This is a genomic window from Bacillus timonensis, from assembly GCF_004799755.1.
Classification (GTDB): Bacteria; Bacillota; Bacilli; order Bacillales; family Bacillaceae_L; genus Ferdinandcohnia; species Ferdinandcohnia timonensis_A.
The window spans coordinates 1-57,671 of sequence record NZ_SLUB01000025.1; the positions used below are offsets into that span (position 1 = coordinate 1).

The following is a 57,671-nucleotide window of genomic DNA, read 5'->3' on the forward strand; positions in this document are numbered from 1 at the left end:
AGATGTGTATAATAGACAGAGATAATTATACTGCGTAATAAAACTTCTGTCAATAAAGGATTTTTAAAAAAGAAAAGTCCCCACTCCTTAGTGAGGACAAAAAAACATTTATTCTCCAATAATGACTCGAAGAACATTTGGTTGATCTTTAAACGTTTTTGTGCCAGCCCCGTAGCCTATTGCTTCTACCTTCATGGAAGGAAAACTGCAAAATTCATCTGTAAGTACGGAAATAATTCCAGCTCCGGTTGGTGTCGTGAGTTCAAAACGGATATCGCTTTGCTCAATAGGCACCCCTTTTAAAATTTCAAGGGTAGCAGGGGCTGGAACAGGGTAAATTCCATGGTCAATATGGATTTTTCCAGTTCCAACAGGTACAGATGACGATTTAATCGTGGAGATTTCTAATTGTTGTAGTAAAATAGCTGTTCCTACAATATCAATTATTGAATCAACCGCACCAACTTCATGAAAATGCACTTTTTCTAACGGAAGCCCATGGATTAGGCCTTCTGCTTCCCCGATTTTCTTGAAAATCTTTAGTGCGATTTCTTTTACTTCAGGAGCCAATTCAGATTCCTCAATCATCTTCACAATATCTTTATACGCACGATGTGAATGATGGTGATGATAGTCATGCTTATGGCTGTGATGATCGTGTCCATGACCGTGGTGATGATCATGGCTATGTTCATGCGTATGTATATGTTCGTGTTCATGGTCGTGGTCCTGAGTATGTTCATGATGGTGATCATGATCGTGATGATGTTCGTTAACATGGTCGTCGTGGTCGTGAACATGATGATGCGTGTGCAAATTGCTTTCATTTTTTAAAATGACATCAAATTTCGTAGATGTGATTCCGTTTTTCACGATCTTTTTCCATGTTAATTCGTATTCATCCTCAAAATGGAGTTTCTTTAATTCCTCAACAAGTTTTTGTGGATCTCCACCTGCGTCAAGTAATGCGCCAATCACCATATCCCCACTAATCCCTGAAAAACAATCAAAATATAGTGTTCTCATTTAATCTAGTTCTCCTTTTTGTGCAAGTTGATCAATTAAGACCGCGTTATAAGCACCGCCGAAACCGTTGTCGATGTTCACTACACTGATTCCAGACGCACAGGAATTAAGCATCGTTAATAAAGCTGATAAACCTTGAAAATTGGCCCCATATCCAATACTTGTAGGGACTGCAATAATTGGGTGGGAAACAAGACCGCCAACCACACTTGGCAAAGCACCCTCCATACCTGCGACAACTACAGAAACATTCGCATTTCGGATTTCTTCAATATTATCAAATAAACGATGAATGCCTGCCACCCCTACGTCGTAGAAGCGACGAATGTTACTGCCTAACACTTCCGCTGTAATCGCTGCTTCTTCAGCGACACGTAAATCCGAGGTACCCGCACACACTATCGCTACATAGCCGTTCCTTTGTTTGTTATCTCGTGTAGCATCTTTCCAATACAGAACTTGAGCTGTTTCATTGTACACAAATTCAGAATTTGATTGTAAAATAAAGTCAGCTTTTTCCTTTGAAATTCGTGTAACAAGAACATTGTCTCCTCGTTCTTTTATGACATTTATGATTGATAGAATTTGCTCCTTTGTCTTCCCCTCGCCAAAAACAATTTCCGGGAATCCTTGTCTATTTTTTCGATGATGATCGATTTTGGCAAATCCTAAATTCTCGTAGGTTGCTATTTGTTTTTTTGCATCCTCAATACTTAATGATCCTTGTTTTACTTGCTTTAAAATTTCTTCTACCATGTTTCACACACCTTAATCGACTTTAGAATCGATGGATAGCCACAGCGTCAGCAACAAACTGACGCTGATTTTCTTAAAAATGTTTGATAATATCTTTTCCAATTTCTTCGTATTTTGCATATATTGCTTTGTATTTCTCATGGTTTTCTTTATTTGGTACAACTGGCTCTCCCATTGGGATATTGTTCTTGATCTCTTCAAAGGAATTCACTTTACCGATGCCTACTAATGCAGTCCAAGCTGCCCCCCATGCTGCACTATGATGGGTCTCTGGGACATAAACTTCTTTACCAAACACGTCAGCAAGCATTTGCAGCCACAATGGTGAACGTGCCAATCCGCCGTTAACATAAAGTTTCTCAGTTTCTCCGGCTTGTTTTTCTAATGCTTGTCCGATTTGGTATAGATTAAATGTAATTCCCTCTAATACAGCACGAACGAAGTGTTCCGTTTTATGGGTAACAGACATTCCAAAGAAGTTACCACGTGCTTGTTGCTTCCATAATGGAGCGCGTTCCCCATTTATATATGGATGGAAAAATAAGCCTTCAGCTCCAGGTCCAACTTTTTTAGCTTCAGCAGTAAAATGATCAAAGCTTTCCTGGTAGTTAAGTAGTTCTTTTAACCATTGAAGGGCTATTCCACCGTTATTAGTTGGCCCACCTACAATAAAATGTTCGTCAGTAAAAGCATAACAAAAAGTTTCATGCTTTGTATTTGATTGGAATCCTTTTGTAAATTGGCGGATGGCTCCACTTGTGCCAGCTGTTACAGCTACTTCGCCTGGAGAAATCGCTCCAATTCCTAAATTTGCAAACTGACCATCGGCTGCTCCGATAATGAATGGCATTTCACTTGAGATGCCCATTTCATCTGCAATTTTAGGGTTAATGTCGGTTAATCGATAAGTTGGTGGGACAATTTTTGAAAGCATGTCCTCTGTGATTCCTGCTTTATTAAGCACTTCATGGTCCCATTGAAATGTTTTTCCGTTAAACATTCCTGTAGCAGATGCCATTGAATAATCAATTACCCGTTGATTAAACCATTTTAAAAGTAAATATTCTTTAATTGATAAGAAATAGCTTGATTGGGTATATGGGATATAATCAATTTCCTTCATCCAAATGAGCTTTGCTAATGGTGACATTGGATGAATTGGCATACCGGTTCTCGAAAAAATTTCAAGACCATCTGATTCCATAAGTTCATTTGCTTGTTTTGTGCTTCTACCATCAGCCCAAATTAATGCTTGAGAAAGAGCTTCACCATTATCCGCCATACATATGATGGAATGCATAGCAGCTGAAATCCCTAAGCTAATGATGTCTTCTTTATTTACTTTCGCTTGCTGAATGGCCATATTAATTGCTTTTACAGCGGATCGCTCAATTTCATCAGGGTCTTGCTCAACCCATCCTTGCTTAGGGTAGTAAGAGGTAACAAGATCCTCAGCTTCTGCAACTACCTTTCCATTTAAGGTAAAGATTACTGCTTTTGCACTAGTTGTCCCTAAATCGAGACCAATGACATATTCGTGTGACATACCTACATCTTCCTTTACACGTTCTATCGTTAATACTTAGTAGTTTGTGACTTCATGTTATCATATTATTCTTGACAAAGAAAAAGCTTTGGAAAGATTCCAAAGCATTCTCTACTTAAGAAAGTACTTTATTCATACTTCCACTCTTGTAACCTACTAAATCAAGTGTTATATATTTATAGCCGATTGAATTTAGTTCTTTTGTTATGGCTTCATGATGTTCTAAGACGATTTTCATATCGTTAGGTTCAACTTCAATCCTTGCGATGTCTTGATGGGTACGAACACGGACCTGACGAATTTGTAGAGATTTAAGAAATTCCTCTGCTCGTTCAACCTTTGTTAATTTTTCAATCGTGATTTTTTCTCCATAAGCAATCCGTGAGGACAGGCATGCAAATGATGGTTTGTTCCAAGTTGGCAAATCGAATTCACGGGATAATTCCCTAATTTCATCTTTAAACAGATTTGCCTCTTGCAATGGTCCACGAATTCCTTTTTCCTTTGCAGCCTTCATGCCTGGACGGAATTCATTCATATCATCAGCGATGACTCCATACACAACATTGTGATAACCTTCACGTTCCATAACTGGAATGAGATGATCAAATAGACTGCTCTTACAGAAATAACAACGATTTCGATCATTTTCTGTGTAGCCAGGAATAGCTAGCTCCGACGTTTCAATCACACGATGGTTTGCCCCAATTTTTTTGGCAAGGACTTGAGCTTCCTTTAGCTCAGTTGAAGGATAAGTTTCTGAATCAGCCGTTACCGCTAATACATTGTCCTTTCCAAGTGTGTCAACAGCAACTTTGAGTAAAAAGGTACTGTCAACACCACCGGAAAAAGCTACGACAACGGATTCCATCTCGCGGAGAATCGACACAAGCTTTTGATACTTTTCCTCAATCATTGTCTTCTCCCCTTCTCTCCGGGTAGTAATTGTTCTCTTTCTATTTATATCACGTAAATTACGTAACAGAAGTATTTTATTAGATAGTCATGCTTCCAAATCCGCCATCAACGCGAATGAATGTACCAGTTACGAAGCTAGAAGCATTTTCTGAAGCTAAGAATACAGCTGCTCCTTTTAATTCATCAGGGTTACCGAAACGATTCATTGGAGTGTGTCCCATGATAGATGCTACACGCTCTTCACTTAAGATTTTACGGTTTTGTTCAGCTGGGAAGAATCCTGGAATAATTGCATTTACACGAATTCCGTTTGGTGCGAATTCCCTTGCCAAGAACTGAGTCATGCTATTTACACCAGCTTTTGATACTGAGTATGTAAATACTTTAGATAGTGGTGTAGTTGACGACACGGAAGAAATATTGATAATGCTTCCTTTGCGTCCTTTGTCAATCATTTTCTTCGCGAAAATTTGAGTTGCTACAACATAACCTTTAAGGTTTACATCCATGATTTTGTCATACTCATCCATATCAAGCTCGAAGAAAGGAGTTGGGCTATTCATACCTGGTGCATTAAGAAGGATGTCTATTCCGCCAGACCATGCTTCGATTTCTTTTGCCGCATTTTCAAGGGATTCACGAGAAAGAACGTCCGCTGTAAAAGCTTTCGCTACTCCACCTTCTGCTTCGATTTCTTTTACAACCGCTTCTGTTTTTTCAAGGTTTCGTCCAACAATCGCAACTTTTGCGCCATGTTCAGCGAATCCTTTACAGATAGAAGATCCTAAAACACTATTTCCGCCAATAGCAACAGCTGTTTTTCCAGTTAAGTCAAATAATTTTGTCATGTCTATTCCCCACTTTTTAATGAAATTAAGTCGAATTTATTCAAAATAATGTTCCAGTTGGGGGTTGCCCCCCTAACTGAAAGAATTAAAATAGATTTCCGTTTGCATCGAAGTTGAATTCGTAAGGGTCTGATGCCTGTTCAATATTTGGATGTTGCTTAATGTAATCCAATAAGGCTTCCGAAACTTCGATTTCACTCACATGCAATGTATCTTTGATACGTACCATTTTTACCTTTGTGAAATCTAAGATATTACAAGTTTTAATGGCTGCTTGGATGGCTTCTTTATCATTTGGAAGTGTTGTTGCAATTTTCGTTGGAGCAACCACTGTTGACGTCAATCCATTTGCATATGTGAATTCAAGGTCCATTTTGTCAACTAAACGTTGTGTTGTAAAATCTGCAGTACCAACACCATTAGCGTTACCTTCTGTTTCTGAAGTTAGATTTAACACAACCATTTTGTTCACATCCGGACCACCATGTGCATATGGAGTTGGATAACGACCCGTAATATTCGGATCCATACCGTCTCCACTTATATTTTTACCAATTTGATCAATGACAAGAACGTCGATTTGGTCAAAGAATAGCTTCGGAAGTAATTGCTTTGCTTGTGCTTGAAGTTCAGGCTCTTTCTCAATAATTTCATTTGTGAGCATAACTTCAATTCTTGCCACTCTGTCAAACGCGTTTTCGACTGTTGCAACACCAAAAAGAAATGGTGTTTTTTCCATAATCATTTGTGCCATTGCAGGAACATTTTCTGCCATGTATTTAAATCCTAATTGATGACAAGCTTCCGCACCTTTTTGCTTTCCAAGTCCAATACTGATCATTTTTTGCATTCCGCTTTCAACAGAGCCCCGGAAAGCAGTGTGTGGTTTCACACGATTAATTACAACAATTCCGTCAGCTTGAGAAGCATATTTATCAATATACACTGGTAAGCCATTTGGTAATTCACCAAGCTTAACAACTTCCATAGAAGAGCGTATTTCACAGCCTACACTTTCTTCTGTTACTCCAAGATGTTTTAAAACATCTCGTTGTCCTTCACCAGTTGCACCACCATGGCTACCCATGCTAGGTACGATAAAAGGTTTGCCGCCCATGTCTTTAATAAATTGAACAGTTGTTTTTGTAATGTCAACTAAAGCGTCAATTCCACGACTTCCTACAGCAATTGCAATTTCCATACCTGGTTTAATAGTTTGTTTCACATCTTCTCGATGTAATTTGTTTGTTAGTTCTTCTACAACATTTTCAATTTTTGAATCATCAAAATGCTGTTTGACTTTAAGCATTTTTGGAACTGGAATATCCTTTAATAATTCTTGGAGTATACCCATGATTAGACTCCTTCCTATTGAAACTGACAGCTAAAAATAGTTTACACATTTATTAAAACGTAGTCTCTTTTTTGCACTAAAAAATAAAGTTCTAACGGTGAAGTTGAAATCCCTTACATCTGAATTTGAAGCTTATTACAAACAAAAGCCGGGGTTTCAATGTTGAAACCCCAACAATGGTATTATTCCATCCAGTTTGTATGGAAGATTCCTTCTTTGTCCACACGTTGGTATGTGTGAGCACCAAAGTAATCGCGTTGTGCTTGAAGAAGGTTCGCAGGCAATGTTTCAGTACGATAGCTATCATAGTATGCAATCGCACTAGAGAAACATGGAACAGGAATTCCTTTTTCAACAGCTACTGAAATTACCTTACGTAATGATGTTTGGTAACCTTCTGCAATTTCTTTAAAGTAAGGATCTAATAATAGATTTGCTAATTGACCGTCACGATCATATGCATCTTTGATTTTTTGTAGGAATTGAGCACGAATAATACATCCGCCACGGAAAATCATTGCAATCTCGCCATAATTTAAATTCCAATCATATTCTTCCGATGCTACACGCATTTGTGCGAAACCTTGAGCATAAGAAATGATTTTGCTTAAGTATAAAGCTTTACGTACTGATTCAATAAGTTCTTGCTTGTCTCCATCAAATCCGGTTGCTGATGGACCAGAAAGAACTTGACTTGCTTTCACACGCTCATCCTTCATTGCTGAAATGAAACGAGCAAATACAGATTCAGTAATGATTGGTAGTGGAACGCCTAGATCAAGAGCGTTTTGGCTAGTCCATTTACCAGTTCCTTTTTGACCAGCAGTATCAAGAATTACGTCAACAAGTGGTTTACCTGTCTCTTCGTCTTTTTTCTTGAAAATATCTGCAGTGATTTCAATTAAGTAACTATCTAGTTCGCCTTTGTTCCATTCAGCAAAAACTTCATGAAGTTCATCTGTGCTTAAACCTAGAACATTTTTAAGGATGAAATATGCTTCACAGATTAATTGCATATCACCATATTCGATACCATTGTGAACCATTTTTACGTAATGACCAGCACCATTTGGTCCAATATATGTACAGCAAGGATCACCTGAAACTTTTGCAGAGATTGCTGTTAAGATTGGTTCAACAAGCTCGTAAGCTTCTTTTTGTCCACCAGGCATGATTGAAGGTCCCTTTAAAGCTCCCTCTTCACCACCAGAAACGCCTGTTCCGATGAAGTGGATACCAGTTGATTCTAGTTCTTTATTACGGCGAATTGTATCATGGAAGAATGTATTACCGCCATCAATTAGAATATCATTTTCTTCAAGGTATGGCTTTAAAGATTCAATTGTTGCATCAGTAGCCGGACCAGCTTTAACCATTAATAAGATTTTGCGCGGCTTTTCTAGGGAATTCACAAATTCCTCAATTGTTTTTGCGCCAACAAAATTCTTGCCTACTGCTTCATTTTGAAGAAACTCTTCTGTTTTTTCGTATGAACGGTTAAAAACAGCAACAGAGTATCCTCTGCTCTCTATATTTAACGCTAAGTTTTTACCCATTACTGCTAAACCAACTACACCAATTTGTTGCTTAGACATTTACAATCAAACCTTTCTACTTATGTAATAAAGATAGAAAACAAATCATAATGTTATTTTGTGTATCTTTTAAAGCGATTATAACATTTTATTTTAAAAGATGAAGCCTTCATCAAATAATTAATTTGTTTCCTAAACTAACTATTTATATTATAGAAGAATATCCTGTTTTAATCAATGCGTCAACTGTTGAAATTTGTAGAATCTATGAAGATTTTAAACTATATTTATTGAAATTCTCATAAAAACTATAAAATTTATTAATTGATTATCTTAAAAATAGTGTTACAATGAGTAATAATTTAAATTTTTAGATTTTGCTGACTTGAAAATTTGGAGGTAGTAATTATGTCAGATTTACGTAGTAATATGATTAAATCCGGAATCGATCGAGCTCCACATAGAAGTTTGCTTCGTGCAGCTGGGGTTAAGGATGAAGATTTTAACAAACCTTTTATAGCAGTTGTCAATTCGTATATTGATATTGTTCCTGGGCATGTTCACTTACAAGAGTTTGGAAAAATTGTAAAGGAAGCGATTCGTGAGGCCGGTGGTGTTCCGTTTGAAATGAACACAATTGGTGTTGATGATGGAATTGCAATGGGTCATATCGGAATGAGATATTCCCTACCAAGCCGTGAAATCATTGCTGACTCAGTTGAAACAGTTGTTTCTGCACACTGGTTTGATGGAATGGTATGTATTCCGAACTGTGACAAAATTACTCCAGGAATGATGATGGCTGCCATGCGTCTAAACATCCCTACTATCTTTGTTAGTGGTGGACCGATGAAAGCTGGTCGTGATGCAGCTGGAAACCCACTTAACCTGAATTCAGTATTTGAAGGTGTGGGTGCTTATCAATCTGGTAAAATTGATGAAGCTAGATTAACAGAAATCGAACAATTTGCTTGTCCTACATGTGGTTCTTGTTCGGGTATGTTTACAGCAAACTCAATGAACTGTTTAGCAGAAGGTCTTGGTCTGGCTCTGCCAGGCAACGGTACAATCCTTGCTGTATCCGAAGAAAGAAAAGACTTTGTTAAAAAATCTGCCAAACAATTAATGTATTTAATAGAAAAAGATATTAAACCACGTGATATCGTAACTGTTGATACAATTGATAATGCATTTGCCTTAGACATGGCCATGGGAGGATCTACGAATACCGTGCTTCACACTCTTGCGTTAGCAAATGAAGCGGAAATTGACTATTCATTAGAACGAATTAATGATATCGCAGCTCGTGTTCCACACTTAGCGAAAATCGCCCCTGCCTCCGATCATCATATTGAAGATGTTCATAATGCGGGTGGTGTTAGTGCAATTATTAATGAATTACTTAAAAAGCCAGGTGCAATCAATGGAGATTGTTTGACCGTTACAGGTAAAACATTACGAGAAAATGTAGAGGGCTGTGAAATTACCGATCACAATGTCATTCGTCCACTTGAAAATCCTCATTCTGAAACAGGAGGATTGGCTATCCTATTTGGTAACCTTGCTCCTGAGGGTGCTGTCGTTAAGGTTGGTGCGGTTGATCCAGAGGTTGGTGGATACCATAGAGGTCCTGCCGTTTGCTATGATTCTCAAGAGGATGCACTATCGGCTATTATCGTTGGTAAAGTAAAAGAAGGCGACGTTGTTGTCATTCGCTATGAAGGTCCTAAAGGTGGTCCTGGAATGCCAGAAATGCTTGCACCAACATCTCAAATCGTTGGTAGAGGCCTTGGCGCAAAAGTTGGTTTAATTACAGATGGAAGATTCTCAGGTGCCTCAAGAGGTATTTCAATCGGGCACATCTCTCCAGAAGCTGCTGAAGGCGGACCAATTGCGTTCGTTCAAGATGGTGATATAATCGAGCTTGATTTAAATAATCGTTCAATCACTTTAGAAATTTCAGATGAAGAATTTGAAAGACGTAAAGCTGAATGGAAAGGCTTTGAACCTAAAGTGAAAAAAGGATACCTAGCTCGCTATTCCAAACTTGTAACAAATGCAAGTACGGGTGGAGTTATGAAAATCTAATTCTATTACCTATTAAACAGCCCTATTCTATTGAATGAGGCTGTTTTTTTATGGCTCTAAAAATTGTATCTGAATGTACTTGCTGATAAAATAAATGGTAAGCGCAAGCTCTTACAGTTTTAATTGGAGTGAAAAAAATGAGTACAGATAAAAAATTACTAGGTGAAAAACGGAGAGAATCGATTATCCAATGGTTAAAGGAAAGCCCTACTCCCATCATTGGTGAGGAACTTTCAAAACGAGCAAATGTGAGCCGCCAGGTAATCGTTCAGGATATCTCGTTATTGAAGGCGAAAAATGAACCTATTGTTGCGACTAGTCAGGGTTATATATATTTACAGGAACATCCAAAACAAGATACTATTTCAAGAATTATTGCAGTGAAACATACATCTGAGCAAACTGCGGATGAGCTTAACATATTGGTTGATTATGGCGTAACTGTTAAGGATGTGATTGTCGAGCATCCTGTATATGGAGAAATCGTGGGTTCATTAATGATTAAGAATCGGTTCGAAGTTAAACGGTTTATTGAAAAATTATCTGAAACGAATGCCTCCCTCCTCTCCTTGTTGACGAATGGGGTACACTTACATACGATCGAAGCGGATTCCGTTGAAAAACTTGATTCAGCCTGTGAAGCATTACGTGAAGCGAATATTCTATTTAGTGATCAGTAAAAATAGAAAAAGCAACAGCCTCGTGAATACTGTTGCTTTTTATAATGTGCAGGTTGAAAATGAATCGTTTAACACTAATCATACCCTCACATGTTGAACGAAGCAAAAGCGATGGTATGAAAACATCGTAATCGTACCCTCACATGATGAATGAAGCCAAGGTCATGGTATGAAAACAGCGTAATCATACCCTCACATGTTGAAAACAGCCCAAGTGATGGTACGAAAACAGCGTAATCGTACCATCATCCATTCAAAACAGCCCAAGCGATGGTACGAAAACAGCGTATTCGTCCCCTCACCTATTAAAAAAACCCAAGTCATGGTACGAAACCACTCTACCCAACTTCACTCAAAAATCAAACCATTATCTTACAAATGTCATTTGTAAATTCAACTGGATCTTGAATTGGTAAACCTTCAATAAGAAGTGCTTGGTTGTATAATAAGTGAGTGTACAAATCAAGCTTTGTTTTATCCTGTTCAAACGCGGCTTTTAATGACTGGAACACCTCATGATGTACATTAATCTCTAATACTTTATCAGCCTTAATGTTCTGGTTGTCAGGCATTGCGTTCAAAATTTTCTCCATTTCGATCGAAATTTCTCCATCGGTAGATAGACAAACTGGATGTGTTTTTAGACGTTTAGAGATTCTCACATCGGTTACTTTTCCAGCTAATGCGTTTTTCATGTACTCAAAAAGCTCTTTATTTTCGTTTTGTTCTTCTTCTGTTGCTTTGTCGCTTTCATTTGGCTCGAAGCCTAAATCACTGCTTGACACAGATTTGAATTCTTTTTCCTTGTACTTCATGAGCATTTTAATCGCAAACTCATCAATGTCCTCAGTGAAATAAAGGATTTCATATCCCTTATCCGCTACTAATTCAGTTTGTGGTAGTTTATCGATACGTTCTACAGAATCACCAGTTGCATAATAAATGTATTTTTGATCCTCTGGCATTCTTGAAACATATTCATCTAAGGTAACAAGCTTTTTCTCTTTGGAAGAATAGAAAAGCAATAAATCCTGGAGGGTATCTTTATTGCTTCCATAATCACTATATACCCCAAACTTTAACTGACGACCAAAGCTATCGTAGAACTTTTCGTACTTTTCACGTTCATTCTTTAACATGCTCTGTAATTCACTTTTGATTTTCTTATTGATATTTTTAGCAATAAGCTTTAATTGACGGTCTTGCTGAAGCATTTCACGTGAAATATTAAGCGATAAATCTTCAGAATCTACTAACCCTTTTACAAAACTAAAATAATCTGGAAGCAGGTCTGCACATTTGTTCATAATTAGAACACCGTTTGAGTATAACTCTAGCCCTTTTTCATACTCCTTTGAGTAATAATCAAATGGAATACTTTCAGGAATATATAAAATGGCATTATAGCGGATTGTACCATCCACACTTATATGAATATGTTTTAAAGGCTTATCAAATCCATAATGCTTTTCATTATAGAATTTTTCATAGTCTTCATCAGTTAATTCACTTTTGTTCTTTCTCCAAATTGGAACCATGCTGTTGATGACTTGTTCTTCTGTCACCTGCTCGTATTCAGATTCACTACCTTCTTTTAGTTTACTTGTTGTAATGTCCATCTTAATTGGGTAGCGGATGAAATCAGAATATTTTTTAATAATTGATTTTAAGCGGTATTCTTCTAAAAACTCATCATAGGATTCATCTTCTGTACTTTCTTTTATTTTTAAAATAATGTCGGTTCCAACGGTATCCTTATCAACTGTTTCAATGGTATAACCATCCGCACCCTTAGATTCCCATTTGTATGCTTCTTCATTGCCGAGTGCTTTACTAATAACGGTTACTACATCAGCAACCATAAATGCGGCATAAAATCCTACACCAAATTGTCCGATGATATCATGTCCATCTTTGATTTCTGTTTCCTTTTTAAAAGCTAATGAACCACTTTTTGCGATTGTTCCAAGGTTTGTTTCAAGCTCTTCCTTTGTCATACCAATTCCAGTATCAGAAATGGTAAGAGTCCTGTTTTCTTTATCAGCCAAGACTTTGATGTAATAGCTGTCCTTATCAAATTGATACCTGTTATCCGTTAACGCCTTATAATAAATCTTGTCAATTGCATCGCTGGCGTTTGAGATTAACTCACGTAAAAATACTTCACGTTGCGAGTAAATAGAGTTGATCATCATTTCTAATAATCTTTTAGATTCTGCTTTAAACTGCTTTTTCGCCATGATAATTCCCCTTTCCAATAAAAATCGTTTATATTGATTAGCACTCTCGATTCCGGAGTGCTAACTCCCATTTTTTAAATATCATATATTTATTTCTCTGTCAATCAAGTCGATATATCTTTGCTCAAAAACGCTGCAATTTCTTCCTGATGCTTTTGATAGGAACTCTCCCCTAAATCGATTAAAAAATCAACAAATTCCGGAGCATCAAACGGAACCTCTCGACCGAGATTTTCATTAATTCGAAAATAGTGGTCCCCAAGCAAATGTTGACAATGATAAGTTACAGATTCCGAAGATAGGTTCAGGGCAAGATCCAATAACTTCGGTGTCATTCTCATTGATGGTAGATGAAATGGGAGCCATTTCATTACGCCCCACTCTTTTTGCGTTTCAATTGAGAAATCAATTTTTTGTAGACCTGTTCCAATTGACATAATCTGAATGTCGTTTAAGTCCTTTTTAAAAAAGTGCTGTGCTTCCGTTATACAAACGAGTGAAGGATTATTAGCCCACAGTCCCCCATCTATGGCTAAATAGTGATTATTAATATTATTAGGTGGGAAAAAGACGGGCGCTGAACAAGAAGAAAGAACGACATCCCAAAGTTTGATGGAGTGATCATCCTGTTCGGTATTCCCATAATTTGATCGATGGACAAATGGATTCCCATGTGTAACGTCAACTGTAGGAATTAGCAATGGTTTCTTGATATCAAATAAGGTTGTTTCACCAAATGTATCTTGAATATACCGACGTAAATACCGATCGCTGTAAAAACTTTTTAGAAACCCAACTCTTGATTGTTTCGTGAAAATTTTTTCACCAAATTTGATATAGCTTTCTTGAACTTCCCCCATGTCCAGTTCAAGAATGGCAGAAGCAGCGACAATCGCACCGGTACTAGTGCCGGCAATCATATCAAACATATCTGAAATGGGTTTCTTATATTCTTTTTCTATTGCTCGTAAAATGGCAACCGCGTATACACCGCGAATTCCGCCCCCATCAATACAAAGGATTTTCATATTTTTCACCTATTAAAAGAGTTTTCCTATTAGTATTCCCTTTATATTATTGCAGTATAAGTGAAAAAAAGATGCCTCGTAAAAAGGCATCTTATGCTTGTTCCATCGTTGAAATAATTTCTTCTGGCAGTGGGAATCTTCCTATTTCTTTTTTTGAAAAAACCTTCTCCCCATCTACGGTTACTTCAAATACCCCACCCGATGATGGGATAAGTTCTATGTTTGTAATGTCCTGTCTAAAATGTGTGAATAGTTTTTCCGCAAGACCTGCGGCTTTTGGTGCGTAGTTTCACTGCATGCAAAATTCAATCGATACCTTGTACATCATGAAAACCTCCTATTTATTTATCCATACTCGATTCCCTTCATCTCTTCTTGTGTATTGATGTTGATCCAATAATTCTAAGAAAGGAATGAGATATTTACGAGAAAGTGATAGAATTTCTTTTGCTTCTGCCAAACTAAAAGAAGCATCTGTTCCTGCTTTTAACTCGTTTACAGCTTTGTCAAAAGCATTTTTGTCAATCAATGTTCCCTCGTTAAGTGTAAGTGCTTGATTCGTTTTAAGGAGAAATACCTTTAATTCGTTCGCCTCTTGATTGGAGAGATTCCCCTGTTTTAAATATTCTTCCCACTTCTTAGGTTGGGTACCGTCATTTAGTAGTGATGAAACAATAGTCTCCATCGGCCCGTTTGGAAGGCTAGGTTTAAAACTTAATACCGCTACATATTGTTCATCTTTCTTTAGTACATTGCTTTGTATCAGACCATTTATACAGTACTCGATTACATTTTTATTTTGTCCAAGTACTTGTAGAAGCTCAGCTTTACTCATCCCTATTCGTAATGGGAACTCTTCGTGATATTTTTTTAGTTTCTTTAAGATCATTTCGTTCATTTTGGAAATCATTCCTTTTAAACTATAAACATGTTGAGCAATTTCGATGTATTTTCCAGATTGAACAGCATTAGAAACAATTTCGTATACCTCATCCTCTTGTAATGAGGAAAGCTGGATGAGTTGAGATGTAGATAAAAGCTGATTTTTGAGAAGTAATTCATCCAAGATTTCTGTAGGTGAACTTTCCATTTGTTTTCTGAGCATAGTAACTGTTTCTTCACCAAAACGATATTTTCCTCCTTGTGGTTGAATAATCCATCCTCCACCAAGGGTTTCAACGGGGGTAGGTCTGCGTAATATAAAGCGATCATCGCGACGAACAACGATTTCTTCTTCTAGCCGAACCTGGCAAAGGATTTCTTCTGCAGATTCCGTCACCTCATTTCGATCAAAAAAGACTATTTTTCCGTAAGCCTCAGTTGTTCCAACATGCACCTTGATAGGTGATCGTTGCTTAAGTGGGGTTGCAAGTGTCGAAACGAGCTGTAGTGAAATATCAATCGTGCTCGTCACATGGAAGTTTTCTGAATCAACAAGTACATCACCGCGTTTTATTTCATCCTTTGTCATACCGGTAATGTTTAGAGCTACTCGTTGTCCCGCTTGTGCTTTTTCAGTCTCGTGATTATGTACTTGGATTTGACGAATTTTTATTTTCTTACCTGAAGGCAATAATGTCAATTGACTGTCTTTTGTCAGAATACCTTCAAAAACGGTCCCTCTCACAACAGTTCCATGTCCTTGCACGGTAAAAGCTTGATCAATCGGTAAACGGAATGAGCCATTGCTATCTCTTTGTTCGAGGTCATTGAGTTCTGTTTGGATGGCTTGTTTTAGCTCAGAAAGTCCTTTTCCTGATAAACTATCAACATAAAGAATCGGAGCATCTTTATAATCTGTATCTTCGAGTAATTGCTCTATTTCATCAACAGCGAGTTCGAGCAATTCCTCTTCCACTCTGTCTATTTTCGAAACAACGACCATACATTTTTTAATCCCTAAAAATTTCAATATTTGGAGGTGTTCCTTTGTTTGTGGCATGACACCTTCATCAGCAGCTATAACGAGTAACACCAGGTCGATTCCTGCAACTCCAGCAATCATTTGTCTAATGAAACGTTCATGTCCTGGTACATCAATAATGGATACATGAATTCCGTTTTCTAATTTGAGGGGTGCATAGCCAGGTTCAATCGAGATATGGCGTTCTTTTTCTTCTTTCAGTCGGTCAGTCTCTACACCTGTTAGTGCTTTGGTAAGTGTTGTTTTTCCGTGGTCAATATGACCAGCCATACCGATTGTATAATAAACATCAGCCACTTTCTCCCACCTCACTTTTTTCCGTATAATCTACCTTCTACTTTACAAGGAAGCATGAGGTGAATTCAAGCATGTTGTTTATTATTTGCCTTAAAATGAGATTCCTGTATATAATAAAAGTTGTTCTATTTGGGGTTGGCTGGGTGACTGGTGTCCCCCTGGGTCTTCAAAACCCTGAGGGAGGCGCGTGTCGTCTCCGGTGGGTTCGATTCCCACACAGTCCCGCCAAAATGGATATTCTATTTATTTAAAAATAAAAAAACTGGGTAGTATAAGGAAGTCTCCTTTCCACCCAGTTTTTTTATTGCAATTCCATTTTTAAGTCAGATGTCTTTGTCCATCCTATTACTTTCAAACCATGGTAGATAGCCAGAGTTATAATAATTGGAAGGATAATCCCAACAGCGATGTAAATGGATAAAACAATTGCGCCCTGTTCAGCTAATATATTGATAGGTGCGATTAATGAATTAAGACCTAGACCAGCTAATTGATACGGAACTTGAAAATCGAAAATCAAAGTTGCGATTGGAGCACAAATGACCGCAGCGATAAATGGCGGAATCGCAAGTCGTGGATTTTTGACCAAGTTCGGAAATTGTACCTTAGGTGTAATTAAAGATTGTGCAATGTTAGCCCCAGCGTCGTTCTGTTTAAACGACATTGCGGTAAATCCAGCAAATTGAACTGTACAACCGATTAAAGCAGCAGCACTTGAAACAGGATCAAGCTGTAAAGCAATTGCAATTGCCGCTGAAGATGCTGGTGACATGAGAAAAATACTCCAAACAAGTGATATCACCATAGGCCCAATTATAGGAGAACCAGCCACAGATGTCGCTATTTGTGCACTTAACCATTCAAGTAATGGAGTGGTAATGATTGATAAAAATACACCAGCCACTCCTCCTACAAATATAGCAGCAAAAGGTATTGCCATCATATCAAGTTTTGTTTTTCCTGCAATACGCTTCCCTACCCAAGTAGCGACAACTGCAGCCATAACCGCACTTAAAGGTTGTCCTGTTACTAATGTTACGCCATTTTCAGTTAGTTGAACCGCACTTGCTCCCACTGTCGAACAGGCCATTGCACTAAATATGACAAGTGTATTCCCGCCAAGCTGGTACGCTATCCCTGCTCCAAGCGCTGGAGCTAACATGAGCTGTGCCGAAACCCCGATGATAGTAAAACCATCCCAACCAGTAAATGTCCCAAGTGACTCCATAAGGAGACCGATTCCTAGTGTAACTAAAACTGCATTTGCAAGTCCTTGTGATGCTTTATACATTCGATCAATTAAATATTTTTTCGTTGCTTGTTTCATGGTGTAATCCCCCTGATGTGATCATTTCTGAATTTTTGTCTTCCAAAAGCAAAAATACTTTTAATATTTAAGTTTGGTCATGGTCATTCGAATTAATTGTTAACATAATATAGTTATTTTCAGATAGTGTCAACAATTATATCAATTCAGAATCTTTAAAAACGCTTTTATATTTAAACTTGCAACATGACTTTTTTGAGACCCCAAATTATTTAAGTATAATTTCGTTTTATTTAATAGGAGAAAACGAAAAATTCATATTCATTTCTATTCCTAAGATTCTTATGCTAAAATTAGTTTTGGAAATGTGGCGCTAAAAATCAGTGCCTATATAGAAAGTATGGAAGGAGTGACGTTGATGTCTAAGAAGGAAGAAATCATTAAATTGACCTCCCTTTCAACAAAAGCTGGCTGAGGATGCAAAATCGGTCCTGAGGACCTGACGCAGGTTCTGCGTCATTTACCAAAAGCCACACCGAATCCAAACCTATTAGTTGGTCTTGATAATCCTGATGATGCAGGAGTATATAAAATCAATGATGAACTTGCACTTGTGCAAACACTTGACTTTTTCACCCCAATTGTGGACGATCCATACATGTTTGGACAGATTGCCGCTGCTAATGCTTTAAGTGATGTCTATGCAATGGGAGGAAAACCGATTACGGTTATGAATATCGTCGCCTTCCCTATTAATACATTGGATAAAAGTATCTTAGCAGACATTCTAGCAGGAGCTGCCGAAAAAGTAAGAGAATCAGGAGCATCTTTAGTGGGTGGTCATTCTATCGATGACAAAGAGCCTAAATTCGGTTTATCGGTAACGGGTACCGTGCATCCTAATCGAATTCGTGCAAATGCTGGTGCCAAACCTGGCGACCGACTTATTTTAACGAAGCCGATCGGTGTTGGGATTTTAACAACAGCGATTAAAAGAGATCTGTTAGACCAAGAAGATATTGAAAAAGTAACAGGGGTTATGGCAACGTTAAATAAAAATGCAGCTGAAGTAATGGATGGTTATAATGTCCATGCCTGCACGGATGTAACTGGGTTCGGTCTACTAGGGCATGCAATGGAAATGGCTGAAGGAAGCCAGGTTGAGATGACGATACACTATGAAAATGTCCCTATTTTACCAAGAACAAAAGAACTCGCTGAACAAAAGGTAGTTCCAGGTGGTACGAAGAAAAATCATGCATGGCTCACTGACCGAGTTGAGTATAGTTCCAACCTAGATGAATTGGATCAACTTATTTTATGTGATGCGATTACTTCTGGTGGTCTACTCGTTTCTGTTCCAGAAAATGAAGCTGAAAAATTGCTGCAACAACTACTGGGAAATCATGTAGACGCACGTATCATCGGTGAAGTAACAAGCGGAAACCCTGGTTTTATTAAAGTTTTTTAAGGACTCGATGTTGAGTCCTTTTTAGGTTGTTAGGAAATAATAACCACTACAAAAAGAGTAATGAGGTGTTTATGGTGAATAAGAAAATGATATTTGTACTCATCCTAGCTTTTACTCTTCTTTTAACTGGGTGTGGATCAAATGCTAATGATGAAAATAAAAATGATAAAGAAGAAGCTTTTACAATTGGAGTAATTCCGGTACAGACCGTTGGTGAAATGGAAATGGCTATGGATAAGCTTCAAACCATTTTAACGAAAGAATTAAACAGAGACGTATCCGTAGAAGTGTATCCTGATTATAACGGTGTTGTTGAGGCGATGAATTATAATAAAATTGATATGGCCTATTTTGGTCCATTAACTTATGTTGTGGCCCATGAAAAAAGTGGTGCTAAAGCGATTATTACTCAATTAATTGATGGTGAACCCTTCTATCATTCCTATATTATCACTCATAAAGATAGCCCATTGAATTCAATTGATGATTTAGTAGCAAACTCCAAGGATATTGATTTTGCATTCGGTGATATTAATTCAACATCTGGCTCTCTTATCCCTTCGATTGAACTTAAGGACCGTGGAGTCTTTGAATCTGAGGATGTGAATCAATTTAAATCTGTCCGTTATACTGGGTCCCATGATGCAACAGCTTTGGCTGTTCAAAATCAACAGGTTGGCGCGGGTGCTATTGATAGTGCAATCTATAATCAACTTGTTGACTCAGGAAAAATTGATGGTTCTTTATTTAAAACAATCTGGCAATCTGAAAAATTATTTCAATATCCATGGGCTGTCCATAAGGATACTAATGACGTGACAATTCAAAAGCTTAAAGATGCGTTCTTAGCTATTGAAGATGAAGAAATTTTAGGTGCGTTTGGAGCAAGTGGATTTACAGAAGCATCAAATGAGGATTTTGAAAGTATCCGTCAAGCTGCAATTAAACAAGGAATTATAAATGAATAGAGCTGATTTACATGTGGTTTAAACGAACTACTCTACTAACTGTAGTTCTTTTAGTTTCTGCCATTTTGGTTAGCATGAGGTTAACCGAATTTGATCTTTCGAAATTTCGTGATTTTCGTAATATGATTGATTTTCTCTCACAATGGTTTCCGATGAATTATTCTGCTTTGCCCCGAATGCTGAGAGATAGTGCAGAGACACTTGCGATGGGGTTTTTGGGTAGTGTTTGTGGTCTTATGATTGCTTTACCAATTAGCTTTCTGGCGGCGAAAAATACTTCCCCTTCTGGCTTTGTTTTCAATTTCACTCGAATTTTTTTGAGTTTTATCCGTTCCATTCCTGAAATTGTGTTCGGATTAATTTTATTAACGGCTTTAGGCCTGGGTCCCTTCCCTGCCGTTCTAGCGATCATCTTTCATAATATAGGGGTTCTCGGCAAATTAATCTCTGAACTGATTGAGTCAGCAGAAACCGGTCCACACGAGGCGATGAAAGCGGTGGGTACAAAAAATTGGGTGGCGTCTCTTTTTAGCATTCTTCCACAAATTTGGCCGAATGTCTTATCCCAATATTTTTATCGTTTTGAGGTTGCGATTCGGACCTCCCTCATCCTTGGTTTTATAGGTGGTGGAGGAATTGGGCAGCGGCTTTTCAATGATTTTAAAAGCTTTCAGTATTCTTCGGTGTCATTGGACGTGTTCTTAATTATGTTGATTGTTATTATGGTAGATTCCTTTGGAAGCTATGTTCGGAATAAAGTGATTTAAATGGGGAGACCTGAAATGATTAGATTAAAAGATGTTACTGTCTATTATCCAAATACTGAAAAGCCCGCTCTATCCTCTGTCAATCTTACATTCAATAAGGGGGAGTTTGTCTGTGTGCTCGGAAAAAGCGGAGCAGGGAAATCAACACTGATTCGGTGTATGAATGGCCTCCAACAGCCAACAAGTGGCGAAGTATTTTGGGATGGCGAGCTATTTACAAATAAAAATAAGGAACAACAACGCTTAATTCGGAGGGAAATCGGGATGATTTTTCAACATTTTAATCTAATCCCCCGCTTGACGGTATTGCAAAATGTGCTAACAGGCATGTTCGGGTATCGGAATTCAGTTAAGAACTTACTTGGGATTTTTTCTAAGGAAGAAATACAAAATGCGATACGAGTGTTGGAAGTTGTTGGTCTGTCAGAATTCAAAAACCGTCGGATTGAATATTTAAGTGGAGGTCAAAAGCAACGGGTTGGGATTGCCCGCGCCCTGCTTCAGAAGCCTCGTGTTTTTCTTGGGGATGAGCCGGTAGCCAGCTTAGATCCAGGCACAGCCAATCGTATTTTTTCATTACTAAAAGAATTACATAACCGTCATAATCTTTTATCGGTAATGAACCTTCACGATGTAAACCTCGCCAAACAATTTGCAACAAGACTGATTGCATTAAGAAATGGTACAGTCATTTTCGATGGTAAACCGGAAGATTTTGCACAGGAAATGTTTGAGCAGACGTATAATTCATGAAAATAATCCCTATGTAGGAAGTAATTGTTTTCTTTTGCGTGAATTGCTATACTTTTTTTATATTAATAGAAAAGAAGGTACATGCTTTGTCGAAAACGAAATTACAATACTGGCTCATTCAAATCCTGTTAATTTTAACGATTATCTTTGTTTCAACGAAAATCACATTTTTATTTGAACCAATTGGGGTGTTTTTCTCAACCATCTTTTTTCCAATTTTGATTACAGGATTTCTTTATTTTCTCTTAAATCCGGTCGTCAAGTTTCTGCATCGCCATAAGGTTCCTAAAAGCCTTGGTATTTTAATTATTTACATCGCCTTCTTTGGTCTTGTTGGGTTGGCTGTGGGTAATTTAGTTCCGATTATTTCAAAACAATTTACAGCACTCGGTAATGCATTACCAGGTTATGCTAACCAAGTCATGGACTTTTTTGAGGATTTCACAAATTCCTCTGAATTTAAATGGATTCAAGATGAACAACAAGAACTAATCAATACGATTGAAGAAAAAGTTATAGCTTTTGCCAATACACTTCCAAATCGTATTACGGGTGGCATTTCGCAAATTATTGGTTTTGTTACAAATATTGCAATTATCCTTGTGACCGTGCCGTTCCTCTTATTTTATATGTTTAAAGATGGAGATCGTTTCCCACATGCAATTGCAAAGTTCTTTCCGACTGTTTATAGAGACGAAGCCCTTACGATTTTAAAAGAAACAGGTGAAACACTCTCAGCCTATATTCAAGGTCAGGTAACGGTGGCATTAGCGGTCGGTACCTTATCCTTTATTGGGTATTTGATTATTGACTTACCGTTTGCGCTTGTGATGGCATTGATTGTTGCTGTAACGAATATTATTCCGTATGTTGGACCATTTCTTGGTGGAGCACCGGCTGTTATTGTGGCTCTGTTCGACTCCCCTACGAAGGCATTATTAGTGGTCTTGGTAATCGTGATTGCCCAGCAAATTGAAGGGAATGTCCTTTCCCCTCTTATTCTTGGTAAGACGCTTGATACACATCCGGCGACAATTATCATTCTCTTGTTGGCTGCGGGAAATCTAGCAGGTGTGTTGGGAATGATTCTAGCAATTCCAACCTATGCCGTTATCAAAACGATTGTGATCAATATTGTGAAATTCTTAAAAGCAAAGAAAAAGGCGGAACTAACCTCAGATTTATAATAGAACACCAAGATCTTAACAAAAATGGCTTAAAGAAAATTCTTCTTTAAGCCATTTGTTTTTCCCCTATAACTACCCACCACAAAAAATTGATCCTCATTGGTTTATGTCAGGTGAAGATGGATTCTCGATTTGATCTTGATCGCTAATGTCGGTATCTTGTGTCACCGTTCTTATCAGGGAGCGAGAGGGTGAAAAATCTCCCATTGAAAAATTAGCACCGTATAATTTTATGTTCGCCGTATGGCTATTTTGTAATGTTCCTCCAAAATTGATGTTTGAATTTTGAGTCATCGCATTAACCTTAAAGTTAGCAATTTTAATTAGATTAAACATAAGCTCCTCCAAATATAAATCGAATTTGATACAAGGTATGTTAAACAAGCATTATTCGAAATAGACAAACATGGAATTTAATAGATAAAGTCGATATAGTGCGGTTCCCAATTTCTGTTTTTGTACATATGTTGTTATTATGAAAAAATATGCGCATTTTGTTTTATTTAATCATAGTAAGTGTGAAGTCGTTCGTTGGAGCAGTTTGGTGATAGAAGACTCGATTATGGCTGGAGGTTGTGTAGTACATGATCAACGTTTTATTTGTGTGCCGTGGAAATATATGCCGTTCACCGATGGCTGAAGCCTTGTTTCGTCACTTAATCAAAAAGGAAAATCTGTCAAACAAAATCGCAGTCGATTCCGCTGCAACCAGTCCATGGCAAATTGGATTTCCTCCGCATGAGGGAACTCTTGTTATTCTTAAGAAATACAATATTTCTTCCAATGGACTTATTGGACGCAAACTAAAGAGAGAAGACTTCTGGAAGTTCGATTATATTATTGGTATGGACGAAAGCAACATAAAAAATATCTACAGGATAACCGGTAGGCCTAATCATCCAAAAATTATTAAGTTACTCGACCTTACCAAAAACGGTATAGATGTCCCCGATCCATTTTACACTGGTGATTTTGACGAAACCTATCGACTTGTTTCGGTTGGGTGCCAAGCATTACTCAATAAAATACGTAGCGAACAAAACGTATAACAACTAAAATGCACACGCTATCTCTTTAAAAACAACGTGTGCTTAAGTATGTTATTGAAATAATTCCGTTGAACTTAGCTTGTTGTATGCCCCATCTCTTTAGCAATAAGTTCATAGGATTTTAGTCGGTCCTCGGGAGAGTGTGTAATTGTGACAATCATGATTTCATCGGTTTGGTAGATTTGTTGAAGTCCTAGGAGTTTATCCTTTACTTCTTTTGGATTTCCGATGATGACTTTTTGTTTCATTTTCCTAAAGCCATCGTGGAGTTTCTCATTCTCAAGGTATTCCATCGCTTCTGAAATAGACGGTACCCCTTGCTTCCCTTCTCCCTTTTCTCTTTGTTTGCCCCATACATAAGAACTTAACGCAATCTCTTCTGCTTTCTCCTTAGTTTCAGCACAAATAGCAGAAACAGTAACAATCACTTGTGGTTTGTCGCCTTCAATTCGTGGTGTAAAGTTATGAATATATTTCTTGACGATTTCTTCGCCATCGTTGTCGCTCATGAACAGTCCGAATGTATATGCTAACCCTTTTTCCGCTGCAAGTATCGCACTCTTTTTGCTTGTTCCTAAAAGCCAAGGAACTGGGGGTGTTAGTGGGAGTGGAGCTGCATTCACGTTAGCAAATTCATGCTCTTCGGGAAAATCATTATGAATAAAGTGAAGCAGCGTATCGATTAATTCTGGCATTTTCCAAACTTGTTGCAGGAAATTGTCGGATAATGCATTAGTCGCTTCTGCAGAACCACCAGGCGCCCTTCCAATTCCGATGTCGATTCGATTTGGAAATAAAGTCGAAAGCATATTGTAAAGCTCAGCCACCTTATATGGTTTATAGTGAGGCAGTAAAACAGCACCAGCACCAATCCGGATTTTTTTTGTTTGCGCTCCAATGTAGCCAAGCATGACCTCTGGAGCAGGGCAAGCTAGTCCAGCTAAGTCATGGTGTTCAGCTATCCAATATCTAGTGTAGCCAAATCGTTCCCCAGCTTGTGCTAGCTTCATTGATTCAAACAATGCGTCTTGTGATGTTTGATTAACCGAAATGGGCGCTTGATCTAAAATACTTAATTTCATTAAGAGCCGCCTCCTATTCTCTTGTTTCACGAAGAATTAGCGTGAAGTCCCCAACCTGATCTTTTTCATAGAGATTCGTGATAGAGGTTGAATATTCCTGAATGGATACTTTACATGCAATATTTCGCTCTGGAACCTTCAAATCAAAATTTCCTTTATATAAAAGGGTTGTTATATCATGATAATCCTCACTTGATACTTTAAACTCGACTTTCACTAACAAGTGATGATTTTTTGTTTTTTCAGAGTAATGTGTTACATTCAATTTGTAATCATTTAAATATATTTCAGTAACCATAGGTCAGCACTCCTCTTTTATATTTCGGATTTGCAACGCAATGAACAATCCATTATAAAATTCTTCTTTACCTACCATTTTTAATCCATTTTGTTTAACAAGATTTTCTGTTTCTCGATTTAAACAACAACCATCACATACTTTTTTCCAAGCAGGCGTAAGCCAATCCTGTAGTTTTGATAAAAAAGGGTTTTGCATTTTCACATGCTCGAACATAAGGATGGTTCCGTTTGGTTTACAAACCCTTTTCATTTCTTGTATAGCCATTTCAGGGTTTGGTATTGTACAAAATACAAGCGTGGCTACAACGGTGTCATATGTATTATCCTCAAATGGTAATTTTTCAGCACCAACCTGAACAATTTCAATCGGAACAATAGCTTGTTTTTTATTTTCATGGGCTCTGTTTGTCATATTCGGATTAGGTTCAATTGCCGTTACATGGTGGACATCTTGATATAACGGGAAATTGATGCCTGTGCCCGAACCTAATTCAAGTACATCTCCCGTTGCATTGTTTAGCAATTTGCGACGAATCGAGATGAATTTTCTCTTTTCTAGTGGTTTCATAAAAAAATCGTATAGTGCTGGAAATAACGTACCCATTGTTTCAACTCCAATAATCTTCAATACGTCAATTATATAATAGTTTTCACATCGATTTCGAATTATTGCTATAGGTGGAAACATGAATACCTTAATTGGGTAAGCTAAAAAGAAGTAGAACTAAGGAGTTGGGTATGGTGAAATTCCAGTGGAATTTAATTTTGGGACTTATATTTGCATTGATAGTCGCGATATTTGCGGTTGTGAATGTGGATTCTGTAAAAGTAAACTATGTATTCAGTTACACAGAGATCCCGCTGATTTTAATCATTTTAGGTTCCGCTTTACTTGGTGGTCTGATTGTAGGTATGTTTGGTATTCTGCGTCAATACAAGCAGCAAAGACATATAAAAAAACTGGAAAAAGAAATCGAACAGATAAAAGCAGAGAAGATTCAGGAGTCACCTATAGAGACGAATCCTAAAATCAAAACAACTATTAATGCAGAGAGTGAAAAATAAGGAAAGGTACGCTACCTTTCCTTTTCTCTTTCCTGATGCACCGAAACCTCATTTGCCGGCTCCAATAACCCCATTTCAAGACAGGTTTCAAGTAGTAACGCTTTCCGCACTTTTTGAAATTGAATCTCGATTTTTTCTCCAGCAATCGAAACAACTGTTCCTTGCCCAAAAACACGGTGTTTGATGGTCATTCCCACTTGTATGTCTTCTGCCTTTCTAATCGCACCTTGATTATAAGGGACATTTGCCTTTTCAGCTTTCAACTTTTTCTTTGTTCCAGTCGGCTGTACCTTAACGGAAGGTGAAATGATATTTTTTACATTTGCCACAAATCGAGACTGAGCAACTTCTTTTCCATTTTGTTTTTTATACGTTAAAAGTTCAAGCTCCTGTTCAGCACGAGTCATCCCAACATAAAATAGTCTAACCGCCTCTTCCATAAAATCTCGTTCGCCATCTTTATATTTAGTAATCTCATTATGGGAAGGAATCACACCTTCAATCAGATCAATCATATAAACCTTTTTAAACTCAAGTCCTTTTGAACTATGAAATGTGGAAAGGGTAATGGCATCTTTGTTTTTATTGAATTTCGAGGCTTTCATCAGATCTTCGAGATGCTTTAATCGTTTTGCAAATTCCTCCATCGTATCAAGTGAATCTGCTATTTCTTCGAGCGTTTGAAGGACGCCGAAGATATAATCCGTATTAAATCCGAGTTTCTTACTCATGTCTTTAAGCGTTTGGTCATAACCAAGCTGGTTCCTTATTAGCTTAATCGCCTTAAGTGGTTTAACCCCCTTCATTTCTTGAAAAGTTTTCTCACATGCTTTAATTTGTTTCATTTGATATTCTTTTAAGCTTTTATGTTGTAACAGACGTTCAAAAATGGATTCAGTTAGCTTCTTTTTTGCGAGTTCGAACAATTGTTCTCTCGATAAGTAAAACCCGCATTTCGTGTAAATTTGCTGAAAAATATCGACTCGTTTATCTGTATAAGTCATTCTCATAAAATTCAATATGTCTTTTACTACCCAGTGTGAGAAAAAACGATTATCAGAATCCTTTATAAAAAAAGGAATTTGATGCCGATCAAGCTCATTTATTAACATGATGGATGAAGAGTTGTTTCGATATAATACAGCGACATCCTTCTTCTTTTCTACCAAGTCAATTTCTTGGACAAGATATTTTGCTTGGTTCCGATAATCCTCAAACTGTGTGATTTCAATTGGCATAGCCCCGAGATTTTCGGTGAACATATTTTTATCATAGCGGTCTTTATTCCGCTTAATGAATCGATTAGCAACGTCAACGATATCCTTTGAGGAACGATAGTTTTGCTCCATTTTTAGGATTACGGCATTATGATAATGTTTTTTGAAATCTAACAAATACGTTGGCTCTGCTCCACGCCAGGAGTAAATGGATTGATCATCATCTGCAACGACAAATAGATTTTGATGAGGTTTTACAAGTTTTTCTATAATTTTATGCTGAACGAGTGATGTATCCTGGCTTTCATCAGTAAGGACATAATCATAGCGGTTTTGGTATTTTTGCAGAATCAATTTATCTTTATTAAATGCGTCATTTGCAATGGTTAACATATCATCATAATCGAGTAATAGATGACTTGGATTTGCATTCTTCATTTTTTCATATTCCTCAAAAATGCCCTCAACGAACGGAATGTCACAGTCAATCTTTTTCCACTCATTCCTTGGGAGAAGTTTATTCTTAATATAACTTATATATGTTGTGAGTTCTTCAAGCTGTTCTTCGGTGATATTCTCATCATTCATCGCTTTAAAAATTTTTCGTAAAAGTAGTTTTTTATTAGGACCACCATCTAGACTACCTTCAATTAATTGGTAGGAAACTTTTTGTTTATAAAAATAATCCCGAACGACCTGAAATGCAAGACTATGAATCGTTGAAAAGTCTACAGAAGATGTAGAGACTTCAGGAAAGAATCGAGCAAATCTTTCTTTCATATCGGCAGCAGATGCACGACTAAAGGTTACAGCCTTAATGCGTGAAGGTTCTACCCCTATTTCTTGGATTAAATAACCGATTCGCATAATCGTTGTGGTTGTTTTACCCGAACCAGGTGAAGCTAATAAGAGTAATGGTCCCCTTGTGTGAAGAACGGCCTCTTTCTGAACGTCATTTAGTTGTACACCGAGCTGTTGTTTCTTTCGATTAAAAAAGCTTTCCACTGTATTCACGGTAGCCCACCTACCTTTCATAAAAACTCCATTATAAATTCTAGCATTTTTATGGACAAGGATGTTGTGTTCTATACGAATTTCAAAGACATAATACAAGGGAATAATTGGTACCTTATATAAAGAGAAAATGAGAGGTGATCATTTTGGAGTACAGAATCGAAAAGGACACAATGGGTGAAATGAAAGTCCCAGTGAATGCATACTGGGCTGCTCAAACTCAACGGAGTAAAGAAAATTTTCGAATTGGAACAGAAAAGATGCCCCAAGAAGTGATAGAAGCCTTCGCCATATTAAAAAGAAGTGCGGCAATCACGAACGAAAAGCTTGGTAAATTAAGTAAGAATAAAGCGAAAGCCATTTCATATGCTTGTGATGAAATCTTAGCAGGAGGTATGTTTGAGCATTTTCCACTAGTTGTATGGCAAACGGGTAGTGGCACACAAAGTAATATGAATATCAATGAGGTTGTTGCAAACCGTGCTAACCAATGGCTACAGGATCAAGGTATTGATGAAAAAGTTCATCCAAATGATGATGTTAATATGAGTCAAAGCTCTAATGACACATTTCCAACAGCAATGCACATTGCCGCTGTGAAAGCAGTTAAAGAACGTCTCGTGCCAGCACTTGAAAGGTTACAGACAACTTTGCAAGAGAAAGAAAATGAATTTGCAAACATCGTAAAAATTGGAAGAACACATCTTCAAGATGCCACTCCATTAACATTTGGTCAGGAAATTAGCGGCTGGGTCCATATGTTGAAGCGTTCGAATGAGATGATACAAGAATCGACGGAAAAAATGCTTGCCCTTGCGATAGGCGGCACAGCAGTTGGAACGGGGATTAATGCTCATCCGAAGTTTGGTGAGAGTGTGGCAAAGCAAATTTCAAGGTACACAAAGCTATCTTTCTGCTCATCAGATAATAAATTCCATGCGCTTACCAGTCATGATGAGATTGTGTATGCACACGGAGCTTTAAAAGCATTAGCAGCTGATTTGATGAAAATAGCAAATGATGTTAGATGGCTAGCGAGTGGTCCAAGATGTGGGATTGGAGAAATTACAATTCCTGAAAATGAACCAGGAAGCTCGATTATGCCTGGGAAAGTAAATCCTACCCAAAGTGAAGCTCTTACGATGGTTGCGGTTCAAGTAATGGGCAATGATGCTACAATCGGAATAGCGGCAAGCCAAGGAAATTTTGAGCTTAATGTGTTTAAGCCCGTAATCATCTATAATTTCCTTCAATCGGTTCGACTTTTAGCAGATTCAATGGAATCTTTTAATAAAAACTGTGCAGTCGGAATTCGAGCAAACGAAACAATCATCTCTAAAAACCTACATGATTCCTTAATGCTCGTAACAGCCCTAAATCCGTATATTGGCTATGAAAAAGCTGCGACTATCGCAAAACATGCACATAAACAAAACACTACCTTAAAAGATGCAGCCCTACAGTTAGGCTTTTTAACAGACAAACAATTTGACCAATACGTAAAACCTGAGGATATGGTTCATCCAAAGGAATGAAAAAGAGCCTTCCAAATTCGGAAGGCTCACCTTATTACAGTTTAGAAAACTCTTCTACTAACTCATTAAACTTTTTCAATGAATTTTCAATTGGATATGGGGTTGTAAGGTCAACTCCAGTCTTTTTCAACAATTCAAGAGGATAATCAGAACTACCACTCTTTAAAAATTCAAGATAAGAGGTTAATGTTGTTTCGTCCCCATCTAGAATCTTCGTAGCGATATGAATGGCAGAAGCAAATCCCGTTGCGTATTTATAGACATAAAACGGACGGTAAAAATGTGGGATACGTGCCCAGCCATATTTTACTTCGTCATCAAACACGAGATCCTCACCGTGGTATTCTCTAAATAACCCTTCGTACACTTCGCTAAAAGATTCAACATTTAATGGAAGCCCTTGTTCAGCCATTTCATGTGTCTTCTTCTCAAACTCTGCAAACATCACCTGTGTAAAGAATGTGCCTTTAAATTTATCAATAAAGTGATTAATTAAGAATTTCTTTACTTCTTCATTTTCTTCATTGTTCAATAAGTAATTAATTAATAACACTTCGTTAACTGTTGAAGCAACTTCAGCAACAAAAATGCTATACCGAGCCGTAATTTGTGGTTGGTGCTCGGAGCTTAGCTTACTGTGCACCCCATGGCCACATTCATGAACCAACGTAAATAAACTATCCAAGTCATCCTGATGATTTAAAAGGATATATGGATGGACGCCATACACACCTAAATTATAGGCGCCAGACCGTTTTCCAGGTGTCTCTCTAACATCGAAATAACGTGATTTTCTAAAATCTTTTAGTGTTTGAATATAATCTTCACCTAAAGGAGCAAGTGCGTTACACATCGTTTCAAATGCTTCATCATATGATATATCTTTCTTGGCTCCACTAACGAGCGGTACACTTAGGTCATATTGACGAAGCTCATCAAGACCTAACTTTTCCTTGCGAATACTTGTATATTTGTGCATCGCACCGATATTTTTTTTCGTGGTTTCAATTAAATTTTCATAGACATCTTTCGGAATATTATCTCCGAACAAAGCTTTCTCAAGTGCTGATGGGTAATGTCTCAACTTGGAAATCGTAACATTATTTTTAATCGCTGCAGATAATGTTGAAGCGATTGAATTCTTCAAATGTACATAGGGCTCGTAATAAGCTTTATAAGCTTCTCTTCGCTTATCACGGTCTTCATCCTCAATCAACTTTGCATACATCCCTCTTGTCAGTTCAACTTTCTCACCATTATCTTTCGTAACCCTGCCAAAGCGGATATCTGCATTATTCATCATGCCATACGTTGTACTGGGTGCAGAAAGCGCCTCACCTAATCGAGATAAAATCTCTTCTTGGTCCTTATTTAAAACATGCGGCTTATAACGAAAGGATTCCAGTAATTCTTTTTCAAAATACTGAAGACCCTCTTCTTCGGCAATGTATCGCTTTAATGTGTCTTCATCTAAGCTTAATAAAAATGGCATGAAAAATGAATTTGCTGAACTTACCATTACACTAAGTTGTTTGGCGCGATCCAAATATGATTGGGATTTCGTTACCCGAGTATCTTCATCTACCTTTAACATTGCATAAGCAAAGAGCTTGTTAAAATGGAATGACATTTTTTCACTCAACGTTAAATACTCGCACAATGAATGTCCATCATGGATATTACCATCAAATGTTGCGAGTTCCTCCCCCATCTTTTCAATGAGTTGATAATCTTCTTCCCATTTATTTAGGTCAGAATAGAGATCAGCTAAATTCCATTTTTCTTGTTCAGGTACTTCATTTCGAGACGTATACGTAGTTGTCATCGCAATTCTCCTTTTGTTAAAATTGAAAAAACCTTTTATTATGTAGGAAAGAAATATATGATAAGAAATAGATATGTTTCATTTTATTGTATATGAATTACATAAATTTGTAAAAAACGAAAGGATGTTCATACATGGCGAATACATTGCCTCATGTAGAGGACGCGGCCAGTACAACATATCTCCCTCCAAAAGGAGAATACGAAACTTTTGCAGACGAAGCCCATTATGAAGAAAAGGTTCGAGAATGGGGTCTTTCAGTTAAAAAAGAATACTGGTACAAAGAAAGAACCCACCAACGAATCGTTACAATAAAAGGCTATGAAGTGTACGGTAAAACAAAGGAACACAATACAATTGTGCTCGAGTTTGAGGATGGCAATCTAACCTGTATTCACCCTGCCTATTTAAAAGAAATGCAATCACCTAGCTTTGCAAAAGCTGCTATTTCAGACACGGAAGTAGTGATAGATAAGAAAAAGGAAAACACGAGTAAAGGTAATGTTGAAAAACCCGCATCACCAGAATCGAAAACGGCTGTAAAGAAAGAACAACCAATGAAACAAGGTAAAAAGGAAAAAGCACCAAAAATTGAGTTGCCAACTGATAAGGTTCATTTTACCGCTACTGTTAAACAATTTGCGCTTACATGGAACCATTTTAACGAAGATAATGATGAGGTTGTCGTACTTGAAAATGTAGTTATTCAGCAGGAAGAGCCCATTCAGATTGGACTTGCTTGGTGCTCCCATTCAAAGACGTTAAAGAAACTAGAGCTTGAACCAGGGAATGCACTTGAATTCGATGCGAAAATTGTGAAGAAGAAGTTAGCAAAAGGCAAGGATGTTGATGAAGAGTTCATCATTGAAGATCCAGTTCATTATAAAATCAATAACCCCTCAAAACTTAAGAAAAGCTAAAAGAGAAAATCTTTTAGCTTTTTTGTTTATATTTCTTTTTGTAATGCGCAAGTGCCAGGAGAGGGAAAATATACCGGTAGCTGTGGTAGTGTATGTAAAAGTCCCCCGCCATGCCCTGCCCTTTTGGATAGGTTGTGGTCCAGTCAGCTTGGTTCAAATTGATTAATAGAAAATCTATCCCTTTTTTAATGGAATTGTTAGATTTATCATTTGCTGAGATAAGAGCGTCTACTGCCCAGGCGGTATGTGTTAATGTGCTTGTTTTTAAGGGAACATATTTTTGATTACGATCACTATTACATGATTCGCCCCAGCCACCATCGGAGTTTTGAATAGTTTCAAGCCATGTGACGGCTCGTTTAATGGATGAGTGTGTTGTCAAAACGCCAACAGCACGTAAACCCGTAACGGCAGCCCATGTTCCGTATATATAGCAAATTCCCCATCTACCATACCAGGAACCATCGTCTTCTTGATTTCTATATAACCATTGAATGGCTGATTGAACAGACGAGTAGTTATTTAGTAGATTTGTATAGTTACCAAGATACTCAAGTGTACGTCCAGTTAAATCTGCGGAAGAAGGATCAGTTAAGATGTATTCAGCCTTTTCAATGGGTAACAAACTAAATAACTTACTATCTGTATTTTTCTCAAATGCCGGCCAACCACCATTATCATTTTGCATAGTCAATAACCACTGTAAGCCTCTGTCCCACGATTGCCTATAGACTGGTACTTTTTTTACCATTCTTGCCATCGATCGTAAGGATGCCGTTGTATCATCGACATCGGGTTGAATCGTGTTCATGTCTGCAAATCCCCACCCTCCAGGAACACCCGCCGGATTTTGAACTGCCCAGTCACCGTATTTCAGATGTTGGCGCTGCAATAAATAGTGATTTGCCTTTTTAATCATGGAATCATTTGACGGAACACCTGCTTCCTGTAGGGCATATCCAAGGAGTGAAGTATTCCATACATCAGCAGTCGTGTACTGCATATGAACATGCCCATCAATAACTGTTTTCATTCCCTTTAGCCCGTTTACTGCATTTATAATAATGGGATGGTTTTTTGAATGACCCAGGCTCAGTAAAGCAAAAATCATCAAAAATGTAGTGCTAAAATACCCTAGAAAGGTTCCATCGGGCTCTATCCTTTGCAGCATATAGTGCTTTGCTTTTTCAATTGCCAGTTGGTGAAGGTGGGATGGTAATCCAATTAACTGATTGATTGCTTGTTTGATAGTTGAATAAAATGAACGCCATTCCTGTGAATTCCGAAAATCTAGTTCGTCTTCATTTCTCTTACTAGATAAATCAGATAAATCAGGACTCATTTTTGTTGTAAGACTATACTTCTTGTCAGCAAGAATCATAATGGGTGTAAGATTCGCTCTTCCGAATACGGAAAAACGATAAAAGTGAATCGGACATGAGTGAGGCAACAAGATGAGTTCAACTGGCAGCGGATTGTAGGGTGGCCACCTATGCTGGCCAGTTAACGCAAGCAAAAGTTTAGTCAGCATATGAATGTCCTTAAGTCCCCCATTTTTAATGATGAAGGATTTTGCTCGTTTCATTTTTGGATCCTGCTTTTTAATATATCCCGAATATAGAAGTGAATAATATGCCTCCACTGTAGCAGATATATTTCCTTCCCCTTCATCATAAAAAAGTTTCCATGCTCCATTATCTTCTTGCCGACTTAAAATCCGTTCAACTAGTTGTTGAATCAATTTCTCATCATTTATTTCAAGGCTCCTTAATAAGATAATCATATAACAATCGGTTGAAATGCCTGTTTCAAATGGGTACGTCCATGCCCCATTTGATGATTGGTCTTTCCTAATGGAGTCAATTAACTGACCTATACCGTCATTCACTTTGTTAAACATATTCAACCTCCCCTTTAACTTACTTCATACATATTCATCGTAGTGCAAGAGCATTCATTGAGGAGGTCATCATTGATGTGCAATTTTTTTAAAAAGAAGAAACTTCCACTCTCTGAATCTCTATTAATAATCAAAAAAGATGTAAAGAAACGGCAAAAAAGACGATCATTTTTGCCACCGCTTACGTTAGAGGAACGAGAGCTTATTCAGCAAATTAAGGGGATGACGAATAGTCTTAATTTAAATAATGTGACAAGGACGAAAGCTTATCTTGATTTCTATCGGGCTCATCCCGAAGTTCATTGGGCATTCCTTGGACATATGGTCTCCCGCAATGGTGGTTGGAATATGACAGATTTAAAAGGCGGACAGTTATCTAGGCTTCTATCGAGGAAAGAAGCAGAGTCTTATTTTTCATTTTTAGAACGTGGAAATTGGTTGATTTTTCAGGATGCCTATCCTCAATTTTTACTTTATGAGGCTAGTAAATTGTATCAGCGAAATTTATTTTACCTGCTCCCCCATTTTCATGTCTCAATTTTTATGGAATCCATATGGAATGATTTTTGGGTGAGGCAAGATACGTACACTTTGACAGTTGCGCAAATAATAAATGAACAAAGCTATCTTGAAGACAGAGTGATCACAAATTCCCAATATAAAAAGGAAGTCTTTGATACATTGGAATTCAAGCTCCAGGATTTCTTTGATTTGAATCATATTTTATTTCCGTTTGAAGACAACGGTAAAATTCATTTAATTGGCCAAACACTCCATCAATTTAAAAGCGTTCGTGAACGGATCTTATTGGGAAAAAGACTTTATTCCATTTTATTTAGAGATGAAAAGAGATTAAAATCGGTTAAGAAATGGGCTATGACAGTCCAACATTCAGGTTCAAGAAAGGATTACTGGCCGCATATTTTTAATCATGTAGATGAGGGACTACCAGGGTACTTATTGAAATCACGTGTTAAATCGTGTGAACTTACAAAAGGCTCACCACGCATATACAGTCCAAGATTAGAGATGGCTTGGAAAAACAGAAAACATAACCCTGCTGAGGTTGGGGATTGGTACAAAGATTGGGACGTCATTTATTATCTTACACATGATCATGATAAAGTGGATGGAGAGATTAAGCATGAATACTGTAAAACCCTTGAAAAATTCGAGCTCGCAGCTATTGCCAAAAAAGCGATATCGGTTTTGGACTAAACCTAGCCTTATCGTCACCATTTTATTTGGAGCATTAATTGGCACATATCTAGACTTATATTTTGTTGGAAAAGGTTATTACTCTTTTCCAGTACGCCCATTTTCAGATATTTTTTCGATTCATGTTGGTTTTACCCTAGTTGGATTACCGTTCATCCTGTGTGTGTTTCTGATCATTAGTAGAAAATTAAAGTTTGTTGGAAAGATTAGCGCTGTACTACTCCTTGCATCAATCATGACTGCTGGTGAAAAACTTTCCGAGGGGTTTGGTTGGTTTCTTCATGAACCAATATGGAAGCATATGTATTCACTTGTTGGGTATACGATCTACTTGTCATTTATGCTATTTGTCTATTCTTTTTTAGGTATGAAAAAAACCTGACTCACGCTGAGTCAGGTTTTCCTATTACAATCCTAAAACAAGCTTACTTCTTTTTTTACAAAGGGATGCTTTCACTCCCTGACTCTGCAACTGTAAAAGAATTTGGTGGATCGATTTTTTATGCTTTGCTTTTTTAACTGGTCCTTCATCGTGCTGTGTTGTTTCGCGATTTGAGGGCTTCATATAATTAAAACTCCTTTAGGAATAAAGATTTCGCTTTTCTCTCTTGTTTTCCTCATCTAAGAATTCAATAAAGTAGTGAAGAGCAAGCTTCGGTTGGTTTTGAAGACGCGTAATATAGTCTTGCTGACGTCCTGTTGTTACTACATCACTCTTTTTAATTCTTTCAATCATATATTTAGAAGAAATGGCTTCTATTTCCTTCTTCTTCATTTTTGCTTCCTTTGCTAGGGCGAATCCAATTGCACCAATAATGGCATAAATAAGAAGTGACGGTATAGCTTCATTGCTAAACGGCATGAAAAATAGTAAAAACACTAAATTAATAAGTGAAATCATGATTAATGGAAACGACCAAAACATATATTTAGATGTTTTCATCATGATTGGAGCAACTTTTTTATGGAGCTGCTCAAGTTCCTTTGTGATAAATACTGGCAAATTCTTCGTAGTAATGATATTCATTTATAAACTCCCCTTCCGTTTTGATGGATGAGAAAAGGCCTATATCACGTTTGATATAGGCCTTAAAAAAGCGAAAAAGACCTATACCATTGTTATTGGTAAGGTCTTGCTAACAACGTTATAGTTGCCAACAAAGCCGAGAGATTGCATCTCTGTATTGACGACTTTGCTGTTAAAGCTACTCCCCTTAGAGTATCCAGTTAATTATACATATATTTTAACATATGGGCATAAACCAAACAACCCATAGTCACCATTCTACTATAATCTTAAACATATATATGCCAGAATCGTTTCTAATTAATCATGTGATTTCATCTTACAAGGAAAAAATACCATTATTTAATGATGTCTGCAATTTGTCCGTCTGTTGCAGCTGTTAAATCAGCCACTTTGAGTTCGACCTGCATTCCAATTTTCCCTGCGCTAACAATAATGCTGTCAAGGTTCGAAGCTTGTGTATCAATAAATGTATTATATGCCTTTTTCATACCGATTGGGGAGCAACCACCTCTGATATAACCGGTGTGTTTTTGGATACCCTTTACGGGTACCATGTCAACCTTTTTAACATTAGCAACTTTTGCTGCTTTTTTTAGATCGAGCTCTTCTTCAACCGGAATGACAAACACAAAAATGTCTTTGTTGTTTCCTTGGGCAACCAATGTTTTGTAAACCATTTTTGTATCTAATCCTACTTTTTGTGCTACAGATACGCCATCAATTTTTCCATCATTACTTTCATATGTATGAATCTTGTATTCAATCTTTCTAGAATCCAAAATCCTCATGGCATTTGTTTTACCCTTTGCCAATTCCAGATTCCTCCTTTTATAGTTGTATACCTAAAATCGTTTTCATTCGATTTTCCTTATCTGATTGATTATGATATTCAAATAAGCCAACTTTATTTCCCCATGGATCTGAAAATGTGGTCCATTTAACAGGGACCTCTTCCCTTGAATAGATATAAAATGGCTCTATTTTTAAATCGTTGATTAACCTTTCGCGCTCTTTTTCAAGATTGTCTATCCCTAATCTTAATGGACCGGAACCGATTGAGGGAATTCCCTCAGCAATCTGAAGCCAACATCCAGGAATAAGTTCCCACTCTGTAAACCCATCATGAGGAATAAAATCAGGTTTTTTCTTTAGAAGTGTTTCGTACCACTCTTGCCCCTTAGTGATGTCACCCACACGAAATTGAATGGTCATTTCATAAATCAACTAAAACCCCCCAATACTATTTTATCCATAAGTATTCTGTAATTAAGTGACAGATTCCTCTTTTTCATAATGAAAAGCAGACAGTTAATTTTCTGTCTGCTCAAATTTGAGCTATTTTTCTGTAGGTAATGAGATCAGGTTATGCACCCGATCTAATAAAATAGTCGGACAATTTTCGCTTATTTAGTAAATTGCATAGAAAATAGCTAAAATAGACAGAGCGATTCCGCCTAACGACTCAAAAACATGAAAATGGGGTAGTTTGATTTGCATAATCGGAAAACTTCCCTTAGTAATCACTGAAATGAGCTTAATTCTACTTTTAACCGAAATATCTCCGTTAATTTTAGTTTCGCTAGTCGATGGTTGCTCAATTAACTTGAACAAAGCAAGCAATTAATAAAGTGGATGTTTAATAAGGAATCGCATTAATAGAAAAAAGCAATGCCTTGGTGCATTGCTTTTATTTTTTCCAATTTTTATTTTTGGCTAAAGTCGTGATATGCGCCAGATGATGGTTTCCATGCCAAGCACAAAAGCCTAAAAAGAACAGCTAACTTAAAACGAATATATGAATTCATCGATGCATCTGCAATATGATGAACAACCTGGCGAAGTGTCCATCCTCCATTACGATAAGGTGTATCTAGCTGTTCATCTGTTAAATCTTTCACCGCATTCTTTAGTAAAGATGGTAAAGTCTCAATTTCCTTTATCCAGCCAGCTGCCAATTCTTCTTTCAAATCCCCGTCAAATCGGAATTCTCCAATCGGATAACGTTCATCCATTATATTTCCCTCCTAAAAATTTCGAATACTAAAATGCTTAGTACTATTTTAACAAATGTAAGGGAATTTTTCTGCTTCTTCGGGTTAATAAAAGAGCAGAATTAATGTGTTTTCTAAATGTAAATAGGCGAATCATATAGGATTCGCCTATTTACAAGACTTTCACATAGAATGTTCGAGTTCGAGGACCATCAAATTCGCAAAAATAGATTCCTTGCCACGTACCCAGGAGTAAACGCCCATTTGTGACAATAACATGTTGCGATGTCCCGACAGTACTTGCTTTCATATGAGCTGCGGTGTTTCCTTCCATATGACGATCAAGCTTATGATGCCAAGGATATATCTCATCAAAACGGCGAATCATGTCACGTTTTACATCGGGGTCCGCATTTTCATTAATCGTTATCCCAGCTGTTGTATGAGGACAATAGACAATCACCGCACCCTCTCTTATTTCCTTTTCGTCAATAATAGCTTGAACTTTTTCTGTTACTTCAATCATTTGGTCACGTTCATTTGTTTGTATAGTGAGCTTGTGCAGCATGCATTATGTCTCCCCCTTCATCCCATTATCCAAAGAATAAATCAAGGATATTTGATGCGGTTGAAGAATTTTTGTTGTAGAACTCGGAGTATCCGCAATTCTTACAATACACCACAGTAAAACGATTGTTTTGAATATCTAACATTTTAGTAAGTCCAGAACCAGTCATCGATACATCTTTCGTACCAGCATTTGTGCTTCCGCATTTAACGCAGCCTTTACCTTCCACAAAATCCCCTCCAATTTTAGTAGTAACACTATTATTTACGGATTTATAGGAAATTAGTTTCATTTATTTTTTGTTATCTGTGTAAGTGCGTGCTCGATTGTTGGATAGGAAAAAATATATCCTTCCTTATTCAGTCTTTCTGGAATAACCCATCTGCTCTTTAAAATTAATTCCGTTTCCGTTCTAATAAAAATGGCACCAAGTTCTAGAAGCCATGCTGGGGAAGGTAATCCGAATTTTCGTTTATATGCGTCTCGGAGACTATTCATTAATTCGCGATTTGTAATCGGATTCGGAGTTGAACAATTAAAGACTCCAGTTAGATGGGGATGATCACGTATATAAAGTACAATATTGAACAAATCTTCAATATGAATCCAACTGAATTTTTGACTACCAGGTCCCTGGATTCCACCTAGACCAAAACGAACTAGGTTTTTATATGGAATCATTACACCCCCAGCGGCTCCAAGTACAATCGAGATTCTTAGCGCAACCTGCCTCGTTCTTTGGAATTGAAACGAAAAAAAGGCCTCCTCCCATCTTTTTGCAACTTCCACTGAAAAACCAGTACCAATTTCCCCTGATTCTTCTGTCATCGGTCTATCTTCAGCATGTCGATAGATCGTTGCTGTGCTGGAATTAATCCATAATTTTGGAGGACTTTTGCATTCTTCGAGGGCATTACCTAATATATTCGTAGTCTCCGTGCGAGAGTGGAGAATTTCTTGTTTGTTTTTTTCGTTATATCTGCAATTGACAGATTTCCCTGCAAGATTGATAAGTATCTCGGAGTCTTCGAGTGCTTGTATAATTCCTTCCCTATCATCCCAAGTAATGTTAGGTGCATCTCTTGATATCACTTTTACCACATAGCCTAGTTCAGTAAACCTTCTTGAAAAATAGGATCCCACAAAACCAGTACCACCTGCAAGGACGACCTTTTTCTTCATCGTTTCCATCCCCTTTTATCATTCTTTTACTAGTTTACCATTAACTGGTGGAACTTGTGAAATACGAGTATAATAGAGTTGAAACTATAAGAAAGGTTGTGGCATATGATTTACAAAGAACGAACCGAATCGATTAACATCAAAATAATGAAATCCCAAGATGCTCGAATGGATTTGAACAAAACAGAAAGACAGTATTTTTTAAATCAAATTAAGGGTTATGAAGGAGAACTGTTATTTGATTCTTTCACAAAAAATCTTGTTTGTGATTGTCTGATTTTAAACGATTTATTGCTCCAATTTAATAACACTACATTTCAAATTGATTCCCTGTTGGTTACTGCCGAGGTACTCTATTTATTTGAAGTAAAAAATTACGAGGGTGATTTTTATTATGAAGCAGACCGGCTTTACAAAAAGCCAAAAATAGAAAGAAACAACCCACTCATACAACTCCATCGCAGCGAATCCTTACTTCGACAACTTCTCCAAAGTCTCGGTTTTACAATACCAATTGAGGCTTACGTAGTCTTTGTAAATCCGGGTTTTACTCTATATCAAGCACCGTTACATAAACAAATTATCTTTCCAACACAAATAATCTCCTTTTTTCAAAATCTTAATAAGTCTAATGCAAAAATAAATAATAAACATAAAGTGCTAGCGGAAAAATTAGTTTCAATGCACATGCAGGAGTCTCCGTATGGTCAGTTATTGGAATATACTTATGAGCAGTTACGAAAAGGGATTTGTTGTGTGGAGTGTAGGTCTTTGACGGTTGAGATTGTTGGAAGAAATTGTGTTTGTAGTCGCTGCGGACATGAGGAATTAGTTAATGATGCAGTACTACGAAGTACTGATGAATTGAAACTTTTGTTTCCAGAAAATAAGATTACAACGAATTTGGTTCTGGAATGGTGTTGTGTGGTGGAGTCGAAGAAGAGAATCCAAAGAATTCTAGATAAGAATTATCAGATTGTAAGAAATAATCGGTGGACTTATTATGAATAATAAGGATTGTATGCAAAAGAGTGTCTCGGAGACATTTTAAATGAGGACTCACTCACTTTTGTCTCTGAGAACTCATGTCAGAGACATTTGGTCGGCGTTTTCGCAGCTGTTTGTCCTCGAGAGCTAGTCTCAGGGACATTTTAAACGCGGACTCACTCACTTTTGTCTCTGAGAACTCATGTCAGAGACATTTGGTCGAAGATTTAGCTGCTGTTTGTCCTCGAGAGCTAGTCTCAGAGACATTTTAAACGCGGACTCACTCACTTTTGTCTCTGAGAACTCGTGTCAGAGACATTTGGTCGGCGAGTTAGCTGCTGTTTGTCCTCGAGAGCTAGTCTCAAGGATATTTCGAATTCAAAGATCTCATTTTTCTCTTTCAGTCCTGTTGTTAAAAACAAAACAAGCACCCGCCCCAGGGTGCTTGCTGTAACAAATCATTTATATCGACGCTTGTTTATTGATCCATGGATGGATTCGAGTATACAACAACATGAAGATTGTTGCTACAATTAATCCTTTTAATATGTTGAACGGAAGAATTGCGTAAACCACCATTTTGAGTGTCTCTGGTGCTGACATGGCCGGGATATTCAAGAAAAAGTTGAATGCCGGAAGGAAAACATAGTAGTTAAGAACACTCATGATGATTGCCATCATCGCGGTACCGCCAATTAATCCGATTGTTAAGCCTAATTTCGTTTTTAATAGTCTAAAAATATAGTAGGTTGTTAGAACGAATATAATTCCTGCTACAAAGTTTGACATATGACCAACAGGTACGCCGGTTTCGCTTCCGGTGATGAAATAATCAATCATGTTTTTGAATAATTCAACCAGGATTCCGGCCATCGGTCCAAAAATGAGTGCTGCAAGTAATGCTGGAACATCGCTAAAGTCGACGTTCAAAAAGCTTGGAAATGTTGGCAATGGAAAATTCAAAAACATTAGGATGTACGAAATCGTACTCAACATTGCAATTGCCACAAATTGACGTAAAGGTATTTTCTTCATTTTTCTTTCCTCTCCTCTTTTGTCGATCCACCTCAAAAGAAGAAAGATTCAGCATTTAAGCCATACCCAAATAAAAACCCCCAAGAATAGCTTCTTGAGGGAGTTAATGAAAAGGCATGCTTAATAAACGTTCAATCATTGTAAAATTTTTGAACGCGCAGAACCTCCATCTTCTCCCATCCAGACTATACTGTCGGCTTTGGAATCGCACCAAATCCTGCCTTACGGCTCGCGGGCTTAGAGAATACTCTCATCACCGCCGGTCGGGATTTTCACCCAGCCCCGAAGATAGATCAATATTTAGTTTCACTTTATTTTAGCAAGTATATCGGATAATGTGAAGCAATTTGCTTCAAATAGCCCAATTTAGTCACAATGAACCCCAGATTGCCAGAAAAAAGTCCGAAATAACTTACTTTCCGTCGACAACTTCTTTTAAAATCTCATATGATCGCTTTTGTTTGTCAGGATCATAGATGTAAGAAACAGCCATAAGCTCATCGACATTATATTTTTCTTGGAAACTTGTCAATTGCTTGCGAATCGATTCTTTGCTGCCTAATAATGTGACACTAGACATGGATTTTGCCATTTCTTTTTCAGGTGCATTCCATAGTTCATCCATGTTGTCAACTGGTGGTTGTAATGGGTTTTGTGAACCACGTACAACGTTTAAGAAAAATTGCTGCATGGTTGTGATTTCTCGTTTCGCCTCTTCATCCGTTTCTGTTGCAATTACATTTAGGCAAACCATCATGTATGGTGAGCTTAAATATTCGGATGGTTCAAATCGTTTGCGATAAATGGAAATCGCCTCTTCCATATATCTAGGTGCAAAATGGGATGCAAATACATACGGAAGTCCTAATTTTGCTGCTAAATAAGCAGAATCCGTTGAAGATCCAAGAATATAGATTGGTACATTTGTCTCTACTCCAGGATAAGCTTTTACATACCCTTGTTGTTCCATCGGACCAAAGTAGGTGAGTAAAGCATTTACATCATTAGGAAAGGTATAAACAGAATCATTATTTGAACGTCTTAAAGCACTTGCTGTCATCATATCGGTACCCGGTGCTCTTCCTAGACCTAAATCAAGACGGTTTGGATAAATGGTCGCCATTGTTCCGAATTGTTCAGCCACAACTAGTGGTGAATGGTTTGGAAGCATAATCCCACCGGAACCAACTCTGATTTTTTCTGTATACTCTAAAGTATGTTTGATTAAAATGGATGTCGCAGAACTAACTAATGTTGGTGAATTGTGATGTTCAGCTATCCAATATCGTGTGTATCCCATTTTTTCTGTTGTTTGAGCTAAGTCAACCATCGCATCAATGGCGTCTTTTTGATTCTGTCCCTTACGAATAGGAGCAAGGTTTAGAACGGAGACGGGTATATTTATATTTGTCATGTGTATGACCTCTCTTCCATTTTATTTCATTACTATCTTATCAATTGTAAGTAAAGAAACAAACAATGTTGCTCGACTGAAGTTCGAGAAAAAAATTCAGACTATTAGACCAAGAGGTTTTGTTTTAATTGTGATATAATTTCGAAAACTATATTTATTTACATCATGAAAGGGGTTACTTTATGTCAAATCTACATACGCCAATACAGGCACCAACGAGTTATAAAAAGAAATTTGCGATGATTGGTCCGGGGTTTGTTGCAGCAGCAACGGGAGTCGGAACTGGTGACCTTGTCGCAGCATTAGTCGCAGGGGCTGGCTTTGGGCTTGTATTCGTTTGGGCAATTATTCTTGGTTCTATTTTTAAATACTTCTTAAATGAAGGTGTAGGTCGTTTGCATCTTGCTACAGGAAAGACGATTATTGAAGGCTGGCAGCAAATGGGAAAATGGGCTACTGGTTATTTCGGAGTTTATTCTGTAATTTGGGGATTTGTGTATGGAGCGGCAGCAACATCTGCTTGTGCAATGGCAATGACTGCGATGTTTCCTGTCCTCCCCTTTTGGGCTTGGGCCGTAATTCATGCAATTGTCGGATTCCTTCTCATATGGAGTGGTCGTTATCTCCTATTTGAAAAAGTAATGATGCTCCTTATAGGATTAATGTTTGTTACAGTAATTGGTTCTGCTGTATTATTCTTACCTGCTATTGGTGACCTTTTAAAAGGTTTTGTTCCAACTATACCACAAGGCTCTTTTATGCTTGCTCTAGGTCTTATCGGTGGCGTAGGTGGTACCATAACGATGGCATCCTATGGGTATTGGTTAAAAGAAAAAGGGTGGAAAGGGAAAGACTGGATTCCTATGATGAGATTGGATTCAAAGGCAGCTTATTTTATGACTGCATTGTTCACTCTTTCTCTTTTAATAGTAGGAAGTCAGTTTCTCTATGGATCTGGAATTGAGATTCAAGGCGAACAAGGGTTATATCAATTATCAGAAATGATCGGTAATAGATTCGGAAGCGTTTTTACATGGCTATTCTTAATTGGTTTTTGGTCTGCAGCCTTTTCTTCTTTATTAGGAGTATGGAATGGCGTTCCTTATCTATTTGCAGACTTTATACGCCTTATGAAAAAGGAACATCATCGCTCAGTTACTGAAAAAGATCCGGCATACCGTGCTTTTTTAGCTTGGCTAACCTTCCCTCCTATGCTCCTTTTATTCTTTGGTAAACCTGTTGAGTTAATTATTTTATACGGTGCACTTGGAGCCCTGTTTATGCCATTTTTATCGATAAGTTTATTGTGGTTACTGAATTCCAAACGGATTGGAAAAGAGTATAGTAACCGTTTACTATCCAATATTGTATTATCTGCATGTTTGGTCTTATTCGTTATTTTAGCCGTACAACAATTAGTAGGATTATTTTAAAGCATTAAAACACTTTCTATTTGAGTAGAAAGTGTTTTTTACGGTTTGTAAGTTTTAATAGTAATCATGAAATAGGTAAAAACTAATTAGGAAAATTCAGGTTAAGGTGGAGTATTTATGCATTTTTTTGCTTCGCAAGACCATCTCACTGCTGTTGAATGGATACTCAGAGCAATTGTGGGCTTCGTATTTTTTATCGTGGTAGCTAGGATGATGGGGCAACGAACTATTTCACAGGTCGGACTTCTCGACTTTGTAATTGTCTTACTAATTGGCAATATAATTGCTCATCCATTATCAGATGAAGGGTTAGGTTTAACAGGGTCAATGATTACGATGACCGTAATCTTGGTTCTCTATTTGATTGGTATTTTATTAAGTCTACGTTCACCTAGGATAAGAAAATTGTTTATTCCTGCACCGATTCCACTAATTGAAAACGGAAAAGTGCTTTATAAAAATTTGAACAAAGCAAGAATTTCAATCGATGTTCTTTTATCAGAATTAAGGATGCATAAAATAGAAGATATCCAGAAGGTTGCTATAGCTTCATGGGAACCTGGCGGATCTATCTCGATCTTTTTAAAAAGTGAACACCAACCGCTAACACCGAATTCCTTTAATGCCCCTATTCAATCATTTCAATATCCTAAGACCATTATTAAGGAGAAAAAGATAGACGATAAAGTGTTACAGCAACTGGGTAAAAGTGAAGAATGGCTATTGCAAAAAATGCAAACAACCATTAATAATGTAACACTTAATGAAATTTTACTTGGAACAATCGATGAGAATGAAAATGTCAGGTTGTTTCTATATCAGTAGAGAAACTTTGCATTCAAAATACTCCCCTTCCAAATTGGTCATACTAACCAAATGAATATTTTTGTATATTGGAGGATATTGGTTTGGAACATTCATGGCTCTCTCTAATTCCTTTTTTAATTGTAATTGGTATGGCGATTTGGTTAAAGGATATTTTACCTGGACTTGTTCTAGGATTAATAGTTGGTGCGATTCTTGTTACTTCTGATTTATTAGTTGGAACACAGCAATCAATAACGTATATTGTGACCACATTATCAGACCCAACCAATATTAAAATCGTAAGTTTTCTGTATGTGTTCGGTGGTTTAGTTGGAATGATGAATATCGCTGGAGGTATTAAAGGATTTACAGAATGGATTGGGGAGAAAATAAAAAGTGAACGAGGCTTGCTCGGTTTAATTTGGCTTACCCTCCCTTTTACTTTTATGATGCCGATGTTTCGGATTATGATGGTTGGCCCTATCATTAAACAACTCATCAAAAAAATGAACCTACCAAAACAGAAGGTCGGCATGACATTAGATATTTCTACCGAATCAGTAATTGTACTTTTACCAGTTGCGACTGCGTTTGTTGGCTTTATGGTTTCACTTGTTGAAGGTGGTATCAAAGGACTTGACTTAGGTATGACTGCTTATGAAGTTTTTCTGCTAAGTATCCTGTTCAATTTTTATGCAATTGTGATGCTTCTAATTGGAATCATTCAAACATTATGGCCATCCAAAACAAAAGCTATTTCTGAAAAAATACAAGATGAAGAAGAAAATGAGCACGAATTTCACCGAATGGGGATAAAAAAAGAGCTGTCCCTTGTAAAAGCTCAGCCTTGGCATTTAATTGTTCCGGTCTTTCTATTATTAGGATTATCGCTTTACCTATTATGGGAGGATGGCAAATCACTAGGAGCTCAAACGGTGTTTGAAGCGTTTTCGATGGCTGACGCGACTTTCGTAATGCTTTTGGCTGTGTTCATCACCCTCATTTTTACATTTGTCTTTTATGTAATTCGAAAACAGAAATTACATGAAATCATGTATCATTTTTACGATGGCGGCAATCAAATGATGCAGGCGATTAGCCTTCTTATCCTAATATGGGCATTAACTTTATCAGCTGAAGAACTCGGATTTTCAACATTTATTAGTTCAACTTTAGGTTCATTTCTACCTGGATTTTTAACTCCTGCAACGATTTTTATAATAGGCTCAGTTGTCGGCTATTTTATTGGATCCTCATGGGGAACATGGGGATTATTTATGCCGCTTGGGATCGCGCTAGCTTTATCGACAGGCGCCTCAATCCCATTAACCGTAGGAGCTGTTTTTGCAAGTGGAGCATTTGGAGCATTGACATCCCCACTTGGTGATACAACCATTACAACAGCATCGATTTTAGATCTAGACCTAGTTGATTATGCTCAATACAAATTAAAAGTTTCAGCGATTGGTGGGATACTTGCAACAGTTCTATATATCATAGGCGGTTTAATGATTTAAAAAAGACTAAACGCTAACTGTTTAGTCTTTTTCCAAAGTTAAAGGTTTCGTTCTTGATATGTTTTAAAGGCAGGGCTTTTTAATACGATGCCAACGATAATAAACCCAAAGATAGATCCTGCAATTGAGCTAAAAATGAACGCAGGCACGAATCCAAATAGGGCTGCATCCTGACCAAGTATGAGTGTGGCGATTGGATAACAAGCCATCGCTCCTAATAATCCGGTTCCGATAATTTCACCGGTCATTGCCATTGAAGCTTTCTTTGTTTTTGAATATAAATAGGCTGCTAAAAATGCTCCAATCATACTTCCTGGAAAGGCAAATAATGAACCTGTACCTAGCATGTTTCGAAGTAATGATACTGAAAAGGCTTGAAGTACTGCGTATGCTGGACCCAAAATGACTGCCGACAGTACATTAATAAAATGCTGCATTGGAAACACTTTTGTAAATCCGATTGGTATCGCAAACAAATGGCTTGTTACCGTTCCTATTGCGATAAACATCGCTGTAATTGTCAGTTTTAATGTTTTATTCATTGTGAAACCTCCTTTAAAATTTAGTCCATTACTAATCCGCCATCAACGATTAGGTTCTGTCCAGTTACACCTTTACTCCAAGGTGATGCAAAGAAAAGAACCGCATTCGCAACATCCTCTGGTGTCGTGACTTTTTGAAGAGGTGTAGAATTCTTGATTAATTGGAAAACCTCTTCAGAAGTTGCTGAACTTGCATCTGTTGTTTGAAGTAAACCTCCTGATATCATGTTAACGTTTATGCCATAAGCTCCAAGGTCTTTTGCCATGTTTCGAGTAAATCCCAAAAGGGCTGCCTTACTTGTGTTGTAATCATGATAAGCTACGACAGGGTTTTGGACGAGATTTGTACCAATTGTTACGATTCGACCAAAGCCTAATTCCTTCATGTCATCTACTGCTGCTTGAGTTGTATGTAAAGCCCCTCGTATTGCTCCTTCGAGCTGTGCGTGATAATCAGCCCATGATATCTCTTCAGCATTTTTTCTTGCAATTGGATCGAAACGGAAATTTATTAGGGCATTATTAACAACTGTTGTTATCGGTTGATCAAAATACTTTTTCGCTTCAAAAAATAAGTTCTCTACCTGCTCCCGGTTTCTCACATCAGCCTGAATTGCAATTGCGTTTTCACCAATTTCTTCTTTTAGAGAATGAGCTTTTGCTTCACTTTTGAAGTAATTGATCACCACTTTCGCTCCTTCATTTGCAAATCCTTTTACAATTTCCTTTCCTAGTCCACGTGCACCACCGGTAACAAGAACAACCTGATTTTGTAACTTCATTCTAGTAGCCTCCTAATAAAGTAGAATAAGAAAAACGCAAAAAAGCCAGATCCACATATATGGACCTGGCTTAGGTAGCAAGAAAAGATGGAAGTTTTCCACTCTACTTTCCTCCGCCGGTATTACCCGGATCAGGTCCAAAGGGTTAAAAAACGTCCGTTTTTCTCTCAGCCCAGTCGGGCACCCCTAGTAGTTTGCGAATATTCTTTCTATAAGCATAGTATGTTCAGACAAAAATGTAAAGGTAATTGATTACTAGCCTTTAAATATATTTACTCCCCTCTCTAATGCTTAACTTCGCCAGTTTGGTTTCATTTATATATAAATTTACGAACTGAATGTGGGTTAGTTTTTGAGTATTCCCTTAATGCCCAACCAATTGCCTTTTGGATGAAAAATTCATTACTATCTGCATTAGCTCTTATGTATTTGTATAGGTATGATTCATTTGTTTCTAGTTTATATATTAATTGAAATAATATCGATGAACGTTTTAGCCATATGTGATTACCGAATGCCCATTTTTCGATTTTATCTTCAATTATGCTGGGTGTTTCTTTTGCGATTTTTCCAATAAGATGTGGTGCAAGTACATCTACCGTATCCCACCAAGATTTGGTGATAATGAGATCCTCTATAAATAGCAAATGGTTGCTATTTATTTTCTTAAGAGACTTAACTAAATAGTCTAATGCTGCATATTGATATTCGCGTTCATCTTTCATCCACAATTGTTTGACAAGCTCGAGATTAATTTTTTGTTGTAAAATACCTGTTTCTTTATAAAAATCACGCAATAATTGTCTTCTTAACGGTGTTTTTATTCCAAGAAATGGGAACTGGTTTTTCATATATTTCTTCATTGGTTCTGCATTTTCTTCATTTCGATTAGTTTCAAATAATTCAACAAGATAATTTAGTTCGTCCATATCATGCACCCTTATTACTTTTCCTTTATTGTACTTTATTAACTTTTATAAGCAAAATAAAAATACCATCTTTTCTATGTAACGATACGTACGAAAAGATAGTATTTCAAGGAAATTACTGCATCTTTATAGGAGTAACAACAGCAAATAAGTTTTCTGTTGGATTGTTAAGGTTTACTTCGATTACCTTGTAACCTTCTTTGTCCTTGTAATCATTTGAAACTGGTGTTTTAATCTCGTTGCTCATCTTCCGTACTTCCCTTCTAACAGTTTTCTCACACAATAAGTAGTATATGAAGTGGAAACGATAATGTGCTTACTTTTCAAAAAAATATTTAAGATTATTATAAAGTTTGTCCATCTAGTCGTTCTTAAGAACGGATTTCTTCTATATATATTGAATAAGTAGAATCTAATAAAAGAAGGTGGTTTCCATTTTGATTGAGAATTCATTTTATAGCCAAGAATTTCACGGTCCTTATGAACTTTATAATTTAGGGGATTTTACACTAGAAGAAGGTGGAATGATTCCAAAATGTCAACTTGCCTATGCGACATTCGGTGAATTAAACGAAGCGAAGGATAATGTGATTGTCGTCCCTACTTGGTTTTCCGGTACAAACAAGGCCTATGAGCCATATATAGGCGAAGGAAGAGCACTAGATCCTAGTAAATACTTTATTGTAATTATCAACCAAATTGGAAATGGACTATCAAGTTCCCCACATAACAGCCTCGATCCAATTAGTATGGTTAATTTTCCGAAGGTCAGAATTAGCGATGATATACGTGCTCAGCATCAATTCCTTACAGAAAAATACGGTATCGAAGAAATTGCGTTAGTTGTAGGTGGATCCATGGGAGCCCAACAGACATATGAATGGGCTGTGAGATATCCGGATATGGTCAAGCGTGCTGCACCAATTGCTGGGACTGCCAAAAATACAACACACGATTTCATCTTTACAGAAACGTTAATAGATGCCATAACATCAGATCCAGGCTGGAAAAACGGAAACTACCAGTCTTGTACGGAAGTAGTCGAAGGATTAAATAGACATGCAAAAATATGGGCCGTTATGGGGCTTAGCACAGAATTTTACAAACAAGAACAATGGCGCCTATTTGGAGTCAATTCTGTCAACGAATTCGTTTACGACTTTTTACAGCCTCTTTTTGCGGCAATGGATCCAAATGCGTTACTAACGATGGCATGGAAATGGCAACGCGGGGATGTAAGTCGAATGACGAACGGAAATCTTGATGAGGCGCTTGGAAGAATTAAAGCAAGAACATTTGTTATGCCGATTGATGAAGACATATTCTTCCCTCCAAGAGACTGTGAATACGAACAATCATTGATTCCGAACAGTGATCTTCGAATAATCAAAAGTATTTGCGGTCATTTTGCCTTATTTGGTGTAGAAGGGTCGGCCTACTTTGATCAGATCGATAAACATCTTATAGAACTATTATCCACACCAGTATAGAATAGTAATTTTGATAAAATATAGCCATCTTTCGAGATGGCTTTTTTATTTGATTAATATGTGTAAAAAGAAGCTCAAAAAGCCATATTAGTAAAATAATATATGGGAAAGGATGGAAATCTATGAAGAAAGAAGATCATGTAAAGAACCAAGTTCTTTATATCACAAACCCTGCTTATGATGCTTTGCATTCAGAAAATCTTCTTGAGGAAAATGATGAGGAAAATCATCGCGAACATACCGTTCGAAGTGATCTAGAGAAATAAATTGAAAAAGGAGGACAATGGTCATTGTTCTCCTTTAGTCACTATTAGTCAAGTGGTGTAATTTCTACATTTAAGACCCCAACACTTGGTGATGCACCCAAAGCTTCAAATGCTTTACGATGAAGATTAATTCGATTTGCTGGGTATTTCTTCACCTGATCAACTACTGTTACAATTACATCTTGATTTGGAACAAAGGATACATTTCGGATCCGTAAACGTTGACCACATTTAAAAGGGCTATTTTCTCCTACCGCTGCAGTCATGTTGTGGTCATAGGACCATCCAATTTCACATTTTGTTGGTGTTCCGCCCCATGTCCAAGTAGCTTTTCCTAAAATTGTATCGGGATTTCGATTCCAATCCCACCCATAGTAAGGTGCCGTGTACTGCGGCACGTACTGGTGATAATAATGATTATCATACATGTTCCGTGGTTCTAAGTATCCGTGACAATAAGGGCAGTAATAACCAGACGTAGGTCTTATCATCTCTCTCCTTCTCCTTTAAAAACCAATTTTCTAATTACTTCGTCTACTTAAATGTATGTAATACGACTAGTATTGGTTCCTATTGGAGAGTCCTACTTAGGATCTTTGTGTACATGGAAAGTTCATTATTTTTAATCTTGAAAGCGAAATAAATTGATCAAGTCTGATTTATTCGTTACTAAATCTTCTAACGTATACCCATTCAATACATTTATGAAAGCCTGTAATGCTTCATTTAATGCATGTTTTAATTTACAGGATGGTGAGATGGAGCAGTAGCCTCCGCCCTCTTTAAAGCAGTCCACAATATTAAAGTCGTCTTCTGTGTTAGACACGACCTCGCCAATATTAATATCTCTTGGATGCTTCGCAAGCCTAAAGCCCCCGTTTCGTCCACGAATGGTTTTAATGTATTCTAGCTTCCCTAAATGATGAATAATCTTCATTAAATGGTTTTTTGATATATTATAAGCTTCTGCGATTTCTTGGATTGTACACTTTTCTTCTTCATTTTTCATAGCCAAATACATTAAAACACGTAAAGAATAATCCGTATAATTTGTTAACTTCATTGAAAAAACTCCTTATATTGATGAGTTCATATTAAGTATAGCACGAAAGTCCTGTTTTTCACTGAAAATGTGACAACTTTTCAAAAGATGTATTCAAAAGGTATCTTTTATTTACACTGTCGTTATATTATAAACATGTATTTTAAATATTTGTTTTAGAAAGGACGTCTTTTAATGCTTAGTCAACAAACAATTGAAATCGTAAAAAGCACAGTTCCAGTACTTGAAAAATTCGGTAAAGATATTACATCTCACTTTTACAAACGTATGTTTAAAAATAACCCTGAATTATTAAATATTTTCAACCATGCAAATCAAAGACAAGGTCGCCAGCAAACAGCTTTAGCAAACGCTGTTTATGCTGCAGCTGCTCATATTGATAACTTAGAAGCTATTCTTCCTGTAGTTAAACAAATCGCTCAAAAACACCGCGCTTTAGGAATTCAACCTGAACATTATCCAATCGTTGGAGAAAACCTACTTGGTGCGATTAAAGAAGTATTAGGCGATGCTGCAACAGATGAGATCATCAACGCTTGGGCTGAAGCTTATGGAGCCATTGCAGATGCGTTCATCGGCGTGGAAAAAGAAATGTATAAGGAGGCAAAGGAACAGCCAGGAGGTTGGGAAGGTTTCAAAAATTTTATTGTAGACCGAAAAGTGAAGGAAAGTGAAGTTATTACTTCCTTCTATTTAAAGCCTGAGGATGGAAATGAAATTGCGTCTTATCAAGCTGGTCAATACTTAACCGTTAAAGTTCAGCCTGAAGGTGATGAGTATACACATATCCGCCACTATAGCCTTTCAGATGCACCAGGAAAAGACTATTACAGAATTAGTGTCAAACGTGAAGAACATGGTGTCGTTTCAAATTACTTACATCACGAAATGAATGAAGGTGATGTAATCACTGTAAGTGCACCAGCCGGTGATTTCGTTCTTGAAGCAAAAGACACTCCTGCCATTTTATTAAGTGGTGGTGTTGGATTAACACCAATGGTCAGCATGTTAAATACAATTGTAGAGCAACAGCCTGAACGTGAAGTTATGTTCATCCATGGTGCACTCAATAGTGAGGTTCACGCATTAAAAGATGAGGTTGCAAATCTTGCATCAAAACATGAGAATGTGAAGAATTTCGTTGCTTATTCTGCCCCTACTGACCAAGACCGTCAAGACATGAATTTTGATAAGGAAGGCTTCGTTGACCTTAATTGGTTAAAAGCAACTGTTGGAACAACAGAAGCAGATTTCTATTTCTGTGGCCCAGTACCATTTATGAAAATGATGTATCGCTCATTAAAGGAATGGGGAGTTGCATCTGAAAATATTCATTTCGAATTCTTTGGTCCTGCTAGTGAATTAGAGGAATCCGCAGAAGCAGTAACTGCATAATTGAAGATTATTCAATAGACCCTCCGTTTCTATAATGTAATTGAGGGTCTTTTTTGGCTTTATCATATTTGTTGGGGTTTAGACAATATTTGTCCAGCCAGATCCAGATGGTACTGGGGTTGCTAAGGATGTATATTATACGTTTGAAATTTTCAATCCTCTCGTTGTTCAATTTACGAAGAGAGACCCTGATAATGATAATAAAATGTCAATTGTGCTAATGATTCAACCTGTAACAGAAGGAAAATCAATTGCACATGGTATTATTTCCTTTAACTATGATACGGGAACAACGGATGAAGAAACGGTTAAGTTCCAAGATATGATTTTTGCGAAGGACAAGCCAATTGTTGAAAATCAAAAGCCGGAAGATCTTCCTTTAGATTTACAGGTTGAGCTTTCCTTAAAATCTGACCGTATGAGTATTGCATATCGTCAATATTTGAAAAAAATTGGAGTCACTCTAGGGACTGCCTAATACAGGAAAAGTGCCAATCCCCTATTTGGTAGGAGTTGATTGGCACCCTTTTTTTATAGTCTAAATACATTTCTAAATCTCATTGCACTATAAAATAATGCTGCATCTCTTCCCTCTTTTGTATATCGGTTTCTCTGTTTTCGCAAACACTCCATAAAAGCAAGGTCACATTCCCGTGACGGGCCATATCGTCGATAGCATAGGTCATGTCTCATACAACATGAATCTACCCGATTTGTCGGTGGACCAGAACCTCCACAGCCTGGTCCACACCATCTATAGCCAGGCATACAAAAACCGAACCCTCTTCTGTCGCTCATCACTCTCCCCTCCTTTTTACCTTAAGACTATATTAATAAAATATGTTTTTGTTTTTGGAAAGGAAGGGCTTTTATAATGCATACCGTTTAGACTATTAAAAAAGAATTGAAAAGTCTGATAAAAGTTTGATAGTATAACATTATTATCAAGGACAAATGGAATATTTAACATTGTCCACTCAATTTTCACATCAAGCGAAGGAGATTAAAATGAAGGGTAAATTTCATTATGCGTGGATGATTGTATTTGTGACGTTCCTCGCATTTTTAGCAGTGCAAGGGGGAAGGTTAGCATTCGGAGCGTTTGTTGAGCCTTGGGAGCAAGACTTACATATGGACAGGGCGACAACCTCACTTATTTCAACCATAAGCTTTGTCATTTATGGTCTTTCACAGCCTTTTATTGGGAGATTCATAGATAGATATGGTGCACGTCTAATTTTATCTATTAGTACGTTTATTGTAGGAATCAGTTTCTTTTTCATTACTTTTGTTACGCAGCCTTGGCAATTATTCATCCTTTATTCGTTAGTATCAGTTGGTGTTGGTGGTGCATCGAATGTTGCCGGCACAGTTCTTATTACGAATTGGTTTAATAAAAAGCGTGGGCTTGCGTTAGGGATCATGGAGGCTGGCTTTGGATTTGGACAAATGCTCCTTGTTCCTGGCTCTCTTATGTTAATTCATTGGTTTGATTGGAGAACCACGATTTTTATTTTAGGTGCTTTGTTAATCGTCATCGTGTTTCCTGTCGTACTCTTCTTTTTACGCAATCATCCCAATGAAAAAGCTATGGAGCCTTTGGGCGGAAAAATCAATGAAAAAGAAGAATCTGGGACAGAACATGAAAAGAAGCCTGTTTCACTTAAAGTTCTTTTTAAAATGCGCGAATTTTGGTTTTTAATGGTACCTTTTGCTGTCTGTGGGTTTACGACAACTGGTTTAATGGATACACATCTAATTCCTTTATCCCACCACCATGGATTTTCAGCAACTGTAACAGGCACAGCAGTAAGTATTTTAGCGGCTTGTAATATTGTCGGAATCTTGCTTTCTGGTGTTATCATTGATTATTGGAGTAGCCGTAAGCTATTAGTTTTTATTTATTTTACGCGTGCATTATCAATTGGCATTCTAGTTTACTCTCATAACACTGTGTTATTGTTATTATTTGCATCCATTTTTGGATTTGTTGATTTTGCAACAGTTGCACCTACTCAATTATTGGTAACTCAATATTTTAAAAACTATTCAATCGGATTTATTGTGGGGTGTTTATCTCTTAGCCATCAAATCGGTTCAGCCTTAGGTGCTTTTATACCAGGACTATTATATAGTAATTATGGCAATTATGAATTATCTCTTTATATATCAATCTTACTTGTTCTGGCTGCAGCCATTATGAATCTTTTATTACCTGAACCGAAACGAATGAAAATAGTTGTTAATAGGGCAAATTAATCCAGAGTTCGCCCTTTTTACTCCTAAAAATAGAACCATGTACATTTGTATTCTAGTTTGCCCATGGTGTAAAATCTTTTAAGCAACACAAAAGGGATACAAGGAGAAAAATAAATGAAAAGCATTTTACGAAATTTTATTAATGGAATTTTGACAATTGTTCCGATTATTTTAGTTGTGTATGTAGTTTTTAAAGTCTTTTTGTTTTTAGATGGGATATTAGGGAATTTCCTGAAGCCTTTTTTGAGAGAAGATTATATCCCTGGAATTGGACTATTACTCACATTTGTGGTTATTACAATCTTAGGTTGGTTATCAACGAGAGTCTTTTCAGGGGCAATTTTTCGTTTGATTAACAGATTGTTAGAAAAAATTCCGTTAATCAAAACCTTATACTCTGTTATTAAGGATACATTCAATTCCTTTCTTGGTGAGAAGAAGTCATTTTCAAAGGTTGCACTTGTGAGAATACCAGGTACAGACGTAAAAGCAATCGGTTTTATTACGACTGAAGATGTCGAAAGTTTTTATGATCCATTGAAAGACTATGTCGCTGTTTATATTCAGCAAACTTTTCAAATTGCTGGTTTCACCTTCTTAATTCCCAAGGATGAAGTTGAAATTATTGACGTAAAGCCTGAGGATGCAATGAAATTTGTAGTTTCTGGTGGGATGACATCAAAATAAAACAAAATACCCTATCAGTAAAAAAGAACGTGCCTTCCCCATTTAAGGACGTTCTTTTTATATTTACATCCAAGTTAACATAATGTTATTATATTAAACTAAATGCAGAATTAATATATTGAAAAATTTTCAAGTTTTATGGACCAAAACAAATTTTAAACATATATTATCACGTAAATATTTGGGCTCTTATAACTAATTCTAAGAGGTGATAAGCATGTATGTTGTTCATTACTTTGAAAATAATAATCTTTTATTAACCCAACTGGTGCAAACGGTGCCATCTGTCGATGATTCGATCAAAATAAAAGGAAAAAAAGGCAAAGTTTCTAAAGTAATCGATATTGATGAAAGAAATATTCATGTCCAGGTTGAGTTAGACCGGATAGTGAAAAAGAAAGCAGTTGACGATTCAAAAAAGAAAAGACGATAAGATCAGAGAACGCACCGATAAAAGGAGTGCGTTCTTATCTTTGTAAAGTAATGATTTCTGTGTCCCTCATTGATGCCTTATAA

The 57,671-nt window shown here is 37.2% G+C and carries 59 protein-coding genes, 1 tRNA gene, 2 pseudogenes and 2 riboswitches (1 of these 64 running past the window's edge); of the genes and pseudogenes, 25 read left to right on the top strand and 37 right to left on the bottom strand.

Annotated elements, in window-relative coordinates:
- Positions 1 to 108: 108 nt before the first annotated feature.
- The 7 genes from E1I69_RS13835 to gndA form a co-directional block, all read right to left on the bottom strand.
- Positions 109 to 1,026, bottom strand: coding sequence for a LarC family nickel insertion protein (locus E1I69_RS13835; protein ID WP_136380172.1), 918 nt, complete (start codon positions 1,024 to 1,026; stop codon positions 109 to 111).
- Complete coding sequence (gene larB, locus E1I69_RS13840; RefSeq protein ID WP_136380173.1) at positions 1,027 to 1,782, bottom strand: nickel pincer cofactor biosynthesis protein LarB; 756 nt, start codon at positions 1,780 to 1,782, stop codon at positions 1,027 to 1,029.
- A gap of 73 nt (positions 1,783 to 1,855) precedes the next feature.
- Positions 1,856 to 3,328: a gluconokinase gene (locus E1I69_RS13845; RefSeq protein ID WP_136380174.1), complete on the bottom strand. Its 1,473-nt coding sequence runs from the start codon at positions 3,326 to 3,328 to the stop codon at positions 1,856 to 1,858.
- A gap of 115 nt (positions 3,329 to 3,443) precedes the next feature.
- Positions 3,444 to 4,244, bottom strand: a complete 801-nt coding sequence (gene larE / locus E1I69_RS13850; protein WP_136380175.1) for an ATP-dependent sacrificial sulfur transferase LarE — start codon at positions 4,242 to 4,244, stop codon at positions 3,444 to 3,446.
- A 79-nt stretch (positions 4,245 to 4,323) separates the two neighbouring features.
- The gene (locus E1I69_RS13855) at positions 4,324 to 5,094 is read right to left on the bottom strand and encodes an SDR family oxidoreductase (RefSeq protein ID WP_136380176.1); all 771 of its coding nucleotides are present in this window, start codon (positions 5,092 to 5,094) and stop codon (positions 4,324 to 4,326) included.
- A gap of 85 nt (positions 5,095 to 5,179) precedes the next feature.
- A complete protein-coding gene (locus tag E1I69_RS13860; protein ID WP_136380177.1) occupies positions 5,180 to 6,448 on the bottom strand; it encodes a lactate racemase domain-containing protein in 1,269 nt (422 codons plus the stop codon).
- 182 nt (positions 6,449 to 6,630) lie between these two features.
- Positions 6,631 to 8,043: an NADP-dependent phosphogluconate dehydrogenase gene (gene gndA / locus E1I69_RS13865; RefSeq protein ID WP_136380178.1), complete on the bottom strand. Its 1,413-nt coding sequence runs from the start codon at positions 8,041 to 8,043 to the stop codon at positions 6,631 to 6,633.
- Between the two features lie 348 nt (positions 8,044 to 8,391).
- Between gndA and ilvD the strand changes: the two genes are divergently transcribed.
- Positions 8,392 to 10,071 carry a dihydroxy-acid dehydratase gene (gene ilvD / locus E1I69_RS13870; RefSeq protein ID WP_136380179.1) on the top strand — a complete coding sequence of 560 codons (1,680 nt, stop codon included), beginning with the start codon at positions 8,392 to 8,394 and terminating at the stop codon, positions 10,069 to 10,071.
- A gap of 137 nt (positions 10,072 to 10,208) precedes the next feature.
- Positions 10,209 to 10,751: a transcription repressor NadR gene (locus E1I69_RS13875; protein WP_136380180.1), complete on the top strand. Its 543-nt coding sequence runs from the start codon at positions 10,209 to 10,211 to the stop codon at positions 10,749 to 10,751.
- 359 nt (positions 10,752 to 11,110) lie between these two features.
- On the opposite strand, the gene htpG is transcribed toward E1I69_RS13875, so the two are convergent.
- The 4 genes from htpG to selB all read right to left on the bottom strand — a co-directional run bounded on the left by htpG (position 11,111) and on the right by selB (position 16,240).
- Positions 11,111 to 12,991: a molecular chaperone HtpG gene (gene htpG / locus E1I69_RS13880; protein ID WP_136380181.1), complete on the bottom strand. Its 1,881-nt coding sequence runs from the start codon at positions 12,989 to 12,991 to the stop codon at positions 11,111 to 11,113.
- Between the two features lie 104 nt (positions 12,992 to 13,095).
- Positions 13,096 to 14,019, bottom strand: a complete 924-nt coding sequence (locus tag E1I69_RS13885) for a CBASS cGAMP-activated phospholipase (protein ID WP_136380225.1) — start codon at positions 14,017 to 14,019, stop codon at positions 13,096 to 13,098.
- A 91-nt stretch (positions 14,020 to 14,110) separates the two neighbouring features.
- Complete coding sequence (locus E1I69_RS25255) at positions 14,111 to 14,347, bottom strand: SelT/SelW/SelH family (seleno)protein (RefSeq protein WP_347561820.1); 237 nt, start codon at positions 14,345 to 14,347, stop codon at positions 14,111 to 14,113.
- A gap of 9 nt (positions 14,348 to 14,356) precedes the next feature.
- Complete coding sequence (gene selB, locus E1I69_RS13895) at positions 14,357 to 16,240, bottom strand: selenocysteine-specific translation elongation factor (RefSeq protein ID WP_136380183.1); 1,884 nt, start codon at positions 16,238 to 16,240, stop codon at positions 14,357 to 14,359.
- Between the two features lie 131 nt (positions 16,241 to 16,371).
- Here selB and E1I69_RS24325 point away from each other — a divergent pair.
- Positions 16,372 to 16,468: transfer RNA gene (locus E1I69_RS24325), tRNA-Sec, on the top strand.
- 73 nt (positions 16,469 to 16,541) lie between these two features.
- Here the strand turns inward: E1I69_RS24325 and E1I69_RS13900 are convergent.
- Positions 16,542 to 17,567: a PTS transporter subunit IIC gene (locus E1I69_RS13900; protein ID WP_136380184.1), complete on the bottom strand. Its 1,026-nt coding sequence runs from the start codon at positions 17,565 to 17,567 to the stop codon at positions 16,542 to 16,544.
- A gap of 358 nt (positions 17,568 to 17,925) precedes the next feature.
- Here E1I69_RS13900 and selD point away from each other — a divergent pair, with 358 nt between their 5' ends.
- From selD to E1I69_RS13925, 5 genes are all read left to right on the top strand, one after another.
- A complete protein-coding gene (gene selD / locus E1I69_RS13905; RefSeq protein WP_136380185.1) occupies positions 17,926 to 18,978 on the top strand; it encodes a selenide, water dikinase SelD in 1,053 nt (350 codons plus the stop codon).
- 71 nt (positions 18,979 to 19,049) lie between these two features.
- Complete coding sequence (gene phnD, locus E1I69_RS13910) at positions 19,050 to 19,946, top strand: phosphate/phosphite/phosphonate ABC transporter substrate-binding protein (RefSeq protein WP_136380186.1); 897 nt, start codon at positions 19,050 to 19,052, stop codon at positions 19,944 to 19,946.
- An 11-nt stretch (positions 19,947 to 19,957) separates the two neighbouring features.
- Entirely contained in the window at positions 19,958 to 20,713 is a 756-nt protein-coding gene (phnE, locus tag E1I69_RS13915) for a phosphonate ABC transporter, permease protein PhnE (protein WP_136380187.1), read from the top strand.
- 15 nt (positions 20,714 to 20,728) lie between these two features.
- Positions 20,729 to 21,466 carry a phosphonate ABC transporter ATP-binding protein gene (gene phnC, locus E1I69_RS13920; protein ID WP_136380188.1) on the top strand — a complete coding sequence of 246 codons (738 nt, stop codon included), beginning with the start codon at positions 20,729 to 20,731 and terminating at the stop codon, positions 21,464 to 21,466.
- An 86-nt stretch (positions 21,467 to 21,552) separates the two neighbouring features.
- Positions 21,553 to 22,653 (top strand): AI-2E family transporter, encoded by a 1,101-nt coding sequence (locus E1I69_RS13925; protein WP_136380189.1) that lies wholly within the window; start codon positions 21,553 to 21,555, stop codon positions 22,651 to 22,653.
- Between the two features lie 96 nt (positions 22,654 to 22,749).
- Here the strand turns inward: E1I69_RS13925 and E1I69_RS13930 are convergent, their stop codons facing one another.
- On the bottom strand, positions 22,750 to 22,989 hold the full coding sequence (locus E1I69_RS13930; RefSeq protein WP_136380190.1) for a spore germination protein: 240 nt from the start codon (positions 22,987 to 22,989) through the stop codon (positions 22,750 to 22,752).
- Between the two features lie 248 nt (positions 22,990 to 23,237).
- On the opposite strand from E1I69_RS13930, the gene E1I69_RS13935 reads away from it, so the two are divergent.
- A complete protein-coding gene (locus E1I69_RS13935) occupies positions 23,238 to 23,702 on the top strand; it encodes a low molecular weight protein-tyrosine-phosphatase (RefSeq protein WP_136380191.1) in 465 nt (154 codons plus the stop codon).
- Between the two features lie 74 nt (positions 23,703 to 23,776).
- Here E1I69_RS13935 and E1I69_RS13940 read toward each other — a convergent pair whose 3' ends face one another.
- The 3 genes from E1I69_RS13940 to E1I69_RS13950 are packed head-to-tail and all read right to left on the bottom strand — an operon-like array spanning position 23,777 to position 25,688.
- Positions 23,777 to 24,784 carry an LLM class flavin-dependent oxidoreductase gene (locus tag E1I69_RS13940; RefSeq protein WP_136380192.1) on the bottom strand — a complete coding sequence of 336 codons (1,008 nt, stop codon included), beginning with the start codon at positions 24,782 to 24,784 and terminating at the stop codon, positions 23,777 to 23,779.
- A 13-nt stretch (positions 24,785 to 24,797) separates the two neighbouring features.
- The gene (locus E1I69_RS13945) at positions 24,798 to 25,082 is read right to left on the bottom strand and encodes a DUF3219 family protein (RefSeq protein ID WP_136380193.1); all 285 of its coding nucleotides are present in this window, start codon (positions 25,080 to 25,082) and stop codon (positions 24,798 to 24,800) included.
- Positions 25,083 to 25,085: 3 nt separating this feature from the next.
- Complete coding sequence (locus tag E1I69_RS13950; RefSeq protein ID WP_136380194.1) at positions 25,086 to 25,688, bottom strand: class I SAM-dependent methyltransferase; 603 nt, start codon at positions 25,686 to 25,688, stop codon at positions 25,086 to 25,088.
- Positions 25,689 to 25,822: 134 nt separating this feature from the next.
- Between E1I69_RS13950 and E1I69_RS13955 the strand changes: the two genes are divergently transcribed.
- Positions 25,823 to 26,149: a LapA family protein gene (locus tag E1I69_RS13955; protein WP_242634600.1), complete on the top strand. Its 327-nt coding sequence runs from the start codon at positions 25,823 to 25,825 to the stop codon at positions 26,147 to 26,149.
- A gap of 11 nt (positions 26,150 to 26,160) precedes the next feature.
- Here the strand turns inward: E1I69_RS13955 and E1I69_RS13960 are convergent, their stop codons facing one another.
- Positions 26,161 to 28,380: an ATP-dependent helicase gene (locus E1I69_RS13960; RefSeq protein ID WP_136380195.1), complete on the bottom strand. Its 2,220-nt coding sequence runs from the start codon at positions 28,378 to 28,380 to the stop codon at positions 26,161 to 26,163.
- Between the two features lie 146 nt (positions 28,381 to 28,526).
- Between E1I69_RS13960 and fumC the strand changes: the two genes are divergently transcribed.
- On the top strand, positions 28,527 to 29,915 hold the full coding sequence (gene fumC / locus E1I69_RS13965; protein ID WP_136380196.1) for a class II fumarate hydratase: 1,389 nt from the start codon (positions 28,527 to 28,529) through the stop codon (positions 29,913 to 29,915).
- A 34-nt stretch (positions 29,916 to 29,949) separates the two neighbouring features.
- On the opposite strand, the gene pepF is transcribed toward fumC, so the two are convergent.
- Positions 29,950 to 31,740, bottom strand: coding sequence for an oligoendopeptidase F (pepF, locus tag E1I69_RS13970; RefSeq protein ID WP_136380197.1), 1,791 nt, complete (start codon positions 31,738 to 31,740; stop codon positions 29,950 to 29,952).
- 134 nt (positions 31,741 to 31,874) lie between these two features.
- Between pepF and E1I69_RS13975 the strand changes: the two genes are divergently transcribed.
- Positions 31,875 to 32,660 (top strand): hypothetical protein, encoded by a 786-nt coding sequence (locus E1I69_RS13975; protein WP_136380198.1) that lies wholly within the window; start codon positions 31,875 to 31,877, stop codon positions 32,658 to 32,660.
- Between the two features lie 13 nt (positions 32,661 to 32,673).
- Here E1I69_RS13975 and shc read toward each other — a convergent pair whose 3' ends face one another.
- Positions 32,674 to 34,560, bottom strand: coding sequence for a squalene--hopene cyclase (shc, locus tag E1I69_RS13980; RefSeq protein ID WP_136380199.1), 1,887 nt, complete (start codon positions 34,558 to 34,560; stop codon positions 32,674 to 32,676).
- A gap of 75 nt (positions 34,561 to 34,635) precedes the next feature.
- On the opposite strand from shc, the gene E1I69_RS13985 reads away from it, so the two are divergent.
- Positions 34,636 to 35,778, top strand: coding sequence for a DUF2515 domain-containing protein (locus E1I69_RS13985; RefSeq protein WP_136380200.1), 1,143 nt, complete (start codon positions 34,636 to 34,638; stop codon positions 35,776 to 35,778).
- Positions 35,705 to 36,160, top strand: a complete 456-nt coding sequence (locus tag E1I69_RS13990; RefSeq protein WP_242634601.1) for a CBO0543 family protein — start codon at positions 35,705 to 35,707, stop codon at positions 36,158 to 36,160. The genes E1I69_RS13985 and E1I69_RS13990 overlap by 74 nt, the downstream gene beginning before the upstream one ends.
- Before the next feature lie 24 nt (positions 36,161 to 36,184).
- On the opposite strand, the gene E1I69_RS24430 is transcribed toward E1I69_RS13990, so the two are convergent.
- The 8 genes and pseudogenes from E1I69_RS24430 to E1I69_RS14025 form a co-directional block, all read right to left on the bottom strand.
- Positions 36,185 to 36,343: a hypothetical protein gene (locus E1I69_RS24430; protein WP_154670412.1), complete on the bottom strand. Its 159-nt coding sequence runs from the start codon at positions 36,341 to 36,343 to the stop codon at positions 36,185 to 36,187.
- A gap of 15 nt (positions 36,344 to 36,358) precedes the next feature.
- Positions 36,359 to 36,805, bottom strand: a complete 447-nt coding sequence (locus E1I69_RS13995) for a DUF5392 family protein (protein ID WP_136380201.1) — start codon at positions 36,803 to 36,805, stop codon at positions 36,359 to 36,361.
- A gap of 338 nt (positions 36,806 to 37,143) precedes the next feature.
- Entirely contained in the window at positions 37,144 to 37,620 is a 477-nt protein-coding gene (gene ybaK / locus E1I69_RS14000) for a Cys-tRNA(Pro) deacylase (protein ID WP_136380202.1), read from the bottom strand.
- A 16-nt stretch (positions 37,621 to 37,636) separates the two neighbouring features.
- Positions 37,637 to 38,032, bottom strand: coding sequence for a VOC family protein (locus tag E1I69_RS14005; protein ID WP_136380203.1), 396 nt, complete (start codon positions 38,030 to 38,032; stop codon positions 37,637 to 37,639).
- Positions 38,033 to 38,580: 548 nt separating this feature from the next.
- A pseudogene (locus E1I69_RS14010) lies at positions 38,581 to 38,820 on the bottom strand (DinB family protein); the annotation flags it as partial.
- Between the two features lie 151 nt (positions 38,821 to 38,971).
- Positions 38,972 to 39,367 (bottom strand): secondary thiamine-phosphate synthase enzyme YjbQ, encoded by a 396-nt coding sequence (locus tag E1I69_RS14015; protein ID WP_136380204.1) that lies wholly within the window; start codon positions 39,365 to 39,367, stop codon positions 38,972 to 38,974.
- Positions 39,368 to 39,392: 25 nt separating this feature from the next.
- Entirely contained in the window at positions 39,393 to 39,596 is a 204-nt protein-coding gene (locus E1I69_RS14020) for a zinc ribbon domain-containing protein (RefSeq protein WP_116350392.1), read from the bottom strand.
- Positions 39,597 to 39,655: 59 nt separating this feature from the next.
- Positions 39,656 to 40,549 (bottom strand): TIGR01777 family oxidoreductase, encoded by an 894-nt coding sequence (locus tag E1I69_RS14025; RefSeq protein ID WP_136380206.1) that lies wholly within the window; start codon positions 40,547 to 40,549, stop codon positions 39,656 to 39,658.
- Between the two features lie 105 nt (positions 40,550 to 40,654).
- Here E1I69_RS14025 and E1I69_RS14030 point away from each other — a divergent pair, with 105 nt between their 5' ends.
- Complete coding sequence (locus E1I69_RS14030; protein WP_136380207.1) at positions 40,655 to 41,560, top strand: nuclease-related domain-containing protein; 906 nt, start codon at positions 40,655 to 40,657, stop codon at positions 41,558 to 41,560.
- 438 nt (positions 41,561 to 41,998) lie between these two features.
- Here E1I69_RS14030 and E1I69_RS14035 read toward each other — a convergent pair whose 3' ends face one another.
- Together E1I69_RS14035 and E1I69_RS14040 are read right to left on the bottom strand one after the other, a co-directional pair.
- Positions 41,999 to 42,571 (bottom strand): ECF transporter S component, encoded by a 573-nt coding sequence (locus tag E1I69_RS14035; RefSeq protein WP_136380208.1) that lies wholly within the window; start codon positions 42,569 to 42,571, stop codon positions 41,999 to 42,001.
- Between the two features lie 164 nt (positions 42,572 to 42,735).
- Positions 42,736 to 42,865: riboswitch (FMN riboswitch) on the bottom strand.
- A gap of 118 nt (positions 42,866 to 42,983) precedes the next feature.
- On the bottom strand, positions 42,984 to 43,985 hold the full coding sequence (locus E1I69_RS14040; RefSeq protein WP_136380209.1) for an LLM class flavin-dependent oxidoreductase: 1,002 nt from the start codon (positions 43,983 to 43,985) through the stop codon (positions 42,984 to 42,986).
- Positions 43,986 to 44,167: 182 nt separating this feature from the next.
- Here E1I69_RS14040 and E1I69_RS14045 point away from each other — a divergent pair, with 182 nt between their 5' ends.
- The 3 genes from E1I69_RS14045 (at position 44,168) to E1I69_RS14055 (ending at position 47,742) form a co-directional block, all read left to right on the top strand.
- The gene (locus E1I69_RS14045) at positions 44,168 to 45,418 is read left to right on the top strand and encodes an Nramp family divalent metal transporter (RefSeq protein WP_136380210.1); all 1,251 of its coding nucleotides are present in this window, start codon (positions 44,168 to 44,170) and stop codon (positions 45,416 to 45,418) included.
- A 117-nt stretch (positions 45,419 to 45,535) separates the two neighbouring features.
- Positions 45,536 to 46,243 carry a DUF421 domain-containing protein gene (locus E1I69_RS14050; protein ID WP_136380211.1) on the top strand — a complete coding sequence of 236 codons (708 nt, stop codon included), beginning with the start codon at positions 45,536 to 45,538 and terminating at the stop codon, positions 46,241 to 46,243.
- Between the two features lie 83 nt (positions 46,244 to 46,326).
- Positions 46,327 to 47,742, top strand: a complete 1,416-nt coding sequence (locus tag E1I69_RS14055; protein ID WP_136380212.1) for a Na+/H+ antiporter NhaC family protein — start codon at positions 46,327 to 46,329, stop codon at positions 47,740 to 47,742.
- Between the two features lie 38 nt (positions 47,743 to 47,780).
- Here the strand turns inward: E1I69_RS14055 and thiW are convergent, their stop codons facing one another.
- The 4 genes from thiW to E1I69_RS25260 all read right to left on the bottom strand — a co-directional run bounded on the left by thiW (position 47,781) and on the right by E1I69_RS25260 (position 50,242).
- Positions 47,781 to 48,284 carry an energy coupling factor transporter S component ThiW gene (thiW, locus tag E1I69_RS14060; protein ID WP_136380213.1) on the bottom strand — a complete coding sequence of 168 codons (504 nt, stop codon included), beginning with the start codon at positions 48,282 to 48,284 and terminating at the stop codon, positions 47,781 to 47,783.
- Positions 48,285 to 48,304: 20 nt separating this feature from the next.
- Positions 48,305 to 49,066 carry a 3-oxoacyl-ACP reductase gene (locus tag E1I69_RS14065; protein WP_136380214.1) on the bottom strand — a complete coding sequence of 254 codons (762 nt, stop codon included), beginning with the start codon at positions 49,064 to 49,066 and terminating at the stop codon, positions 48,305 to 48,307.
- A 91-nt stretch (positions 49,067 to 49,157) separates the two neighbouring features.
- Positions 49,158 to 49,264: riboswitch (TPP riboswitch) on the bottom strand.
- 113 nt (positions 49,265 to 49,377) lie between these two features.
- Positions 49,378 to 49,995, bottom strand: coding sequence for a DNA alkylation repair protein (locus tag E1I69_RS14070; protein WP_347561823.1), 618 nt, complete (start codon positions 49,993 to 49,995; stop codon positions 49,378 to 49,380).
- 115 nt (positions 49,996 to 50,110) lie between these two features.
- Positions 50,111 to 50,242, bottom strand: coding sequence for a hypothetical protein (locus E1I69_RS25260; RefSeq protein ID WP_262983767.1), 132 nt, complete (start codon positions 50,240 to 50,242; stop codon positions 50,111 to 50,113).
- A gap of 190 nt (positions 50,243 to 50,432) precedes the next feature.
- Here E1I69_RS25260 and E1I69_RS14075 point away from each other — a divergent pair, with 190 nt between their 5' ends.
- Positions 50,433 to 51,485: an alpha/beta fold hydrolase gene (locus tag E1I69_RS14075; protein ID WP_136380215.1), complete on the top strand. Its 1,053-nt coding sequence runs from the start codon at positions 50,433 to 50,435 to the stop codon at positions 51,483 to 51,485.
- Between the two features lie 122 nt (positions 51,486 to 51,607).
- The gene (locus tag E1I69_RS24435) at positions 51,608 to 51,751 is read left to right on the top strand and encodes a hypothetical protein (RefSeq protein WP_154670413.1); all 144 of its coding nucleotides are present in this window, start codon (positions 51,608 to 51,610) and stop codon (positions 51,749 to 51,751) included.
- A gap of 44 nt (positions 51,752 to 51,795) precedes the next feature.
- On the opposite strand, the gene E1I69_RS14080 is transcribed toward E1I69_RS24435, so the two are convergent.
- Both E1I69_RS14080 and E1I69_RS14085 read right to left on the bottom strand, forming a co-directional pair.
- Positions 51,796 to 52,242: an RlpA-like double-psi beta-barrel domain-containing protein gene (locus E1I69_RS14080; protein WP_136380216.1), complete on the bottom strand. Its 447-nt coding sequence runs from the start codon at positions 52,240 to 52,242 to the stop codon at positions 51,796 to 51,798.
- A gap of 131 nt (positions 52,243 to 52,373) precedes the next feature.
- A complete protein-coding gene (locus E1I69_RS14085; protein WP_136380217.1) occupies positions 52,374 to 52,814 on the bottom strand; it encodes an RrF2 family transcriptional regulator in 441 nt (146 codons plus the stop codon).
- A gap of 174 nt (positions 52,815 to 52,988) precedes the next feature.
- Between E1I69_RS14085 and hmpA the strand changes: the two genes are divergently transcribed.
- Together hmpA and E1I69_RS14095 are read left to right on the top strand one after the other, a co-directional pair.
- Positions 52,989 to 54,209, top strand: coding sequence for an NO-inducible flavohemoprotein (gene hmpA, locus E1I69_RS14090; protein WP_136380218.1), 1,221 nt, complete (start codon positions 52,989 to 52,991; stop codon positions 54,207 to 54,209).
- A 94-nt stretch (positions 54,210 to 54,303) separates the two neighbouring features.
- Positions 54,304 to 54,687: pseudogene (locus E1I69_RS14095) on the top strand (aromatic ring-hydroxylating dioxygenase subunit alpha); the annotation flags it as partial.
- Positions 54,688 to 54,740: 53 nt separating this feature from the next.
- Here E1I69_RS14095 and E1I69_RS14100 read toward each other — a convergent pair.
- Positions 54,741 to 55,007: a Parvovirus coat protein VP1-like protein gene (locus tag E1I69_RS14100; protein WP_136380219.1), complete on the bottom strand. Its 267-nt coding sequence runs from the start codon at positions 55,005 to 55,007 to the stop codon at positions 54,741 to 54,743.
- 210 nt (positions 55,008 to 55,217) lie between these two features.
- Here E1I69_RS14100 and E1I69_RS14105 point away from each other — a divergent pair, with 210 nt between their 5' ends.
- The 3 genes from E1I69_RS14105 (at position 55,218) to E1I69_RS14115 (ending at position 57,588) form a co-directional block, all read left to right on the top strand.
- Positions 55,218 to 56,468: an MFS transporter gene (locus E1I69_RS14105; RefSeq protein WP_136380220.1), complete on the top strand. Its 1,251-nt coding sequence runs from the start codon at positions 55,218 to 55,220 to the stop codon at positions 56,466 to 56,468.
- Between the two features lie 114 nt (positions 56,469 to 56,582).
- Positions 56,583 to 57,155, top strand: a complete 573-nt coding sequence (locus E1I69_RS14110; protein ID WP_136380221.1) for a DUF502 domain-containing protein — start codon at positions 56,583 to 56,585, stop codon at positions 57,153 to 57,155.
- 217 nt (positions 57,156 to 57,372) lie between these two features.
- A complete protein-coding gene (locus E1I69_RS14115) occupies positions 57,373 to 57,588 on the top strand; it encodes a hypothetical protein (RefSeq protein ID WP_136380222.1) in 216 nt (71 codons plus the stop codon).
- A 34-nt stretch (positions 57,589 to 57,622) separates the two neighbouring features.
- On the opposite strand, the gene E1I69_RS14120 is transcribed toward E1I69_RS14115, so the two are convergent.
- Positions 57,623 to 57,671, bottom strand: partial view of a hypothetical protein gene (locus E1I69_RS14120; RefSeq protein ID WP_136380223.1) — the 3' end only. It continues 779 nt past the right edge of the window; the window shows 49 of its 828 coding nt (coding positions 780-828); the start codon falls outside the window, past its right edge; its stop codon occupies positions 57,623 to 57,625.

Bases quoted from the DNA above. Each gene is read 5' to 3' on its own strand.
- E1I69_RS13995 (WP_136380201.1), bottom strand. From the start codon at position 36,805: ATGAATATCATTACTACGAAGAATTTGCCAGTATTTATCACAAAGGAA.
- E1I69_RS24435 (WP_154670413.1), top strand. From the start codon at position 51,608: ATGAAGAAAGAAGATCATGTAAAGAACCAAGTTCTTTATATCACAAAC.
- E1I69_RS13990 (WP_242634601.1), top strand. From the start codon at position 35,705: ATGAATACTGTAAAACCCTTGAAAAATTCGAGCTCGCAGCTATTGCCA.
- E1I69_RS13875 (WP_136380180.1), top strand. From the start codon at position 10,209: ATGAGTACAGATAAAAAATTACTAGGTGAAAAACGGAGAGAATCGATT.
- E1I69_RS13855 (WP_136380176.1), bottom strand. From the start codon at position 5,094: ATGACAAAATTATTTGACTTAACTGGAAAAACAGCTGTTGCTATTGGC.
- E1I69_RS14070 (WP_347561823.1), bottom strand. From the start codon at position 49,995: ATGGACGAACTAAATTATCTTGTTGAATTATTTGAAACTAATCGAAAT.
- shc (WP_136380199.1), bottom strand. From the start codon at position 34,560: ATGTTTAACAAAGTGAATGACGGTATAGGTCAGTTAATTGACTCCATT.
- E1I69_RS13835 (WP_136380172.1), bottom strand. From the start codon at position 1,026: ATGAGAACACTATATTTTGATTGTTTTTCAGGGATTAGTGGGGATATG.
- E1I69_RS13930 (WP_136380190.1), bottom strand. From the start codon at position 22,989: ATGTTTAATCTAATTAAAATTGCTAACTTTAAGGTTAATGCGATGACT.
- E1I69_RS14035 (WP_136380208.1), bottom strand. From the start codon at position 42,571: ATGAAGAAAATACCTTTACGTCAATTTGTGGCAATTGCAATGTTGAGT.
- E1I69_RS13975 (WP_136380198.1), top strand. From the start codon at position 31,875: ATGGCGAATACATTGCCTCATGTAGAGGACGCGGCCAGTACAACATAT.
- E1I69_RS14040 (WP_136380209.1), bottom strand. From the start codon at position 43,985: ATGACAAATATAAATATACCCGTCTCCGTTCTAAACCTTGCTCCTATT.
- E1I69_RS14045 (WP_136380210.1), top strand. From the start codon at position 44,168: ATGTCAAATCTACATACGCCAATACAGGCACCAACGAGTTATAAAAAG.
- pepF (WP_136380197.1), bottom strand. From the start codon at position 31,740: ATGACAACTACGTATACGTCTCGAAATGAAGTACCTGAACAAGAAAAA.
- E1I69_RS14100 (WP_136380219.1), bottom strand. From the start codon at position 55,007: ATGAGCGACAGAAGAGGGTTCGGTTTTTGTATGCCTGGCTATAGATGG.
- E1I69_RS14025 (WP_136380206.1), bottom strand. From the start codon at position 40,549: ATGAAGAAAAAGGTCGTCCTTGCAGGTGGTACTGGTTTTGTGGGATCC.
- gndA (WP_136380178.1), bottom strand. From the start codon at position 8,043: ATGTCTAAGCAACAAATTGGTGTAGTTGGTTTAGCAGTAATGGGTAAA.
- E1I69_RS14115 (WP_136380222.1), top strand. From the start codon at position 57,373: ATGTATGTTGTTCATTACTTTGAAAATAATAATCTTTTATTAACCCAA.
- htpG (WP_136380181.1), bottom strand. From the start codon at position 12,991: ATGGCGAAAAAGCAGTTTAAAGCAGAATCTAAAAGATTATTAGAAATG.
- thiW (WP_136380213.1), bottom strand. From the start codon at position 48,284: ATGAATAAAACATTAAAACTGACAATTACAGCGATGTTTATCGCAATA.
- E1I69_RS13950 (WP_136380194.1), bottom strand. From the start codon at position 25,688: ATGGGTACGTTATTTCCAGCACTATACGATTTTTTTATGAAACCACTA.
- larB (WP_136380173.1), bottom strand. From the start codon at position 1,782: ATGGTAGAAGAAATTTTAAAGCAAGTAAAACAAGGATCATTAAGTATT.
- E1I69_RS13940 (WP_136380192.1), bottom strand. From the start codon at position 24,784: ATGAAATTAAGTATTTTAGATCAAGCGCCCATTTCGGTTAATCAAACA.
- phnC (WP_136380188.1), top strand. From the start codon at position 20,729: ATGATTAGATTAAAAGATGTTACTGTCTATTATCCAAATACTGAAAAG.
- ilvD (WP_136380179.1), top strand. From the start codon at position 8,392: ATGTCAGATTTACGTAGTAATATGATTAAATCCGGAATCGATCGAGCT.
- hmpA (WP_136380218.1), top strand. From the start codon at position 52,989: ATGCTTAGTCAACAAACAATTGAAATCGTAAAAAGCACAGTTCCAGTA.
- phnE (WP_136380187.1), top strand. From the start codon at position 19,958: ATGTGGTTTAAACGAACTACTCTACTAACTGTAGTTCTTTTAGTTTCT.
- E1I69_RS13860 (WP_136380177.1), bottom strand. From the start codon at position 6,448: ATGGGTATACTCCAAGAATTATTAAAGGATATTCCAGTTCCAAAAATG.
- E1I69_RS14110 (WP_136380221.1), top strand. From the start codon at position 56,583: ATGAAAAGCATTTTACGAAATTTTATTAATGGAATTTTGACAATTGTT.
- E1I69_RS13885 (WP_136380225.1), bottom strand. From the start codon at position 14,019: ATGAAAATCCTTTGTATTGATGGGGGCGGAATTCGCGGTGTATACGCG.
- E1I69_RS14030 (WP_136380207.1), top strand. From the start codon at position 40,655: ATGATTTACAAAGAACGAACCGAATCGATTAACATCAAAATAATGAAA.
- E1I69_RS13900 (WP_136380184.1), bottom strand. From the start codon at position 17,567: ATGAAACAAGCAACGAAAAAATATTTAATTGATCGAATGTATAAAGCA.
- E1I69_RS13935 (WP_136380191.1), top strand. From the start codon at position 23,238: ATGATCAACGTTTTATTTGTGTGCCGTGGAAATATATGCCGTTCACCG.
- E1I69_RS25260 (WP_262983767.1), bottom strand. From the start codon at position 50,242: ATGAGCAACGAGATTAAAACACCAGTTTCAAATGATTACAAGGACAAA.
- E1I69_RS13985 (WP_136380200.1), top strand. From the start codon at position 34,636: ATGTGCAATTTTTTTAAAAAGAAGAAACTTCCACTCTCTGAATCTCTA.
- E1I69_RS14065 (WP_136380214.1), bottom strand. From the start codon at position 49,066: ATGAAGTTACAAAATCAGGTTGTTCTTGTTACCGGTGGTGCACGTGGA.
- E1I69_RS13955 (WP_242634600.1), top strand. From the start codon at position 25,823: ATGGTGAAATTCCAGTGGAATTTAATTTTGGGACTTATATTTGCATTG.
- E1I69_RS14080 (WP_136380216.1), bottom strand. From the start codon at position 52,242: ATGATAAGACCTACGTCTGGTTATTACTGCCCTTATTGTCACGGATAC.
- E1I69_RS13945 (WP_136380193.1), bottom strand. From the start codon at position 25,082: ATGGTTACTGAAATATATTTAAATGATTACAAATTGAATGTAACACAT.
- E1I69_RS14050 (WP_136380211.1), top strand. From the start codon at position 45,536: ATGCATTTTTTTGCTTCGCAAGACCATCTCACTGCTGTTGAATGGATA.
- phnD (WP_136380186.1), top strand. From the start codon at position 19,050: ATGGTGAATAAGAAAATGATATTTGTACTCATCCTAGCTTTTACTCTT.
- E1I69_RS14105 (WP_136380220.1), top strand. From the start codon at position 55,218: ATGAAGGGTAAATTTCATTATGCGTGGATGATTGTATTTGTGACGTTC.
- E1I69_RS14085 (WP_136380217.1), bottom strand. From the start codon at position 52,814: ATGAAGTTAACAAATTATACGGATTATTCTTTACGTGTTTTAATGTAT.
- E1I69_RS13845 (WP_136380174.1), bottom strand. From the start codon at position 3,328: ATGTCACACGAATATGTCATTGGTCTCGATTTAGGGACAACTAGTGCA.
- larE (WP_136380175.1), bottom strand. From the start codon at position 4,244: ATGATTGAGGAAAAGTATCAAAAGCTTGTGTCGATTCTCCGCGAGATG.
- E1I69_RS24430 (WP_154670412.1), bottom strand. From the start codon at position 36,343: ATGAAGCCCTCAAATCGCGAAACAACACAGCACGATGAAGGACCAGTT.
- E1I69_RS14015 (WP_136380204.1), bottom strand. From the start codon at position 39,367: ATGCTGCACAAGCTCACTATACAAACAAATGAACGTGACCAAATGATT.